Source organism: Vreelandella sp. 21 (genome assembly GCF_050995515.1).
GTDB classification, from domain to species: domain Bacteria; phylum Pseudomonadota; class Gammaproteobacteria; order Pseudomonadales; family Halomonadaceae; genus Vreelandella; species Vreelandella alkaliphila.
Genome location: NZ_CP194673.1, coordinates 344,358 through 402,028, shown reverse-complemented (window position 1 = coordinate 402,028; position 57,671 = coordinate 344,358). Strand labels below are relative to the sequence as shown.

Here is a 57,671-nt window from a genome sequence, read left to right as displayed (position 1 = left end):
ATAGCCATTCATAGGCAACCATGTCTGCTGTCACCGCCACCGCTCCGTTAGCACAAGCGCGCTCCCGAGCAAGGCGGGCCTCATCACTGCGACGGCTCGCCGTCGCTTCGCTCAACCAAAACACTTGATACCCCGCTTCTAACAAGCCAAGCGCACTTTGCAAAACGCAGATATGAGCTTCTGTGCCGCAAATGATCACTTGCTTGAGCCCCTGTTCTGCAAGCGCTTCAGCAAACGCTGTCTCTTCCATTGCGCTGAAATGATGCTTTTGCCAAATGCGATGATCGCCTAGTGCATTTAATAACGCAGGGGCAGTACCACCGAGCCTCTCTGGATACTGTTCAGTTAGCCAAACAGGTACTTTTACTGCATTAGCAACACCAGCCAACCAGGTAGCTTCTTCAATCGCTGATTCGCCTCCATCAATCACGGGCAAAAGTCCCGCTTGAAAGTCGACAATTAGTAACAAACTTTGAGCTTGATGTAAGCGCACGTTTTCACCCTCTTTTTGTCGTTATACACAACAACACCTTAACCCGTTTCCCCACTTACACGGTAAACTTGTCACTGCTTATTTCCTATACGCCTCTCCCGAGGTGGATAACCTTAATTCCTGCATCTCTCATGGAGAATCAGAATGTTACGACAGTTTTTTGCCATGTTCCTGGTCAGCGCCATGGGCATAAGTGCCGCTGTTGACTATGCCGAAGCACGACGCTTAGGCGGTGGTAGCAGTATGGGTAGTGTTTCTCGCTCGGCGGATAAGCCCACCAGCACTCCGGCACAACAACAAGCTCAGAGCATTCAGCAACAAGGCCAAGCTACTGCCGCTCGTCGTGGTGGTATGGGCGGCATGGTGGGAGGCCTGCTGGCCGGAGGTTTACTAGCAGCGCTTTTCTTTGGCGGCGCCTTTGATGAGCTGCGCCTTATGGACATATTGCTAATGGCTGGAATTGTTGCCTTAGCAATCTTCGCTTTCCGTGCCTTTATGCGACAACGACGCCCAGCATCGGCCACGGTGGCAGGCTATCAGCGTGAACGCCAGGAGACTCAGCACACACCGAGCAGCTTCACCGCAGCACCTGGCAGTTTGGCGAGCAGCTTACAGAGCACGCCAGCTTGGTTCGATAAAGAGCGCTTTTTGGGCGGTGCCAAAGAGCACTTTATGACGCTGCAACGTGCCTGGGACAATAATGATTTGCCCCAGATTCAAGAGTATGTAACGCCAGAATTTTACAACTTGCTACGTAAAGAGCGTGCCGAGCAGCCTGCCAATAATCGTACCGAGGTGGTACGCCTGTTTGCTGAACTAGGCGATATCAATGAGTACGATGGCTATGCCGAAGCCAGCGTTATTTTCCACGGTATTTTGGAAGAGAACGGCGAGCAAACCGAGTTCAACGAAACATGGCACCTGACTCGCAGTCTGCGCGATCAAGCGCCCTGGTACCTACAGGGTATTGAGCAAAATCCGGGCTCATAGCCATTTAAGACAACAAGCGCAGTACGCCTGATCAGTCAGCATGACTGTCTTAAAACGCAAAACAGCCGCTAAGAAGCGGCTGTTTTTGTATCGGTAGGGTATCGATACACGGCGAAGAGGCGCTCGCTTACTCCTCAGCAGACTCTTCGATATTCTCGCCCATCTCTTCTAGGCTTTCGCCCGCATCTTCCATGCTCTCATCAATATTTTCACCTGCTTCTTCAGCAGGGCCCTGATTATCACAGGCAGCCAGACCGCCCATCATCATGACCATCAGTAGCGCAACCGCAAGCTTCTTCATCAACGGGGTACTCATATCGCCTCTCCTCCTGAGATGCTGCTTGAATGATAGGTATCCGCTCATACTAGTTGCTAGGCAGCACTTCCGCCACCAAGGACCAGTAACTCCCTGTTATTTAATTTATTAAAACGGTTGCTTTAAGGAAGTTCTATGCACTTCTCCGCGCAGCCTTCGTCATTCCCGCAGGCCCTTAGCGGGAATCCATGTTGGCTGAAGTTTCGGGCTGCTGCAGTCCAAGGTCAAGGTGGATTCCCGATAACCCCACTCGGGAATGACGTGCGGTGCACGCTTCAGCAGGTGGCCGCTTTGTGATAGGGGCCAGGGGGTGCTTTTTTCTTCCGCGCAAACAAAAAACCCAGCCGGTTGGCTGGGTTTCTTGTTGAATAAGTGCCTGACGATGATCCGGGCGGCGCTCCGCTACTCTCCAGGGGAGACCCCTAAAAAGCAAAACCCCGACCAAATGGCCGGGGTTTCTCAATAAGTGCCTGACGATGACCTACTCTCGCATGGGGAGACCCCACACTACCATCGGCGCTAAGCGGTTTCACTTCTGAGTTCGGCATGGGATCAGGTGGTTCACGCGTGCTATGGTCGTCAGGCGTAACTGGTCATGTATATCATGCTGAACGTGTCATCGATGTTTTGTGGCGTCTCTCATCTCCTGTCACTGACAGGAAGCGCGTATCCGGTTTTCATTATCACTGCGACCAGACCCCTTGGGTGTTATAGGGTCAAGCCTCACGGGCCATTAGTACACGTTAGCTCAACGCCTTGCAGCGCTTCCACACCGTGCCTATCAACCAGCTGGTCTCGCTGGGCCCTTCAGGAGGCTCTAGGCCTCAGGGATGTCTCATCTTGAAGGGGGCTTCCCGCTTAGATGCTTTCAGCGGTTATCCCGTCCGCACATAGCTACCCGGCAATGCCACTGGCGTGACAACCGGAACACCAGAGGTGCGTCCACTCCGGTCCTCTCGTACTAGGAGCAGCCCTTCTCAAACATCCAACGCCCACGGCAGATAGGGACCGAACTGTCTCACGACGTTCTAAACCCAGCTCGCGTACCACTTTAAATGGCGAACAGCCATACCCTTGGGACCGACTTCAGCCCCAGGATGTGATGAGCCGACATCGAGGTGCCAAACACCGCCGTCGATGTGAACTCTTGGGCGGTATCAGCCTGTTATCCCCGGAGTACCTTTTATCCGTTGAGCGATGGCCCTTCCATACAGAACCACCGGATCACTAGAACCTGCTTTCGCACCTGCTCGACGTGTCTGTCTCGCAGTCAAGCACCCTTATGCTCTTGCACTCACTGCACGATGTCCGACCGTGCTGAGGGTACCTTCGTGCTCCTCCGTTACTCTTTGGGAGGAGACCGCCCCAGTCAAACTACCCACCACACACTGTCCTCGATCCGGATAACGGACCTGAGTGAGAACGCCAATGATGCCAGGCTGGTATTTCAAGGTTGGCTCCCCTCGAACTGGCGTCCGAGATTCAAAGCCTCCCAGCTATCCTACACAGGCAACATCAGCGTCCAGTGTGAAGCTATAGTAAAGGTTCACGGGGTCTTTCCGTCTAGCCGCGGGTACACCGCATCTTCACGGCGATTTCAATTTCACTGAGTCTCGGGTGGAGACAGCGTGGCCATCATTACGCCATTCGTGCAGGTCGGAACTTACCCGACAAGGAATTTCGCTACCTTAGGACCGTTATAGTTACGGCCGCCGTTTACCGGGGCTTCAATCAAGAGCTTCGGACGAATCCTAACACCATCATTTAACCTTCCGGCACCGGGCAGGCGTCACACCCTATACGTCCGCTTGCGCGTTAGCAGAGTGCTGTGTTTTTACTAAACAGTTGCAGCCACCTGGTATCTTCGACCGGTTCGGGCTTAGAGAGCAAGTCTCGTCACCCTACGCCGGCGTGCCTTCTCCCGAAGTTACGGCACCATTTTGCCTAGTTCCTTCACCCGAGTTCTCTCAAGCGCCTTGGGATTCTCACCCTGACCACCTGTGTCGGTTTGGGGTACGGTCGCACATGATCTGAAGCTTAGAGGCTTTTCCTGGAAGCGTGGCATCAATGACTTCCTGACCGTAGTCAGTTCGTTTCGTGTCTCGGCCTTAAGGCATCCCGGATTTACCTAAGATACCAGCCTACTCACTTTCACCAGGACAACCAACGCCTGGCTCACCTAGCCTTCTCCGTCCCCCCATCGCAATCATGTCCGGTACAGGAATATTGACCTGTTTCCCATCGACTACGCCTTTCGGCCTCGCCTTAGGGGCCGACTCACTCTGCTCCGATTAGCGTCGAACAGAAACCCTTGGTCTTCCGGCGAGGGAGTTTTTCACTCCCTTTATCGTTACTCATGTCAGCATTCGCACTCGTGATACCTCCAGCGAACTTCTCAATTCACCTTCATCGGCTTACACGACGCTCCTCTACCGCTCACACATAGTGTGAACCCGTAGCTTCGGTACCTGGTTTAGCCCCGTTACATCTTCCGCGCAGGCCGACTCGACTAGTGAGCTATTACGCTTTCTTTAAAGGATGGCTGCTTCTAAGCCAACCTCCTAGCTGTCTGAGCCTTCCCACATCGTTTCCCACTTAACCAGGATTTCGGGACCTTAGCTGACGGTCTGGGTTGTTTCCCTTTTCACGACGGACGTTAGCACCCGCCGTGTGTCTCCCACGCTTGCACTCACCGGTATTCGGAGTTTGCCTCGGGTTGGTAAGTCGGGATGACCCCCTAGCCGAAACAGTGCTCTACCCCCGGCGGTGATACGTGAGGCGCTACCTAAATAGCTTTCGAGGAGAACCAGCTATCTCCGAGCTTGATTAGCCTTTCACTCCGATCCACAAGTCATCCAAATCTTTTTCAACAGATCCTGGTTCGGGCCTCCAGTTGATGTTACTCAACCTTCACCCTGCTCATGGATAGATCGCTCGGTTTCGGGTCTATATCCAGCGACTGTGTCGCCCAGTTAAGACTCGGTTTCCCTACGGCTCCCCTAAACGGTTAACCTCGCCACTGAATATAAGTCGCTGACCCATTATACAAAAGGTACGCAGTCACAGAACAAGTCTGCTCCTACTGCTTGTACGCACACGGTTTCAGGATCTATTTCACTCCCCTCTCCGGGGTTCTTTTCGCCTTTCCCTCACGGTACTGGTTCACTATCGGTCAGCCAGGAGTATTTAGCCTTGGAGGATGGTCCCCCCGTCTTCAGTCAAGGTTTCTCGTGCCCCGACCTACTCGATTTCACATGATCAGATTTTCGACTACGGGGCTATCACCCACTATGGCCGCGCTTCCCAGCGCATTCGCCTAATCAGTCACATGCTTAAGGGCTGGTCCCCGTTCGCTCGCCGCTACTAGGGGAATCTCGGTTGATTTCTTTTCCTCAGGGTACTTAGATGTTTCAGTTCCCCTGGTTCGCCTCTTACGCCTATATATTCAGCGCAAGATACTCATCTTATGATGAGTGGGTTTCCCCATTCAGAGATGCCCGGGTCACAGGTTGTTTGCCACCTCGCCGAGCCTTATCGCAGGCTTCCACGTCTTTCATCGCCTCTGGCTGCCTAGGCATCCACCGTGTGCGCTTCATTGCTTGACCCTATAACCCGAAGGAGTCTGGTGTCTCGCAATGATAACGATTGCCGGATACGCTTGAGACGTATCACAAAACAATTACGTATAAACGTTTTAAAAAACGTTTATGTCAGCATGATATACATTGTTAAAGAGCGACTGTTCGATGAACAGTGATAAGGCAACGCAATTTCGGCGCTTGTCTTATCAATGGTCACAAAATATCAACAAACGGTTGGTAAAATACAACATAATGGTGGAGCCAAGCGGGATCGAACCGCTGACCTCCTGCGTGCAAGGCAGGCGCTCTCCCAGCTGAGCTATGGCCCCATTTTTTTGCCGACCTAACCTCTTGCCATTAATTTCTGTGAGACAAGGCAAAATGCAACGACGTATAGCCTGCTATACGAGGAGCATTTTAACGCAGTATCACAGAAATTTGGTGGGTCTGGGCAGACTTGAACTGCCGACCTCACCCTTATCAGGGGTGCGCTCTAACCAACTGAGCTACAGACCCAAGAGGGGATCGTGCTTAAACCGTTTGCTCTATTATCTGATCAGGTAATTCATTGTGAGCGCTTACCGCGAGGATGATGCATCGTTTAAGGAGGTGATCCAGCCGCAGGTTCCCCTACGGCTACCTTGTTACGACTTCACCCCAGTCATGAACCACACCGTGGTGATCGCTTTCCCGAAGGTTAAGCTAACCACTTCTGGTGCAGTCCACTCCCATGGTGTGACGGGCGGTGTGTACAAGGCCCGGGAACGTATTCACCGTGACATTCTGATTCACGATTACTAGCGATTCCGACTTCACGGAGTCGAGTTGCAGACTCCGATCCGGACTGAGACCGGCTTTTCGGGATTAGCTGACTCTCGCGAGCTCGCAACCCTTTGTACCGGCCATTGTAGCACGTGTGTAGCCCTACTCGTAAGGGCCATGATGACTTGACGTCGTCCCCACCTTCCTCCGGTTTGTCACCGGCAGTCTCCTTAGAGTTCCCGGCATTACCCGCTGGCAAATAAGGACAAGGGTTGCGCTCGTTACGGGACTTAACCCAACATTTCACAACACGAGCTGACGACAGCCATGCAGCACCTGTCTCTGCGTTCCCGAAGGCACCAAGTGATCTCTCACAAGTTCGCAGGATGTCAAGAGTAGGTAAGGTTCTTCGCGTTGCATCGAATTAAACCACATGCTCCACCGCTTGTGCGGGCCCCCGTCAATTCATTTGAGTTTTAACCTTGCGGCCGTACTCCCCAGGCGGTCGACTTATCGCGTTAACTTCGCCACAAAGTGCGCTAGGCACCCAACGGCTGGTCGACATCGTTTACGGCGTGGACTACCAGGGTATCTAATCCTGTTTGCTACCCACGCTTTCGCACCTCAGTGTCAGTGTCAGTCCAGAAGGCCGCCTTCGCCACTGGTATTCCTCCCGATCTCTACGCATTTCACCGCTACACCGGGAATTCTACCTTCCTCTCCTGCACTCTAGCTTGACAGTTCCGGATGCCGTTCCCAGGTTGAGCCCGGGGCTTTCACAACCGGCTTATCAAGCCACCTACGCGCGCTTTACGCCCAGTAATTCCGATTAACGCTTGCACCCTCCGTATTACCGCGGCTGCTGGCACGGAGTTAGCCGGTGCTTCTTCTGCGAGTGATGTCTTTCCTAATGGGTATTAACCACTAGGCGTTCTTCCTCGCTGAAAGTGCTTTACAACCCGAAGGCCTTCTTCACACACGCGGCATGGCTGGATCAGGCTTTCGCCCATTGTCCAATATTCCCCACTGCTGCCTCCCGTAGGAGTTCGGGCCGTGTCTCAGTCCCGATGTGGCTGATCATCCTCTCAGACCAGCTACGGATCGTTGCCTTGGTGAGCCATTACCTCACCAACTAGCTAATCCGACATAGGCTCATCCAATAGCGGGAGCCGGAGCCCCCTTTCTCCCGTAGGACGTATGCGGTATTAGCCTGGGTTTCCCCAGGTTATCCCCCACTATCGGGCAGATTCCTATGCATTACTCACCCGTCCGCCGCTCGTCAGCGGGTAGCAAGCTACCCCTGTTACCGCTCGACTTGCATGTGTTAGGCCTGCCGCCAGCGTTCAATCTGAGCCATGATCAAACTCTTCAGTTTAAAATCATTGTGATGCTTCCTCGTCACTCGAAAACGTAATGTTTACGAACAACAAAAGCGCATCAAACTTGGCTCAAGGTTCAAACGAATTCATTCAACTATTGTTTAAAAACTTACGTTTAAAAACTGTCGTTCTCATGACCGCTTGCCTTGATATTTGGTGATTTATCACCCTCATCGGCAAGCGCCCACATGAATTACCTGATCAAATTGTTAAAGAGCTGTTTTCACTGCTGAACTTCCGAAGAAGTAACTGGCTAGCCGATGAACTGGCTTGCCTCAGCGAGGAAGGCGTATTCTACGCATTTCCTAGTGTTTGTCAATCACTGTTTTGAGTGAGTGAAGCGAGTGAGCGAAGAAAGCGAGATAACGTTGCTTTCTGGCGCGGCTCGTTTCAAAAAGCGTTGGAAGACATCGCAGTATATTGCTGATGAGTTCTTCTAACTCTCTGACAAACCGAAGGTTTTCACCTTCAATTACCGCTGGCAACGCTGTGCGTCCCCGGCAGCGGATGCGTACTTTACGGATTCGCTGCCGTCTTGGCAAGTGGTTTTTTGAGAAAGTTATCGAAAAAGTTAGGTAAGCGTCACACGAGCATAACGTTTCTTACCTGCCTGGATAACGTAGGCGCTACCCGTAGCCAACATCGTGTCTTGGGCAACAACATCCCCATCGACTTTCACACTACCGTTTTTCAACATGTCTTTGGCTTGCGCACTGTTCTTAGTGAGACCAGAGCGATTGAGTACTGCCGCGATAGGCGCCTGCTCATTACCTTCGAAATCTACTTCTACTTCAGGTAGGTCTTCCGGCAACTCACCTTCCGCTAGCTGATTACCCGCCGACTTGTGTGCATTAGCGGCAGCTTCGTCTCCGTGGTAACGGGCAATAAGCTCACGGGCTAGCTCCATTTTCACGTCACGCGGATTAGCCCCCGCCTCAACGTTCTGCTTGAGCGCATCGATCTCTTCGTTGGATTTCAAAGAGAGCAGCTCAAAGTAACGCCACATTAAACTATCGGGCATAGACACTAGCTTATTGAACATGGAGCCCGGCGCTTCATCGACACCAACATAGTTGCCCAACGACTTGGACATTTTCTGCACGCCGTCCAGACCTTCGAGCAGTGGCATGGTGATCACGACCTGAGGCTCTTGGCCGAAGTGCTTTTGAATTTCGCGGCCCATTAGCAGGTTAAATTTCTGATCGGTCCCTCCTAACTCAACATCTGCCTCGAGCGCTACTGAGTCGTAGCCTTGGACGAGCGGGTAGAGAAACTCGTGGATCGCGATAGATTGGTTAGCTTTATAACGCTTTTCAAAATCATCACGCTCAAGCATCCGTGCGACCGTGCTTTGCGCTGCCAACTCAATCATTTTAGCGGCGCTTAACTCACCAAACCATTCGGCATTAAAGCGCACCTCAGTCTTTTCGGGATCGAGGATTTTAAATACCTGCTCTTTATAGGTTTCGGCATTGGCTTTTACATCGGCCTCGGTGAGCGGTTTACGAGTAATGTTTTTGCCAGTGGGATCACCGATACGACCTGTGAAGTCCCCGATCAGGAAAATAACGGTGTGCCCGAGATCCTGGAACTGGCGCATTTTCGTCAGCAGCACACTATGCCCAAGGTGCAAATCAGGTGCTGTCGGGTCAAACCCTGCTTTAATACGCAGCTTACGGCCAGACGCCAGCTTTTTCTTCAGCTCATCCTCTACCAGGATTTCATGCGTGCCTCGCGACAGTAGCGCTAACGCCTGATCCACCTCACTCATTGCCTCTCTCTCCATGTAATATGTGCCATATAGGCGTCAGATATCGAATAACCGGCGATGTTACCATGCCCTATCGCCTTGGTTGAGCCTTCACTACGTTTTGGATGAGCCGCTTTATGAAAACGCCCCACCCTACCTTACCGTCGTATTATATTGGCTTAATGTCGGGCACCAGCCTGGACGGCATCGATGCGGCGTTGGTCGCTATAACGCCGCACTCGCCACCTGAGCTCATTGCTACGCATGCGTCGCCAATGCCCCAGTCGCTTCATAACCTACTGCTCAACCTGTGTCATGCCGAGCAAGTGAGCTTCGCAGAGCTGGCAGCGGCCGAAAACGAATTTTGCCAGCTACAAGCAAGTGCCGTGAAAACACTACTGGATCAGCAACAGGTCTCCGCAGCGCAAATTAACGCTATTGGTAGCCATGGACAGACAATTGAGCATGCTCCCGGCGGCCACCAAGGCGGCCCTGCCTATACACTACAGCTTGATAACCCCAGCCTCTTGGCCGAATTAACCGGCTGCACGGTGGTGGCTGATTTTCGCCGACGAGACTTAGCCGCTGGTGGTCAGGCAGCGCCGCTTGCACCAGCGTTTCATCAAGCCCTTTTTGGTCGCCAGACAAGCGAGCAGCTTGTTTTAAACCTAGGAGGCTTTGCGAACCTGACGTGGCTACCCAGCGACACCAGCACTCCCGCCATTGGCTTTGATACAGGACCCGCCAATGTGCTGTTAGATGCTTGGTTCTCAAAGCATCACGACGGGCGCTTTGACCAAAATGGCACTTGGGCCTCTCGCGGACAGATCGACCAAGCGCTACTAAAACGCTTGCTAAACGAGCCTTTTTTTCATCAACCGCCGCCGCGCAGCACCGGGCGCGAACTATTCCACTTGGCCTGGTTAGAAAACAAGCTAACGGGTAACGAAACGGCTTGCGATGTGCAAACTACGTTAGCGGAACTGACCGCGATAAGCGTTGCCCAGGGTATTCAGCAATTGCCCGCGACCCACGACAGCATGACATTAATTGCCTGCGGCGGCGGAGCACATAACGCCTATTTAATGGCGAGACTCGCGTCACACTTGCCCCATGCAACATTTAAGTCTCCCGCCGACTTAGGCTGGCCCGAAGACTGGATTGAAGCAGGCGCTTTTGCTTGGCTTGCCCATCAACGTTTACACGATCTGCCCGGCAACTTACCTTCCGTCACTGGTGCCAGTGGCCCAAGAGTTCTGGGTGGCATTTACGCCTGCTGATTTACGCCAACGCTCTCCATAGTAGGTAGATTAAGTCAACGGCTAACACCATCAGCACGTATCATAGGTAGAAGCCCAGCAGAAAGGTGCCGATCAGATGCATTCTGCTTTGCCGAGAACACCAGCAGTTCGGTAATATCCACCTCTCTTTTCCCAGCAGTGGTAAGGTGCTTGAGTATGACAGATATCGCGCTTCCCGAGTCACTCGCCCAGGCCCGCGAACGCCTGAGTAACGCATTAAAAAAGGCTGAACGCCCACTCGATAGCGCAACGCTGCTAGCCGTTAGTAAAACAAAGCCCGCTTCCATGATTCGCCAAGCCTGGAAGCATGGGCAGCGTGAATTCGGCGAAAACTATCTGCAAGAAGCACTGGAAAAACAAGCCGAACTGGCCGACTTAGACGATATTGTGTGGCATTTTATTGGTCCACTACAGTCCAACAAAACCCGCGCAGTGGCAGAAAGCTTCGCTTGGGTACATAGCGTTGACCGCTTAAAAATAGCCAAACGGCTTAGCGAACAACGTCCGGAACACTTACCACCACTCAACATTTGTTTGCAGGTCAATATTAGCCACGAGGCTTCTAAGTCGGGCGTCATGCCCGATGAGGTAATGGCACTTGCGAAAGAAGTGGCCGCCCTGCCACGGCTGTGTCTACGTGGACTCATGGCGATTCCGGCCCCAGCTAACAGCCTTGCAGAACAGCGGGCGCCGCTTGCGGCCTTGCGACAACTACTGGAAACCCTTCAGGCAGCGCTACCGGATGCCCCACTGGATACGTTATCGATGGGGATGAGCGACGATTTAGAAGCCGCTGTTTTAGAGGGCGCAACGCTGGTACGTTTAGGAACAGCGATTTTTGGCGCACGCACCACTCAACACGCTACTCAATAACACTGCTAATTGAAGAGCGTAAAGACGACTGACAGCCCATGCTGCCCGATGCAGCTTTTTTACCCAATAAGGATACCCACATGGCGAGCAAGATTACCTTCATTGGCGCAGGCAATATGGCCAGCGCCATTATCGGCGGCCTCATCGATAGTGGTGTGTCTCCTAGCGACATCACTGCCACCGCACCTAATGAAAGCGAGCTAACGCCTTTAGCAGCACGCTTAGGAATTAACACAAACACCGATAATGACGCCGCCGTCGAAGACGCCGACGTGGTCGTACTCGCGGTAAAACCCCAGATTATGCGCAGCGTATGTGAAGCGATGCGGGATAACGTACAACAGCAATCACCGCTGATTATTTCTATCGCGGCAGGCCTCGATGCAGCCACAATTGATCAATGGCTAGGCGGTAATAATGCGCTGGTTCGTTGCATGCCCAACACTCCTTCATTGGTCGGCATCGGCGCCAGCGGCTTATATGCCAATAGCGCGGTGAGTGAGGAGCAACGCACGCTAGCAACACAGCTTATGGAAGCGGTTGGCATTGTGGAGTGGGTTGCAGAAGAGAGCCTGCTTGATGCGGTAACCGCGGTATCCGGCAGTGCGCCAGCTTATTTCTTTCTGATGTTTGAAGCGATGGAAGAAGCCGCTGTCAAACTTGGCTTGCCTGCCGCCACAGCGCGACGCTTGGCTATTCAAACGGCACTGGGCGCCGCCACTATGGCCCAGCGCAGTGACAAAGACCCGGCCACACTCAAACAAAATGTTATGTCGCCAGGCGGCACGACAGAACGTGCTATTCAGCACATGGAAGATGCGCAACTACGCGCCACCATCGCCGACGCCATGCAGGCCTGTGCCCAGCGCGCAGAAGCAATGTCCAAGGAACTTAGCGCCAACTAAATACGCAACTTTGCAATGGAGAGGCAGCAATGGGTAGTCAAGTGGGCAGTGCCGGGTTAATGCTTGTTAACTCGTTAATCAATATTTATTTATTCTTACTGATGCTGCGCTTTTTGCTGCAGGCATCGCGGGCGGATTATTACAACCCGCTTAGCCAATCAGTGGTTAAAATTACCCAGCCTGTTGTAGGGCTATTTCAGGGTTTCTTAGGTCCCGTCGCTGGGCGCTTTGACCTTGCCACGCTGGCCGCGGGCTTTGTGCTGAAAGTGGTTAGCATGTTGGCCATTTTCATGGTGATTGGCGTTGGCATGCCACCTATACCAGGACTACTGATTGCGGGCATTGCGGCACTGGCTAACGCCATATTAAAGATCTATTTCTTTGCCATGATTGTGATGATTATTCTGAGCTGGGTCGCCCCAAATGCTAGCCACCCAGGCGCGCTGTTGGTGATGCAGCTAGTCGAGCCCATTATGGCTCCTGTTCGGAAAGTCATTCCGCCGCTGGGCATGATCGATTTATCACCCATCGTGGTGTTTATTGCGATTAATTTGGTGGATGGCTTAGTAGTGGGGTCCTTGATCCGCGCTGCGGGTATCTCTGGCGCACTGGTTGGGCTGTAACTGCGCAACATTCCCCAGGGCCTCTTTTTAGCAGGATTTATTTTTTGCAGGACTAGCGCTTTCGATGCCTGATTCAGACACTCTCACTTTCGTTGACCGGCCGGCGGACTCCGTTGGCCTCGTCACCCCCCATGTAGCGAAATTTGATACGCCGCTGCCGCTCGCTTGTGGCAAGGTGCTGCCTGAGTACGAGCTTATCTACGAAACCTACGGCACGTTAAACGCTGAGCGTAGTAACGCCGTGTTGATCTGCCATGCTTTATCGGGACACCATCATGCAGCGGGCTATCACGGTGACGAAGACCGCAAACCTGGCTGGTGGGATGCTCATATCGGCCCCGGAAAATCTATCGATACCAACCGTTTTTTTGTGGTATCGCTAAACAATCTGGGCGGCTGCCATGGCAGCACAGGCCCTGTTAGTCACAACCCTGAAACCGGCCGCCAGTGGGGGCCTGATTTCCCCATGGTCACTGTCAGTGACTGGGTAGCCAGCCAAGCGCGTCTGGCCGATCAACTGGGCATTGAGCGTTGGGCCGCAGCAGTGGGCGGTAGCCTGGGTGGTATGCAGGTGCTTCAGTGGACAATGACTTACCCTGAGCGTGTCGCCAATGCGGTAGTGATTGCCGCCACCCCCCGGCTCTCCGCCCAGAACATTGCCTTTAACGAAGTGGCTCGTCAGGCGATTCGCTCTGACCCTGAATTCTTCGGCGGTTGGTATGCAGAGCACGACACGGTCCCCAAGCGTGGTTTGAAACTGGCACGCATGGTGGGCCACATCACCTACCTCTCCGAAGATGCAATGGGCAGTAAATTTGGCCGCGACTTGCGCAGCAACGATTTGAACTTTGGGTTTGATGTCGAGTTCCAGGTTGAGTCTTATTTGCGCTATCAGGGCGATACATTCTCCACCGCCTTTGACGCTAACACCTACCTGTTAATGACCAAGGCCCTTGACTACTTCGATCCCGCAGCCACTCAAGCAGGCGACCTAGCCAGCGCACTAGCACCAGCAAAGTGCCCTTTTCTGGTTGTTAGTTTTACGACTGACTGGCGCTTCCCACCTTCTCGCTCTCGAGAACTCGTCGACGCGCTCACCCGCGCTGGCAAATCGGTTAGCTATGCCAATATCGACTCTCCTCACGGGCATGATGCCTTCTTACTGCCCGAGCCACGTTACCACGCTCTGTTCAGCGCATTTATGACTCGCATAGCCCGAGAGCTGAATATCGAAGAAACAGCCAGGGAGGAGACCCTGTAATGCGTGCGGATCTTGAACTGATTTACGACTGGGTGCCCCAAGGGGCTCACGTGCTGGATTTAGCCTGCGGTGATGGTGCTCTGCTTGAGCGCTTAGCGCAGGAGAAAAATGTTACCGGCTACGGTTTAGAGATCGACCCCGACGGTATTACCCAGTGTGTCGCCAGGGGCGTGAACGTTATTGAGCATAACCTGGATGATGGCTTGGGTAGTTTCTGCGACAACAGCTATGATCAAGTCATTATGACCCAAGCGCTTCAGGCGCTACGCCGCCCAGATAAAATGCTTGATGAAATGTTACGCGTCGCCGAGGAAGGCATTATCACCTTTCCTAATTTTGCTTATTGGCGACACCGAATTCATCTTGGCCTACGTGGCTATATGCCGGTCTCTAAATCTCTACCCCATGCCTGGTATGACACACCCAACATCCACCTTTCTACCTTTAACGACTTCGAGCATCTGTGCCGTGAAAAAGGATTGGTGATTGTTGATCGCGCGGTAGGGGTTGGCGATCACAAAGGGCACTGGACATCCAAGTGGTGGCCCAACTTGTTCGGTGAAATTGCTATTTTTAGAGTGCGCCGTCGCTAATTTATTTTACGTTGACTAGCCATATCGACCCATAAGAGGAGACCTGCCATGGTTTATCGAGCGTTACGCAGAACAACCCTGCTTACTACGCTGCTTTGCTCACTGCTCCTCGCCACACAAGCGGTAGCTGAGCAGTTGGTACGGATAGGCGACTATGAGATCCATTACAGTGCTGTGGCCACCAGCTTCCTCACCCCAGAAGTTGCCCAAGCGCACGGCATTCAGCGCAGCGCAGGTCACGGATTGGTTAATGTAAGCGTACGCGAACGCCAAGAGGACGGCAGCACCCGCGCCGTTAACGCTAGCGTACAAGGCCACGTGACAGGCCTCACCGACGTCCAAGAATCGCTAAGCTTTCGTACTGTGCACGATGGTGATGCCACTTATCACTTGGCCACCTTTGCCCTGCGCCACGACGAGCCCACGCGTTTTAACCTTGACGTTCGCTACGACCGTAATGCCAGCCCTGAGCGGGTCAGCTTTATTCAACGTTTTTATATCGAGCGTTAAATTCGCACCGGTAGAGGTCTTGCTAATCGCACCGCTACCGGAGCTCCTGCCTGCCAATCTAGCGTAATACCGTAAGCCAACACCTCAACTCCAGCATCTACCGCTGCGGCTAGCGCCGCCGCATAGATGGGATCGATGTGGGCCGCTGGGGCTACATCGTGAATACCTTCATGGGCGACACAAAACAGCAGCACGGCCCTTTCGCCCTGCTCGGCCAGCGCGGTTAATGCATGCAAATGCTTGGTGCCCCTCACGCTGACCGAATCAGGAAAATAACCATGTCCATCGGCTTCTTTAAGGGTGACCTGCTTAACTTCAATAAAAACCTCGCCCTTATCAGGATCACTCAGCCGGAAATCGAGCCTTGCGTCACTGATCTTCACTTCCCGCTTGAGCGTTTGATAGCCTGCCAATGGCACAATATCACCGGCTAAAATGGCCTCCTCCACGATGCGGTTGGCGCGACCAGTGTGGACAGAAGCCAGCGCCAAGGCGCCCTCTGACTGTGGCAACTCAATCCATTCCCAGGTCCAGGCCAGCTTGCGCTTGGGATTATCACTCCGTGACAGCCACACTCGACAACCGGGCACATTCACCGCCTTCATTGAGCCCGTGTTGGGGCAATGGGCAACGACTTCCTCGCCACTCTCCAGCCTTACATCGGCTAAAAAGCGCTTATAACGACGCATTAACACCCCAGGCACCAACTCAGGATAGGTCGTCATAGTCGGCTCACGAAACGGCCAATGCGCTCTACGGCCTCCTGCAACCGTTCAACGCTGTTAGTAAAGGCAATGCGCACATGGTGTTCGCCGCCCTCCAGCGCAAAATCAATGCCCGGGGTGATTGCCACGTTCTCCTCAACCAGCAACCGCTCACAGAATGCTTGGCTATCTCGGCTGTAATGAGAAATATCCAACCACAGATAAAAAGCCCCTTGAGGTGGCAGGTCCGGGGCAAGCCCCAACTGCGCTAACCCATCCAACAACACTTGGCGTCGCTGCTTAAGCGTCGATCTACGCGCTTCCAAAATATCTCGACACTCTGGAGTGAAGGCGGCCAACGCCGCATGCTGGGAAGGTGTTGGCGCGGCAAGGAAGACGTTTTGCGCCAGCCTAGTAAGCGGCTCGACGGCATGTTCAGGCGCCACCAACCAGCCCAAGCGCCAGCCTGTCATGCCGAAATATTTAGAGAAGCTATTAACCACGAAGGCCTGGTCGGAAAGCGATGTCGCCGATAGTGGTGCATCGTCATAATTCAAGCCTTGGTAAATCTCATCGACAATCACGTCACCGCCTTTCGCAGCTACCGTGTTGATGACCGCAGTTAGCGCCTCAGCGCATAACGTATGTCCCGTAGGGTTAGACGGGGAGGCCAGCATGGCTAAACTCGTTTTAGCTTGCCAGTGCTGTTCAATCAACGGCGCCGTTAACTGCCAACCGCTTTGGCGACCCACGGGAATGGCATCAATGTCTGCGCCAGCTAGGGCCATAAAGTGACGATTACACGGATAGTTGGGATCGGCCATCAAAACACGATTGCCTGTTTCGACCAGTAATTGGCTAGCCAGCAGCAGCGCTCCAGAGGCCCCAGGAGTTACCAAAATACGTGAAGGCTCAACGGTGGCATTAAAATGCTCGGCGTAATGTCTTGAAATCGCCTCACGCAGCGACGCTAGGCCTGCCGCAGGTGTATAGCGCGTTTTGCCTGTTGCCAACGCTTGCTGGCCTGCTGCTACAATCGGTGCCGGCGTCGCGAAATCAGGTTCGCCGACCTCTAGGTGAATCACATCGTGGCCTTCGGCCTCTCGAGCTTGGGCCATTTCCAATAAATGCATCACGCGAAAAGGTGCAACGTGATTTACACGTGAATTCCAGGCCATATCGGTTCCTTCACTAAATGGTAGAGAAATCATGACGCAGGTCGTTGAAGAGGCAAGACCATGGTCGAAAATGCGCTATTATGCTTGCATAGCGCGCATTTTTCAGCTAAACAAGCATCCCTTTGGCGTGAGATCGTGACACACGCTCATGGTCGATCAGCAGTCACATACGTAAGGGGCACTCCCATGCCAGTAGCGGAAAAGAAACCGGAAGCGTCCAAGTCCTTCACCCCGTATGAGCCAGCACCGGGCGAAGAGTATATGAACGAGAAGCAGCTCGCGCACTTCCGCCAGCTCCTTCTAGACTGGAAACAAGATCTCATGGAAGAGGTGGATCGTACCGTACGCCACCTACAGGAAGACGCTAATAACTACGCTGACCCCGCTGACCGCGCCACTCAAGAAGAGGGCTTCAGTCTGGAGCTGCGTACTCGGGATCGCGAACGCAAGTTGCTGAAAAAGATTAACGAAACCATCGAAAAAATCGATGAAGACGACTACGGCTTTTGTGAAGCCTGCGGCGTTGAAATCGGCATTCGCCGCCTTGAAGCCCGCCCCACGGCAACGCTATGCGTGGACTGTAAAACGCTGGCAGAGCTTAAAGAAAAACAGCTCGGTGGCTAACCAACGGCGCGAATACGCTACAAGCTGCTAGTTTGTTACAAGCTAAAGCGTCCAACGGGCACCCTTGAGGTGCCCGTTTTTGTTTGTCATCTTGTATTTATAGCTGTACTTATCATCGTAGTTAATCGCTGGCGCTATTTGAACAATTGATTCGGGCTGTCATGACCCATACCACGCACTACCGGGGACGTTTCGCTCCCACACCGTCAGGGCCACTGCATCTTGGCTCGTTAGTGGCCGCCCTAAGCAGCTATTTAGACGCCCGCGCTGCTGGCGGGCAGTGGCTGGTACGCATTGAGGATATCGACCCGCCCCGCTGCCCCGAAGGCGCTGCTGATACAATTCTGCGTCAGCTTGACGCCTTTGGGCTTCATTGGGATGAAGAAGTCCGCTGGCAGCATCACCGTGATGAGGCTTATCAGCAGGCGCTCGATCAACTGGCTGCCCAAGGTTTGGCTTACCCGTGTAGCTGTTCGAGAAAGCAGTGGCAAGCGTTTTCAATCTATCCCGGCTGGTGCCGCGAGAGCGTTCGTGATGCCACAAAGCCGGTTGCCTGGCGGCTGCGCAGCGACCTGGCAAAGCGCCCTATTACTTGGCAGGATCGGCTTTTTGGTTTCCAACAGTTCGACCCTGCCGTTTTGGGCGATGTTGTGCTGAAACGCAAAGATCAGCTTTGGGCCTATCAGCTTGCCGTCGTAGTGGATGATGCTGATCAAGGCATTACCGATATTGTGCGCGGTTATGACCTGCTGGATAACACGCCTTGGCAAGGCCAGTTGCAGCAAGCGCTTGGCTTATCAACCCCCAGCTACCTACATTTACCGCTCGTGGTTACTCAAGAGGGTCAAAAGCTTTCTAAGCAAAACCTGGCCCCTGCATTAGCCGCAGACGCCGACGGCATTCGCCAACAGCTGTTTCAAGCACTGCGACTACTCGATCAGGCCCCACCTGACACGCTGGTTCAAGAGCCACCCGAAACACAACTAAACTGGGCAATAGCACACTGGTCTGTTGAAAAGCTTGTCGCTACCACCCACCGCCGCTATCAATCAGAGTTTTAATATGTACGTTTATCGCATACTGCTGTTCTTGGTGTTTGGCGGCTATTTGCTTTCGCCGTTACTGATGGACGGCTGGGGAGATCCAAGCGTTGCCTGGTATCGCCCATTTGCTATTTGGGGCGGTCTGATCGCGCTAACGCTATGGCTTGAGCAAAAAAGGAAGTTAGATGAGCGTTGAGCTTTTAGGAGTAGTACTGCTGGGCCTAGGCTATCTTGCCTTACTGTTTGCCTGCGGCATGGCCGTTGAGCGTGGCTGGGTGCCCGTGCGCATTACGCGCCACCCTATTGTGTACACCCTGGCGCTGGGCGTATACGCCAGCGCGTGGGCAATCTATGGCAGTGTGGAGCTTGCGGCGAAAGCAGGCTTTGGCTACCTGGCATATTACCTCGGTGCAGCCGGGGCTTTTCTGCTGGCGCCCGTACTGCTTGTGCCCATACAACGCATTACTCGTACCTACCAGCTCTCTTCACTCGCGGATCTATTTGCGTTTCGCTACCGATCCCGCTGGGCAGGCACTCTGGTAACGCTGATCAGCCTGCTAGCCGTGATGCCGCTGCTGGGCATCCAGGTGCAAACCTTAAGCGATGCGGTCTACTTGCTCACCGGCAGCCGCTATAGCGCGGCGGCCACCCTGCTGTTTTGCGGTGTGATCGCAGGCTGTGCAGTGTTGTTTGGCGCACGCCACAGCCATCGACATCGTCACGATACGCTACTCAGCGTGATTGCTTTTGAATCGATCATTAAACTACTTGCGATGCTTGGGCTAGGTGCCATTGCACTGTGGTGGGTATTTGATGGGCCTCACGGATTACAGCAGTGGTTAGAAGGGCCTGGAGCCGCAGCCCAAGCCGCAACGCCGCAATTTGAGGCTCCCCAATGGCGTACGCTACTACTGCTGTTCTTTGCGGCCGCTTTCATGATGCCGCACCTGTTTCAGATTACCTTTGCAGAAAGCCTTTCTCGTCACACCCTGCTCCAAGCCAGTTGGACATTACCGCTATTTTTGCTACTGATGGCACTGCCAGTACCGTTGATTTGGTGGGCTGCACAATCGATAAACGAAACGGTTCCCGTTGCAGCCTACGCCGCCTTCTTGATGTCAGAGCATTGGTGGGTGGGAGCGCTAGCCTTCATTGGCGGCCTTGCCGCCGCCAGTGGCACCATGATGATGATCGCGCTGGCTCTTTCAGGCATGGTGCTAAACCACGTGGTGCTAGTGGCTCGCCCCCCGGAGGCGCGTAGCGATTTATACGGCTGGCTGCTCTGGCTACGTCGCGGTTTAGTCGTCGCTGTAATTGCGGGCGGGTGGCTATTTGCTGAAAGCGTCGGTCGCTACCATTCGCTAACAAACTTGGGGCTCGCTGCATTTGTAGGCATGGCACAGTGCCTGCCTGGCATGCTGGCGTTGTTATACTGGCCCGGTGCGAACCGCAAGGGCATGATCGCCGGGCTAATGAGCGGCATCATCATTTGGCTGTGGGGCTTATGGTTGCCGCTTTTGCTTGATCTCCCCACACTCTCGCTGCCCCTCACTCCCCTGATGTCTGCGGATGCGCCCATTTGGTATAACGTTACGCTTGTTTCTTTAGCAGTGAATATTTTACTGCTTCTCATTGTGTCGTTATTTACCCGCATCTCAGAAGGAGAACGCTCTGCGGCTGAGGCATGCTCCGTAGATGCGGTCATTCGTTCAAAACGCCTACCACTGGAAGCAGCTACGGCGGGAGACTTCCCTACTTATCTTGCCCAAGCGTTGGGCGATGAAGCTGCCAGCCGTGAAGTTGACCGCGCACTAGCAGCGCTAAACCTGACACCTCAGGAGCGTCGCCCCTATGCATTGCGCCGCTTGCGCGACCGAATCCAGGCGAATCTATCCGGTTTAATGGGGCCTTCCGTTGCGCGAGATATTGTTGATCGTTACTTGCCCTACCGCCACGACGACGCACCGGTCACTGACGATATTCATTTTGTTGAAAGCCGCCTTGAAGCTTACCGCTCTAGGCTCACTGGGTTGGCTCGGGAACTGGATGGCTTGCGCCGCCATCACCGGCAAACGCTAGCCTACTTGCCCGTAGGCTTGTGCGTGCTAGGCGACGATGATGAGCTGTTAATGTGGAATGAGGCGCTTTCATCACTCTCTGGGATTAGCGGCGATAGTGTGATTGGCTCACGCCGAGATAGCCTGCCCCCGCCCTGGCCAAATTTGCTCGGTAGCGTACTCAACGCCAGCCATACGCCGTTGTATAAACAAGCAGTGTCACTACATGGCAAGGATTACTTCCTCACCCTTCACAAAGCGGTGTTAAGCGGACACGACAGCCGTGGCGGCAGCGTGATTTTGGTAGAAGACCATACTGAAATGAAGTGGCTAGAAGAGGAACTTGTCCACGCAGCGCGTTTGGCATCCATAGGGCAACTTGCGGCAGGCGTGGCACATGAAATAGGCAACCCTATCACGGGTATTTCGTCACTGGCCCAAAACTTGCGCTACGATACCGATGACCCAGCGCTGCTGGAAACGGCTGACCAAATTCAACAGTTAACCCAACGAGTCACCAAGATTGTTAACTCGCTGGTCGGTTTTGCCCACGGTGGCCGTCAGACCCTGCCACTGCCGGCATCCCCCGCCTCGCTCTCTACCGTTAGCGAAGATGCGCTGCACTTGATCCATTTAGCGCGCTCGGGGGAGGATGTAAGCTTTACCAATGACTGTCCGGATGACATCGTGGTGCGTGGCGATGCTCAGCGATTAACCCAGGTCATGGTCAACTTACTGAGCAATGCCAAAGACGCTTGCGACGCTCAGGGCACGGTTCATATTGAAGCAGGCAAACAGGCAAGCCATGCTTGGTGGCGAGTCACTGATGATGGCCACGGCATTGACCCAAGCGTGAAGCATCGCCTTTTCGAGCCGTTCACCACGACCAAGCCTGCGGGTCAAGGAACGGGGCTTGGGCTCTCGTTGGCCTACCAAATTATCAATGAGCACCAAGGCAAAATAGAGGTTGCGTCACCACCTCCAGGAAAGCCTCGCGGCACTGCCATCACGCTTTGGCTACCGCTTTACCAACAGGATGATCACCTACCTCATGCCCAGGATACTGATTGTTGAAGATGAAGCGATTATTCGCAGCGCTTTAAAGCGTTTACTCGAACGTCACAGCTATACCGTCAGCGAAGCGGGCAGCGCAGAAGAAGCACGTGAGCTGACGCCTAGCGAGTTTGATCTAGTCATTAGCGACCTGCGACTGCCAGGTGATCCTGGCACCGCCCTAATTGAGGCCGCAGCACCCGCGCCGGTACTTATAATGACCAGCTATGCCAGCATGCGTTCGGCAGTCGACGCGCTTAAGCAAGGGGCTGTGGACTATGTTGCTAAACCATTTGATCACACCGAGCTTTTAGAAACCGTCGAACGCATTCTGCATAAGCAGTCGATGCAGCAAGGCACGCCTCCGGATATCACCGATGAAGGAGGTGGGCGTCAAACGATGATCGGCAATTGCACGGCTATGCAGCAGGTTTACACGCGCATTCGCAAAACAGCCCCGGCAGACGTTACCGTGCTGATTCAAGGAGAATCCGGCACAGGTAAAGAGCTCGTAGCTCGGGCCATTCATCAGCAAAGCAAACGCGCCAAAGCACCGCTGATTTGTGTGAATTGCGCGGCAATACCTGAGACGCTGATTGAGTCAGAGCTTTTTGGACATGAGAAAGGAGCGTTTACCGGCGCTAGCGCTGCCCGAACTGGGTTAGTGGAAGCCGCCGACGGTGGCACCCTGTTTTTAGATGAAATCGGCGAGTTACCACTGGATGCCCAAGCACGGCTGTTACGCGTACTCCAGGAAGGTGAAATCCGCAAAATTGGCTCCGTCGAAACACGCCATGTGGACGTTCGCCTGATCGCCGCCACCCATAGGGACTTGCGCGCTCTGTCAAAAAGCGGGGAATTCCGACTAGATCTCTACTATCGCCTCAACGTTATGCAGATTGAATTGCCACCGCTGCGCGACCGTGAAGAAGACGTATTGAAGATAGCCGATATCCTGTTAGATAAAGCCTGCAAACGTCATGATCGCCAAGGGCTTCGTTTGTCACGGGCTTCCCGACAGGACCTACGCGACTACCCTTGGCCTGGTAACGTACGCGAGCTTGAGAATGCACTGGAGAGGGGTGTAATTCTAGCCGAGGGGCATTTGATTCACCCTGACGACCTAGGCCTTGGCCCTGTTACCAACCGACCTCACTCTTCTGCAGGTAACAGCTCCGCACTAGCCAATGAATCGTCAGCGCCGAGTGGCGATGACGACGACCTCTCGCTCGAGGACTATTTTCAGCATTTTGTGCTGGAACATCAGGATCAAATGAGTGAAACCGAGTTGGCCCAAAAACTGGGAATTAGCCGTAAAAATTTATGGGAGAGGCGCCAGCGCCTAGGCATTCCACGTAAAAAAACCGCACGCCGACCCAATTAGGTGGCGGCAATACCTATGATTAGCCATTCACCACCTCGCCCTCTACGACTAACGTCCAATAGATTGATTTGCATAAGAAATATCCAAAACTTTCCCATCAGCCACTGTTACCTTCCCACACAACACGCCCCAAAAATCCCTTAAAAACGGGTAACACTATGCGTTGCGATTAGTTCCCTGGCATAGCCAATAAATTACAAGCCCATGAAAATAAAAGAATAAAATATGGGTGGCACAGCAAGTGCAATACTACTGGGCAAGAAGAACAAAATGGGCAGCGCGGACGTCGCTAACAAAAACAACATGACACCGCCCCAACCTGAGCCAAAACAAAAACAACAGGGCCAGGCAGAGATCATAGTACTAACAAGAACAACAGGCTTGAGTCTCACGACTTGCTAGCGCTAAGCAGAATAGGCGCAGCGAACAATAACAACAGTCAGCAAGTGCCCAAAAAAGGACGCGACGTACACAAAGAATCTGCTTCCAAACAAAAACAACAGCAGCATGTGTGTACACCCCGGAACCAATAACAACACGCCGGGAGAAAAAGTTCGCGGTTGGATTATTGTTTTGAATACGAGGCGGTCGGAATCAGACTGGTTCTCACGCCTACCGACTGCGGTGCGTATTCAGAGCGATGTGCCATCATGAAGAAAAACAACAGCATGGACGCTGATTGTCTGCTTTATAGGGGAGGCTCTTGTAGCCTCCCCTTTCCGCGTTTAAAGCAGTCGTCTTTTACAAACCCTGCTCCAGTGCTTTGCAAGCCTCAAGGGGTCGGCTACACTCAGCAACTTACCGCTAACCTTGCGGTCATTTTTTCGCTACGTTTCTCGATACTGTTTTCGATAATACTGTTTTCGATACCCTGCGAGTCGATATCGCCGCATGTTTAAAGGATTTACCCGTTTATTACATAGCCCGGGAGAGCACTTGAAATCCCTGCTCGATTCCCCAGAGAGCGCCGCTGATGCGCTCAGTCCCCGTATTATTCCGCGCTCCGAGCACCCTGTTTCTCGTCAGCAAATCAGCGAGGCCGCGTTAAAGGTGCTGTATCGCCTTAATGGCGCTGGATTTGATGCCTTCCTAGTTGGCGGCTGCATTCGTGATGCATTGCTGGGCAAAATGCCGAAAGATTTCGACGTTGCCACGAATGCAACGCCGGAACAGGTGCGCGATCTGTTTCGCAATTCGCGGCTGATTGGTCGGCGTTTTCGCATTGTGCATGTGCGCTTTGGTCGCGAAGTCATTGAAGTTACCACTTTCCGCGGCAAGCCTCAGGACGAGCACGGCGATCATATCGCCCAGCAGTCTGACGATGGCCTGCTATTGCGAGACAATGTGTGGGGCAACATCGAAGAAGACGCTCTACGCCGCGACTTCACCGTGAATGCGCTTTACTACAATATCGCTGACTTCACGATTCATGACTTTGCCAACGGCGCGCGTGATATTGAGTCACGTACGCTGCGACTGATTGGCGACCCCGTTACCCGCTATCGGGAAGACCCAGTACGTATGCTGCGTGCGGTGCGCTTTGCGGCCAAGCTCGATTTCACCATCGAGCCAGCCACTGAAGAGCCGATGTATGATCTAGCGCCGCTGTTACTGCAAATTCCTCCCGCCCGTTTGTTTGATGAAGTACTCAAGCTATTCATGTCGGGACACGGCTTAATTACTTTCCGCTTACTGAGCCATTACAACTTGTTTGGCATGCTGTTCCCCGAAGCGGAAGAAGCCATGGCGGATGCTGCTTGGGCCGAAGATCTGATTGAGCAAGCGCTCACTAACACCGATAAGCGCATTGCGGAAGGCCGGCCAGTTACGCCAGCCTTTCTGCTAGCCGCCTTTTTGTGGGCGCCAGTGGCACACCGTCAAGCCGAGCTTGAGCGCGAAGGCATGCCCGCAATTCCAGCGCTGCAAACTGCCGCCCAGCAGGTAGTCACTCGCCAGTTACAGCATATTTCGATTCCCAAACGCTTTGGCATGCCGATGCGCGATATTTGGGAACTACAGGCACGCCTTCCTCTGCGCCGTGGCAAACGGGCATTTCAAACCCGCGAACACCCACGCTTCCGAGCCGCCTACGATTTGCTGCTGTTGCGTGAACAAGCAGGTGAAATACCGCGTGGCTTAGGCGATTGGTGGAATGCCTTCCAGCAAGGTGATGAGCACGAGCAACTTCGGCTGCTGCAAAAAGTGGGAAGTGATCCGGCAAGCCAGGGGGACCGTCGACGTAAAAAACGACGCAAACCACGTAAAACAGAGCAGTAAGAACACAATGTCACTTGCTTATATTGGTCTAGGTAGCAATCTGGATGACCCCGTCAGCCACATTCGCCAAGCCCTACGAGAACTGGACACACTGCCTCTTTGCCAGTTGGTGGCCCAGTCGTCCCTATACGCTACACGGCCAATAGGGCCACAGGACCAGCCTGACTTCATTAACGCCGTGGCCGCCCTTGAAACTACGCTTTCTCCGCTGGCACTACTGGACCAGCTTCAAGGGCTAGAGCAACGCCACCGCCGTCGGCGATTGCGCCACTGGGGGCCGCGCACGCTGGATTTAGATCTGCTGCTTTACGATCAAGACACGATCGCGCGCCCTAGGCTTCAGGTTCCTCATCCCCATATGCATGAACGCGCCTTTGTATTAGCGCCTCTTGAAGAACTGGTGTCTGCTACTCAATTAGAGCCAATAGTGCTTTATCAACAGCCGCTTGCTGAGTGGCTGAAGCAGCTTGAGCAAAGTGGGATACAACGGTTAGACAATCCAAATGCTACCGTGACTGCTACCGTCTGACACAAATCTCGACACCAAGCCCCCATTCAGGTAACAATTGCCAGTTACGCCACTTCACGCTTGCAAGGATGCAACGTTAATAATGGTCGGCTGCCCACGTTGCATCGGCCCACTTAGAAACTACGAGAGCACGCCATGAAAACCGTCACCCTGAGCACTCTGCAGGCGTATAAGCGCGCCGGCGAAACGTTCAGTTGCCTGACCGCTTACGATGCCTCTTTTGCCCATGCCGCCAGCGCTGCAGGCGTTGATGTTCTGCTAGTCGGCGATTCCCTAGGCATGGTCTTACAAGGGCACACTAGTACGCTTCCCGTGACTATGGAAGATATTTGCTACCACACACGCTGCACGGCGCGTGGTAAAGGCCATAGCCTGTTGATGGTGGACTTGCCGTTTATGAGCAACGCCACTACAGAGCGCATGCTAGAAGATTCTGCCGCATTGATGCGTGCTGGCGCTGAACTGGTAAAAGTCGAAGGCGAAGCATGGATGGCCGACGGTATCCGTGAGATGACCCGCCGCGGCGTTCCGGTATGCGCCCACCTTGGGTTAACACCGCAAACGGTCTACCAGCTAGGTGGTTATAAAGTGCAAGGCCGCGAAGCCGCCCAGGCCGAACAAATTATCAATGATGCCAAAGTGCTCGTTGAGGCAGGTGCTTCCGTGATTTTGCTGGAGTGTGTACCAGCCAGTCTTGGCAAAGCGGTAACTGAAGCCTTAGACGTCCCAGTGATTGGTATCGGCGCAGGCCCTGATACCGATGGCCAAATTCTAGTCATGCACGACGTGCTAGGCGTTACTCATGGCCGCACGCCGCGCTTCGTCAAGAATTTCATGGCTGATGCTGAAAGCATTCAAAGCGCATTTGCACACTACCATGAAGCGGTTAAAACCCGTATTTTCCCAGCCGCTGAGCACTGTTTTTAAGCGCCAACTGGAACGACCACGGCCCCTTTATGCGCACTTTACGAGATATCAACGAATTACGTAGCACGCTCCGCGAATACCGCCAGCGTGGCCAACGCATTGCCTTAGTGCCCACCATGGGCAACCTGCATCAAGGCCACTTGGCGCTTGTGGCCAATGCTCGTCAGCACGCTGACGTCGTCATTTCAAGCCTGTTCGTGAACCCAATGCAGTTCGGTCCCGGGGAAGACCTGGACGCCTACCCACGGACGCTCGAGGCAGACCAAGCGCAGTTGACCGATGCTGGCTGCGATATTCTCTTCGCCCCCACCGTCAGCGCGCTTTACCCCAATGGCCTGGCTGCCCAGACTCTCGTGCATGTCCCCGACGTAGGTGAAGGGTTGTGCGGAGGCTCGCGCCCTGGGCACTTTGATGGCGTTTCTACCGTGGTCAGCATGCTATTTAATCTGGTGCAGCCGGATGTAGCTTGCTTCGGTGAAAAAGATTACCAGCAACTTGCGGTCATTCGTAAGCTGGTGAGTGATCTACACATGCCTATCGAGATTATCGGCGTACCGATTGTGCGCGCTGATGACGGCCTAGCGCTCTCCTCTCGTAATGGTTATTTAAGTGCGTCTGAGCGCGCAAAAGCCCCCATGCTATATCGCACCTTATGCGAGCTACGCGATGCGTTAGAGCGCGGCACCTCCATCGAAGAGGTACTACAACAGGGTAAAACGGCACTGTATGATGCTGGCTTTACGCCTGACTACCTTGAGCTACGTGACGCAACGCTTGCTCCTGTGAGCAGCTCGACACGCAGTGCCGTGCTACTAGCAGCGGCTAAGCTAGGCCCCGCTCGACTTATTGACAACATCAGCGTGCAGCTCCCAGACGCTGCCACTGACACTAGCGCGTAAGCTAGTTTCGCTATTTAGGAGTTTCTATGCACACGATTATGCTTAAAGCCAAGCTGCATATGGCTCGCGTTACCCACGCGGTACTCAATTACGAAGGTTCCTGTGCTATCGACGGGGAATTGCTGGATATGGCCGGTATTCGCGAAAACGAGCAAATCCAGATCTATAACGTGGAAAACGGCGAGCGCTTCACTACCTACGCGATTCGTGGAGAAGAAGGCTCTCGGCTAATCTCCATCAATGGTGCAGCCGCGCATTTAGCCTCACCGGGGCATCGGATTATTATTTGTAGTTACGCTCACTACTCCGAAGCAGAGCTTGAAAAGCATCAGCCTGCGCTTGTCTATCTGCAAGAAGGCAATCACGTTAGCCACACCAGCAATGCGATTCCTGTCCAATTAGCGTAAGCCAAGCAGTTGAGTAAGCAGCTATTTAACGGGCCGTTTTACGGCCCGTTTTTATTTGCCTAAAAAAGCGTATTGCCGCAATGCACAACCTTCCCCTATGCTGATAGATAAGTTCGACACAACATGCTAACAACAATGGAGAGTCCGCTTCCCCTGAAGCCTCTGTCCTCACTCGGAACGTTGCGTTACTTACCCAAGGAGTCATCATATGCAAGACGTGGTTATTGTCGCCGCTCGCCGCACCGCCGTAGGAAGCTTTGGTGGATCACTCGCTGGCATTCCTGCTAGCGATTTAGGTGCATTGGTTATTAAAGACATTCTCGCCTCTACCGGCGTTGCCCCAGAGCAAATTGATGAAGTGTTGCTAGGCCAAGTGCTGACAGCTGGCGTAGGCCAAAACCCTGCGCGCCAGGCGGCTATCAAAGCTGGTCTGCCTGATGCCGTTCCAGCCATGACGATCAACAAGGTATGCGGCTCAGGCCTCAAGGCCCTGCACTTGGCTACCCAGGCCATCCGTTGCGGTGACGCCAGCGTTATTCTGGCAGGTGGACAGGAAAACATGTCTGCGTCCCCCCACATCCTGCCTAACTCGCGTAACGGTCAGCGCATGGGCGACTGGAAAGCGATTGATTCCATGGTTCACGATGGCCTGTGGGATGCATTCAACAACTATCACATGGGTATTACCGCGGAAAACCTAGCGGAAAAATACAGTATCACTCGCGAAGCGATGGACGAGTTCGCGGCGGCCTCTCAGCAAAAAGCAGCGCAAGCTATCAGAGATGGTAAATTCAAAGGCCAGATCGTTCCTGTGGAAATTCCGCAGCGCAAAGGCGATCCAGTGGTGTTTGATACGGATGAGAACCCACGGGAAGTTACCGCTGAGAAGCTAGGTGGTATGCGCCCCGCGTTCAAGAAAGACGGCACCGTTACCGCCGGTAACGCCTCCTCCTTAAACGATGGCGCTGCAGTGGTGATGCTTTGCTCAGCAGAAAAAGCCAAAGAACTTGGCTTAGAGCCACTGGCGCGTATTGCCGCTTACTCTAACGCTGGCGTTGACCCAGCAATTATGGGCATTGGCCCAGCTCCGGCCACCCGCCGCTGCCTCGAAAAAGCGGGCTGGAGCCTGGACAACCTTGACCTAGTAGAAGCTAACGAAGCATTCGCTGCTCAAGCGCTTTCAGTCAACAAAGAGTTGGGCTGGGATGTCAGCAAAGTGAACGTGAATGGCGGTGCTATTGCACTAGGCCACCCGATCGGTGCTTCTGGCTGTCGTATTTTGGTTAGCTTACTGCATGAAATGATTGCGCGTGATGCTAAGAAAGGCCTAGCCACCCTGTGTATCGGCGGCGGCCAAGGCGTCGCACTGGCGATTGAGCGCCCTTAACCACTTTTTCAATACGGTTAAACGTCATGCCCCCGCTACTTAGCGGGGGCATTTTTGTTAGCTTATTTTTACGGCTTTTTTAAGGACTAGCGACGCTTCTCCCCTACAATGCTCGAAGGCGTTCGCCATACCAGTAAAGCCCCGAGCAAAAACAGCACTGATGCCGCCCACATAGCAATCGGCAGGCTAGTGCCATCAACGATACGTCCACCAAACATGGCTCCTAAACCAATTGACATATTAAAGGTAAAGGCCATCAGCGCGGTAGCAGCCTCGGTATTAGGTGCCGTACGTATAATCCAGGTTTGAATACTTACTGATACGCTGCCAAAAACAGCCCCCCATACCATTAGCAGCAGTACGCCGCTGGTAGGTTGAACTCCCAGTAGCGGGAAAATAGCCACAACTAACAGTAACAAGCTAGGAATGGCCAGCACCGCCCGATAAGGGTGACGCCCAGCAAAGATACCTGCCGCGATATTACCTAAAATCCCGGCCGCCCCATATAGCAACAACAAACTGCCAACATGACGCTGAGCCACGCCACTAATCTCCTGCAGAATGGGGCTAATAAAGGTATAAGCAGCAAAGTGCCCAATTACGACAAAGCCAGTGGTTAACACCGCGACACGCACGCCGCGATTGCTAAACTGCTGCGCTAACATACGCAACCGTACCGGCTCTCTTGGCGGCAGTGGCGGTAGCCAACACCATAGTGCAATGGCGGTTAAAAGACTCAGCCCTCCTAGCGCACCAAACGCCACCCGCCAATTGCTCAGGTCCCCAAGCAGCGTGCCTAACGGCACCCCCAATACTGACGCAGCGGCCACACCACCGAAAATAATCGTCATGGCCTTGGCAACTTGATCGCTGGGCACCAGCCTTGGGGCAATGCTGCCCGCAATGGCCCAAAACCCACCGATACTAATGCCCACCAACACACGGGCTGCCAGTAGTAACCCAAAATTGCTGGCCACTGCTGAAAGCGCGCTGCCAATCACCATCACAATCATCATCACCGTGAGCATAATGCGTCTATCTAGACGGCCTACCGCGACCGGCAACAGAGGCGCTGAGAAAGCGGCAACAACTCCCGGCACGGTCACCATAAGGCCCGCCATACCTGGCGTGACACCCATTGACGACGCCACCTGGGACAATAACCCTATAGGCAGTTGCTCAGCTGTCACCAATAAAAAAATGCCGATCATCACGGCCACTACCGCCCACCAACGCGGCGCTTGCTCCTTCTCCATGTTCTCTTCTCTTTTCCTATACTGCCTATAAAACGGCACCGCCCCCGCAACTGAAAGCTGCGGGGGCGGCCGTTACGTCTACATCGCTTTAGTTAGCGACGTCCGCCTCGGCAGCGGCAAAAGCTGCTTTCTCTTCCTCGGTGATCTCTTTGATTGAGAGTTTCACACGATTGCGGTTGTCGATATCCAATACTTTCACAATCACATCATCGCCTTCATTTAAGAAGTCGCGCACGTTGTTAACGCGCTCGGCAACAATTTGCGATATGTGAACCAAGCCGTCGGTACCCGGCATGATATTAACGAAAGCGCCAAAGTCCGCAATGCGAACTACTTTACCGTTATAAAGCTTACCAATTTCCGCCTCTGCGGTAATTGCCAGCACGGTATCGATCGCTTTTTTGGCTGCGGCTTTATCTTCGGCGTAGATGCGCACGGTGCCATCATCATCTAGATCAATAGAAGCGCCGGTATCTTCGCAAATTTTACGAATCGTCGCGCCGCCTTTACCGATCACATCACGAATCTTGTCCGGATCAATTTTGATTGTCGCCATAGACGGAGCATTCTCCGACACATCGGTACGACTTTGACTGATCACGTCGTTCATCTGAGCAAGGATACTGAGGCGAGCATCATGAGCCTGCTGCAGCGCTTTCTCCATGATCTCTTCATTGATGCCTTCAATCTTAATGTCCATCTGTAGAGCAGTAACGCCCTCTTCAGAACCGGCAACTTTGAAGTCCATATCGCCCAGGTGATCTTCGTCACCCAGGATATCGGTCAATACCGCATAGCCGTCTTCATCTTTCACCAAGCCCATGGCAATACCTGCCACCGGTGCTTTTAATGGTACACCAGCATCCATCAGCGCGAGCGAGGAGCCGCACACTGACGCCATGGAGCTAGAACCGTTAGATTCGGTGATTTCCGATACCACACGGATGGTATAGGGGAAAACGTCTTCTGACGGCAGCATCGCTTGAACGCCACGGCGTGCTAAACGGCCATGGCCAATTTCGCGACGCTTCGGGCCGCCCATAAAGCCGGCTTCACCAACACAGTAAGGAGGGAAGTTGTAGTGCAGCATAAAGCGGTCTTTACGCTCACCTTCCAGGGACTCGATCAGCTGCGAATCGCGCAGGGTGCCCAAGGTAGCAATGGCGATGGCCTGAGTTTCACCACGGGTAAATACTGCCGAACCGTGTGTCTTAGGCAGTACACCCACCTCAATCGCTAGAGGACGTACAGTGGCATTGTCGCGTCCATCGATACGGGGCTCGCCTTTTACGACACGAGAGCGTACAACGCGCTTTTCAAGGCCAGCAAACGCACCTTTCACGTCATCTTTGCTGAACTTACCTTCTACTTCTTCGCCTTCAGCAGTGGCCAACTGTGCAACCGCTTCATCTTTCAGCGCTGACAGCGCATCTTGACGAGCCATTTTGTCAGTAATGCGATAAGCATCACCTACCTTGGCTTCAAAGGCATCGGCCATGGCCGTTTTCAGTGCTACATTTTCTTGAGCAGGCTGCCAATCCCAACGCGGTTTGCCAGCTTCAGCGACCAGCTCTTTAATCGCGCTAACGGCTACCTGCATTTCTTGGTGACCAAACAGCACGGCACCAAGCATTTCGTCTTCAAGCAGTTCCTGAGCTTCCGACTCCACCATCAATACGGCGTTTTCGGTACCAGCAACAACCATGTCCAGCTCTGAGGTAGTCAGCTCTTCAACGGTTGGGTTTAGGAAGTAGCCCTGCTCTTCATTAAAGCCCACGCGTGCCGCGCCAATCGGGCCGTTGAACGGCACACCAGCAATACCCAGCGCTGCCGAGGTGCCCAGTAGGGCTGCGATATCAGGGTCATGATTACGATCAGTCGACAGAACAGTACAGATAACCTGCACTTCGTTCATAAACCCTTTAGGAAATAGCGGACGGATCGGACGATCAATCAGACGTGAGGTAAGGGTTTCTTTCTCAGTAGGACGCCCTTCGCGCTTAAAGAAGCCGCCGGGGATCTTGCCCACTGCGTAGGTTTTCTCTTGGTAGTGTACCGAGAGTGGGAAGAAAGGCTGATTGGGGTTTGCTTCTTTTTTAGCCACAACCGTACACAGTACGACGGTTTCATCCATGGTCACCATAACGGCGCCAGTGGCTTGGCGAGCAATACGCCCAGTTTCTAGGGTGACGGTGCTACGACCGTATTGAAACGTTTTTTTTACCGGATTCACGGCGACTTCCTTTAACATTAATATCTACTTGTCTTTTCGCTTGGGTCGTTTTGACTCGCCACCATTCTAGGCGCTGTGGCGCCATACGGCTACCAGAAACAAAAAAACGGGCAGCCCACAAGGGGCTGCCCGTTTTTGATCGTTGCCGTTAACGCTTAACGACGCAGACCTAAACGCTGAATCAGAGACTGATAGCGTTCAAAATCTTTACGCTTCAGGTAATCCAACAGCTTACGACGCTGGTTTACCATGCGGATCAGACCACGACGAGAGTGGTGATCCTGCTTGTTGGTTTTGAAGTGGTCCTGCAGGCCATTGATGTTGGCGCTCAGCAGTGCAACCTGAACTTCAGGGGAACCGGTATCGTTATCGCCGCGGCCGTATTCGTTGACGATCTCGGCCTTCTTCTCAGCGGTTAATGCCATCTGTCTCTCCAGTAAGCAATATGCCTAAAATTGAATGGGTGAGACCACGCATATTTGCAGTCTCATGCAACTATCTTCACGTACAATTTTCGCGCAAATCGCTACGTCCTTGCAACGCTTTACGAGATAGCGACGGTACTTAACAGCCGCTTGGGAGCTACTTCCTGCGCCCCTTTTACAACGCCAAGGCCGATAAACGTCTCAGCGTAATAAAGTCTTGCCAGCGTATCAGGCTCAAGCACACCAATGGCTAAACTAGCCGATTGGCCGTGTGCAAGACGCCCGTAAGCCGTTTCATCCACCGTCAGCGACGGCAAATGATCGACCAGCACATCCGCAGGCATTAGTTCAGCCTCGCGGGTGGCTTGATCTGCCAGCGCCTCAAGGCCCTCCAGTGTCCACATTGCATCGCCGGTAAAGGGCCCCGTTTTGAGCCTTCTCAACTGGCTAATGTGGGCACCACAGCCCAGCGCATGACCAATATCTTCAGCCAAGGTGCGAATATACGTGCCTTTGCTGCAGCTGACTTCAATCTCAAAGGCAGTGCCCTCGAAAGCAAGCAGCCGCGCATCATACACGCTTACTCGCCGCGCTGCACGCTCAACGTGCTTACCCTCACGGGCAAGCTCATACAGCTTTTTGCCTTGATGCTTCAATGCCGAATACATCGGCGGCACTTGGTCAATCTCGCCGTGAAAGCGAGCTAGGACTGACTCGACATCCCCAGCCGTTAAGCGGGGGACCTCTCGCCGTTCAATGACCGTGCCTTCGGCATCACCGGTGTCTGTAATCACACCCAGTTCTACACGGGTGCGATACATCTTGTCGGCTTCTAACAGGTGCGCGGAAAACTTAGTAGCTTCCCCAAGGCAAATAGGTAACAAGCCTGTTGCCATAGGGTCCAGCGTGCCGGTATGACCGGCTTTTTGCGCCTCAAACAGACGACGCACACGCTGCAGCGCATGGTTGCTGGAAATACCCTTAGGCTTATCCAGCAGCAATACGCCATTAACCGGCAATCCGCGACGGCGACGTGCCATTAGCGCGTCTCCTCACCATTGTCATTGTCGCTTCCCTCTTCATCATCCTGCTGGCGTGCGCGGTCAGTTGAAACCGCTTCGTCGATCAGTGACGAGAGGTGCTGGCCACGTACCACGCTTTCATCGTAATGAAAGCGCAGTTCAGGTACGTGACGCAGCTTAATACGCTTGGCAATTTGGCTCCTTAGAAAGCCTCCAGCGCGCTTTAGCACCTGCAGGTTTTCTTTGATACGCGCGGGATCTTGCTCACCCAATAAGGTGACATAGATATCGGCGTAGCCAAGATCACGGCTAACGGTCGCGCCGCTCACCGTTATCATGCCCAAACGCGGGTCTTTTACTTCGCGCTGGATCAGTACTGCCAGCTCCTTTTGGAGCTGGTCAGCAACTCGGTCGGTACGCTTAAATTCGCGCATGATTGCTCCTCGCGGCCTTACAGGCTGCGCTCGACCTTCACTTGGTCAAAGACTTCGATCTTATCGTTGACCTGAACATCGTTGTAGTTCTTCACGCCGATGCCGCATTCCATGCCGTTACGCACTTCTTGAACGTCATCTTTGAAGCGGCGCAGCGACTCGAGCTCGCCTTCGTAAATCACAACGTTGTCACGCAGTACACGGATACGTTTGCTGCGCGATACGGTGCCTTCGACAACCATACAGCCAGCCACTGCACCAATTTTCGGTGCGCGGAACACATCGCGTACTTCGGCCACGCCCACGATCTCTTCTTTCCACTCGGGAGCAAGCATACCGCTCATCGCCTGCTTAACCTCATCGATCAGCTGGTAAATAACGCTGTAGTAGCGCAGATCCAGACCTTCACGTTCGATGATTTCACGAGCAGCCGCATCAGCACGGACGTTGAAGCCAACGACGATGGCCTCAGAAGCAAGCGCCAAGTTGGCATCAGTACCGGTGATACCGCCAACACCCGAAGAGACCACGGCGACTTCAACTTCACCGGTGGAGAGTTCTTCCAAGGCGCCTTTGATAGCTTCCAGCGAACCTTGAACGTCAGCTTTCAGAACGATGTTGACCTTGGCCACTTCGTCTTGACCCATCTGGCTGAACATGTTCTCCAGCTTGGCCTTCTGCTGACGTGCCAGGCGCACTTCGCGGTATTTGCCTTGACGGAAGTTAGCCACTTCACGGGCTTTCTTCTCATCGGCAACGACCATGAAGTCATCACCTGCGTCCGGCGTGCCATCCAAACCTTGGATTTCGACCGGCATAGCAGGACCAGCGGTATCCACTTGCTTGCCCAGCTCATTGGTAAGCGCACGAACGCGGCCGTAATGCAGACCAGCAAGAACGATATCGCCTTTCTTCAGCGTGCCGTTTTGTACCAGAACAGTGGCTACCGGACCGCGACCTTTATCAAGGCGCGATTCAACAACAACGCCTTTACCAGGTGCAGAAGGTACAGCCGTCAATTCAAGTACTTCTGACACAAGCTGAATGGCTTCCAACAGCTCTTCGATGCCATCGCCAGTCTTCGCAGAAACGTGCACAAACTGGGTGTCACCACCCCATTCCTCTGAAATCACGCCATGCTGCGAGAGCTCATTACGAATGCGGTCCAGATCGATGCCCTGCTTGTCGATCTTGTTCACCGCCACCACCATGGGTACTTCAGCAGCTTTGGAGTGTTCGATCGCTTCAATCGTCTGGGGCATTACGCCGTCGTCAGCAGCAACAACCAGGATAACGACGTCAGTCGCTTTAGCACCACGGGCACGCATTGCGGTAAACGCCGCGTGGCCAGGGGTATCCAGGAAGGTAACGCCGCCGTGGTTGTCTTCCACGTGGTAAGCACCGATGTGCTGGGTAATACCGCCCGCTTCGCCAGTGGCGACTTTCGCGCGACGGATATAATCCAACAGCGATGTTTTACCGTGGTCAACGTGGCCCATAACAGTGACCACCGGTGAACGAGTAATCTCTTCGCCTTCGTAGGAGATGCCTTCCAGCATTTCCGTTTCCAGCGCATCGTCCTTCACTAGCTTGACCTTGTGGCCCATCTCTTCCACAACGATAGCCGCAGTATCCTGGTCAATCGTTTGGTTGATGGTCACGGCCGCGCCCATGTTGAACATGGCCTTGATCACTTCATTGGCCTTGATCGACATTTTGTCGGCCAGCTCAGCAACGCTGATGGACTCAGGAATCGAGACTTCACGGACGATCGGCTGAGTCGGCTTTTGGAAAGCATGCTTGCCGTTGCCACTCTGGCTGGCACCACCACGACGACCGCCGCGACGCTCGGCACGTTTGACTTTCTTACCGCCACCACCGCGCTTACGTTCTTCGCGGTCGCCACGATCCTCATCGTCACTACGGCCTTTTTTCTTAGCCGCTGCCTTTTTAGGCGGCGCTGTACGACGATCCGTGCGGCCTTCTTTCGGCGGCGCAGGCGGCAAATCATCAGGTGCCGGGGTATCGTCGATTTGCAGCTCAGGCACAGCGATATCGGGCACTTCAGCCGCTTTTGCCTTGGCTTTCTCTTCCTCGGCTTTACGTGCAGCATCTTCCGCTGCTTTCGCTTTAGCCGCTGCCGCCTTCTCTTCAGCTTCGCGGATATCGCGAGCTTTACGCTCGGCTTCCGCTTCTGCCATATCGCCTACCAGCTGACGCGGACCAGAATGCTTAGGCTCAGGCGCTTTCGGCTTATCGTCTTCGGCGCTCTTAACGTACGTTTTCTTCTTACGCACCTGCACTTCGATCGTTTTGCCACGTTCGCCCGTTTTAATACGGCTACGGGTTTTACGCGTCAACGTAATGCGGTTTTTGCTAGCATCGCTGTCACCGCCGCCATGGCTTTTTTTCAAAAAGCTTAGCAGCGTTTGCTTATCGTCTTCAGACACGGCGTCACTTTCTGACGCATGTTTTAAACCAGCTTCTTTCATCTGTTCCAATAGGCGGGGCACATCACGGCCCACCTTTACTGCAAAATCTTTAACTGTCATATCCGACATAGTGACCCTCCTCAGCCCGTGACCTTTTACTGTGTGTTCGAATCCGATACGCCATCGTCTTCAAACCAGGGCGCACGGGCAGTCATGATCAGTGCCGCTGCGCGCGCTTCGTCCAACTCCTCGATATCGACCAGATCGTCGACAGACTGCTCGGCGAGATCTTCCATGGTGACGATGCCTCGGCTAGCCAGAATGAAGGCCAGGTGGCGCTCCATGCCGTCCATGTCCAGCAGATCGTCTGCTGGTTGGGCACCGTCTAGCGCTTCCTCCGAGGCAATGGCCATCGTCAGCAGCTCGTCTTTCGCTCGTGCGCGCAGCTCTTCCACCAAATCTTCATCGAACTCTTCGATTTCGAGCATCTCTTCAAGCGGCACGTAGGCAACTTCTTCCAGGGTGGTAAACCCTTCTTCTACTAATAGGCGGGCAACGTCTTCGTCCACTTCCAAATGCTGAACAAAGGAGTCCACCAGGCTATCAATTTCCTGCTCACGTTTTGACTCAGCTTCATCTTCGGTCATCACGTTAATACGCCAGCCGGTTAGCTCAGAAGCTAAGCGCACGTTCTGGCCGCTACGACCAATGGCTTGCGCCAGATTGTCTTGAGCAACGGCAACGTCCATGGCGTGAGCATCTTCGTCAACCAGGATAGACGCCACATCGGCAGGTGCCATGGCATTTATCACCAACTGCGCTGGGTTATCGTCCCACAGCACAATATCGACACGCTCATTTTGCAGCTCTGACGACACTGCCTGTACGCGGGAACCGCGCATACCAACACACGCCCCAACAGGATCGATGCGGCGGTCGTTAGTTTTAACGGCGATTTTGGCCCGCGAGCCAGGGTCGCGCGCTGCACCCTTGATTTCAATCAGCTGTTCAGCAATTTCCGGCACTTCAATTTTAAACAGCTCAATGATGAACTCAGGACAGGTACGTGACAGCTGTAGCTGCGCACCACGCGCCTCTGGATCAACTTTTACTAGCAAGGCGCGTACCCGCTCATTCATGCGATAGCGCTCACCGTGGATCATTTCGTTACGCGGCAAGAACGCTTCAGCGTTTTCACCCAGGTCGATAATCAACCCGTCACGGGTGGTTTTCTTGACGATACCTGCCACCAACTCGCCTTCGCGGTCAGCGTACTGACGAACCACTTCAGCGCGTTCGGCTTCACGTACCTTTTGCACGATAACCTGCTTTGCAGTTTGTGCAGCGATACGGCCAAACACGGCATTTTCAATCTTTTTCTCAACCACATCGCCTAGTTTCAGCGGCGGATCACGCTGCTCGGCGATGGTTTCTTTAATTTCATAATCAGGTGTTTCAAATTCGTCATCTTCGACAACGGTCCAGTAGCGGAACGTATCGTAGTCGCCCGTGCGGCGGTCGATATGAACGCGCACATTGGCTTCTTCTTGATCAAAACGCTTGCGTGACGCGCTAGCTAGCGCGGCCTCAACCGCCTCAAAAATAACATCGCGGGGGACGCCTTTTTCGTTAGAGATCGCGTCCACGACCATTAAAATTTCTTTACTCATGCGTTTGCCTCGCCAGAAAACCTGTCCTTTTGTGCATCATCCCGGCAGCCTGCCGGAAGCCGCCACCCGTTTATTCGTCGAATTGCGGGACGACGTGCGCAGAATCGATGCTTTCGATTGGAAAACAGTACTCTTCGCCATCCAGCTGTAGCAGTACTTCATCGCCTTCGACACCAGCGAGAAGGCCTTGGTATTTACGCCGTCCATCAAAAGCCACGCGCAATTTGAGCGCAACGTGGTGGCCTTGATAACGAATAAATTGATCCAGGGTATATAAGGGACGTGCCATACCAGGCGACGAGACTTCCAAGCGGTATTCGCCAGGAATGGGATCTTCCACATCCATAACGGCACTGACTTGGCGACTAATATCAGCGCAGTCTTCCACGCTGACGCCACTTTCGCGTTCGATATAAATTACCAGCCGCGAATGCTTGCCCTGGGAAAGATGGTCGATACCCCATAGCTCAAAACCCATGGCGGCTACGACAGGTTCGATCAGCGCGTGAAGCGCAGCGTGTTTTGTGGCCACAGACAAAGCTCCTATAGCCGTTGCATCAGGCACCTGGCCAGGAGTTGAATGAGAAGCTAGGTGGCTGATTGGCGTTACCCGGAAATGTGTCTCTGGCAATTCGGAAGACTTCCGCTCTGGAGACACTCTTGGCTCTCGAAAAGCTACTAACAAAAAGCCCCTTCACAGGAAGGGGCTTTTCGAAAGAAACCTGTAATACCACCTAATAACATGATTTGGCTTTCGCCCTTGCCCAACCAACATCAAGATTAACTAACATCAAGACTTTTTAGGCGATTAACATGTTACTAGTAAATGGTAGCGGGGACCGGATTTGAACCGATGACCTTCGGGTTATGAGCCCGACGAGCTACCAGACTGCTCCACCCCGCATCAATCTAGGTCGACGATAATAGACACTTGAACCACTTTCGTCAACCTTTCTTTTCAAGTGCATTTTTCGTCTTAGGTGCCAATCCCTACTTTTTGACAATAGCCCTTTAATGAAGCTTATTTGACAAAACAACTCTGGGAAGCTGGTAAACCAGCAAAACAGATGGTGCCGAAGGCGGGACTTGAACCCGCACGACCATACGGTCACTACCCCCTCAAGATAGCGTGTCTACCAATTCCACCACTTCGGCAACAGGGGAGGCTAAAAAAAGCAGTATCAATATGTTACTCGCTGCTTTCCTCTAGCACTGGCGCGGTATTATCCATACTTGCAGGGCCATCGTCAAGCGTTGGAATATTGCGCTGCTGTTCAATCAGGCGAGAGTCGGGAATACCCGCTTCGGGCGCTTGTCCTGCCTGGGTCGCAAAATAAGCCAATGCCATTGAGGTAACAAAAAAGCCGGCGGCTAAAAGCCCCGTTGCGCGAGACAAAAAGTTACCACTACCCCGCGAACCAAACACAGTTTGCGATGCCCCTCCACCAAAGGCGGCACCCGCTTCGGCACCTTTACCCTGCTGAAGCAGGATTAGCACAACCAAGGCGATCGCAATCACCACGTGAACCATAAGAATTGCAACTTGCATGGGATTATCCTGCTGACTGACAAATGGCGTAGAAATCGTCGGTTTTAAGTGAAGCACCGCCCACTAAACCGCCGTCGATATCCGGCTGAGCAAGCAACTCAGCCGCATTATTTGCATTCATGCTGCCGCCGTAAAGCAACTTAAGCTGCTCGGCTAGCATTTTATCAAACCCGGCCTGATAGGTACGAATACCGGCCATTACTTCCTGAGCCTGCTCTGGGGTTGCGGTACGGCCTGTCCCAATTGCCCATACAGGCTCATAGGCAATAACAACCTTAAGCCGCTGTGCCGGCTCTAAACGCGCCATTGCATAGCCAACTTGCCGCAATACAACATCCATCGTGCTACCGGCATCGCGCTCTTCTAGGGTTTCACCCACACAAAGAATCGGCGTGATGCCGACATCAAGCGCAGCGACCAAGCGGTCAAACACCTGCTCATCACCTTCTTTGTATAGCTGGCGACGCTCAGAGTGACCAACCAGCACATAGGCCACATCAAACTCTTTAAGCATACGCCCGCTGATCTCACCCGTATGCGCACCTGAGTGCTGAGGATTGAGCGTCTGCGCCCCTAACTGTAACGGCGTATTTTGGAAAGCACTTCGTGCAGCTTCCAAATAAGGAAACGGCGGAATAACTACAACGTCGATATCATTAGGCAGCTTGGACGCGGTGAAGGCGTCTCCGAACGCTTGAATCAACGCCGTGGAGCCGTTCATTTTCCAGTTACCGGCAATTAATGGCGTACGCATCGATTATCCTCACTCAAGGTGGAGCGAAATGGTATAGGAGCGGCCTTGTCAAGACAACCGCTGTTATACAGGTTAGTTAGTTGGGGCGTGGCAAGCATACTCGCCTATCAAACACATTTACCAAGCTAGCTGAGCAACGCCTGGACCTGATCGGCAAGTTTATGCGCTAGACGGTCAACATCCAGGTGAGCCCGCCCTTCCACCATCACTCGGATTAGCGGCTCAGTGCCCGACGGCCGTAGCAACACTCTACCCTGGTCACCCAGCTCAGCTTCAAGGGCAGCCACCGCTTCGAGTAGCGGCTTTGCCGTCATGACATCTTTTGCGTTGGTGCCCCCAGGCAGCCTGACATTAACCAGCGACTGGGGCACCTTTTCCAAGCCCGTCAAGAGAGACAGTAGCGGCTTTTGCTCTCGCACCATCAACGCCAACACTTGCAACGCTGAAACAATCCCATCGCCCGTCGTTTGAGCATGACCACATACAATATGACCTGATGACTCGCCTCCCAGCTCCCAACCGTTGGCAGCCATCATCTCCATGACAAAGCGATCACCCACTTTCGCGCGCTGAAAGGGAATCCCCAGCCGCTCCAGCGCCATGGCAAGCCCGAAGTTGCTCATCAGAGTGCCTACCACGCCGCCTTCAAGCAGCCCCCGTTCGTGACGATCTCGGGCAATCAGGTAAAGAATATCGTCGCCATCCACCTCACGGCCATCGGCATCTACCAACAGCACTCGATCTCCATCACCATCAAAGGCAATGCCTAAATCAGCTCCTTGCTGAATCACCGCTGCACGCAGCGCTGCGGGATGGGTAGACCCCACTTGATGGTTAATATTCAACCCATCAGGGGAAGAACCAATCACGCTAACATCAGCGCCGAGCTCACGAAATACGTTTGGCGCAATGTGGTAGGTAGCCCCATGAGCACAATCCAATACCACTTTTAGACCATGCAGGCTGAGACGATCAGGTAACGTCGATTTGCAGAACTCGATATAGCGCCCGGCAGCATCGTCAATACGCGTCGCTTTACCCAACTGAGCCGCACTCGCCGTTGTCAGAGGCGCATCAAGCATCGTCTCAATGCGATCTTCAATCTCGTCGGGTAGCTTTTTACCCTCTGCAGAGAAAAACTTAATGCCGTTATCATCAAAGGGGTTATGCGACGCGGAAATCACAATCCCAGCGTCGGCGCGAAAGGTACGCGTTAGATAGGCGATCCCCGGTGTAGGCATTGGCCCCAACAACGAAACATCGACGCCTGCGGCAGATAACCCCGCCTCCAAGGCTGACTCAAACATATAGCCAGAGATGCGCGTATCTTTACCAATTAACACACGCGTGCGGCCTTTTTCACGGCGCAGCACCTGACCCACCGCCCACCCCAGCTTGAGCATAAAATCGGCAGTAATAGGCGCTTGCCCAACCGTACCGCGAATCCCATCGGTACCAAAATAACGTCGCGTCATGGCGTCATCTCCTTATTTAGCGGCGTCTCGCAGCCTTCCTGAAGCACCGCCCATGCCATATTTGCGGCATCTACCGTGGGCCCTACATCATGCACGCGCAAAATATTGGCGCCCCGCTCAACCGCCATGGCTGCTAGCGCAAGACCTCCGGCCAAGCGCTCTTCCACCGGGCGACCCAACACTTTACCAATCATGCTTTTCCGCGACATCCCCACTAACAGCGGCAACTCCAGCGCCTGAAGCTCATCCATATACTTCAGCAAGCGCAGGTTATGTTCAATGGTTTTGCCAAAACCAAAACCAGGATCTATCAACAGACGGCTACGACGAATTCCAACGGCTTCACATGCCGCTACCCGCTCAGCAAGATAGTCGGCAACCACTCGCTCAACTGGCTGACCATAATAGGGCGACTGCTGCATATCCTGGGGCTCACCTTGGCGATGCATTAAACACACAGGCAGGCCGGTGCTTGCTGCAGCGCCGAGCGCACCCTCGCGCTCTAGCGCTCGCACATCGTTAATCATACCAGCGCCAAGCGCGCTTACTTCTCGCATAACGACAGGGCTACTGGTATCCACTGACACCAGCGCATCTAGCTCGTGCACTAACGCTTCAACCACAGGCGCCACACGATCTAACTCTTCTTGCTCTGATACAGGACTAGCCCCTGGCCTTGTCGACTCCCCGCCCACGTCAATCATCGCAGCACCTTCCGCCAACATTTGTTCAGCGTGGTGCAGCGCGCTATCTAGACCAACGTGTTGCCCGCCATCAGAGAAGGAGTCCGGAGTAACATTCAGAATCCCCATTACCCGTGGAAACGAAAGATCTAATGAATGGCGCCCACAGCGCAGGTGATATGCGCTATCCGCTGCCCGTGAAGGCGATGAAGAGTCAACTATCGGTTTCATGCTGCGGCCTACTAAAAGAAAAAACGTGTTTGCAATTGCTTCACAGCATAACAAAAAGGCGCCCCGTTATGGGGCGCCTTTGCTAACATCTCTAACACTCACACACGTTAAGGGCCTGCGGGACCGCCTAACGGGTCAGAAGGACGACGGCGTGGCTCGTCATCATCTTCTTCGCCATCGTCGCCAGACGCATCAGAAGGCGTATCGTCAGCCTTTTCCCCAGCCTTCTCTTCAGGCTTATCGTCGCTAACACGCGTGCCGCCGCCAGATGAATCACCGTCGTTCCAGCCTTCTGGCGGACGCGGATCGCGCCCCTCCATAATATCTTTCAGCTGATCAGCATCGATGGTTTCGTACTTCATCAGTGCTTCGGCCATCGCGTCTAGCTTGTCGCGATTATCTTCCAAAATCTGACGAGCCTGCTCGTAACACTCGTCGATAATCTTGCGCACTTCTTTATCGAGACGAGACGTTGTTTCGCCAGATTTTAGCTTACCGCCACCCTGACCGGGGCCACCAAGGAACTGGTGGGACTCATCCTCGTCGTACATGATCGGGCCCATCTCATTCGACAGCCCCCACTTAGCGACCATGTTATGAGCGAGCTCGGTAGCACGCTTGATATCGTTTGAAGCGCCCGTTGTAACACCGTTAGCGCCCAACGTCATCTCTTCGGCAATACGTCCACCAAACAGCGAGCAAATCTGACTGAGAATTTGTTGGCGAGACAGGCTGTAACGATCTTCTTCCGGCAAGAACATCGTAACACCTAGCGCACGGCCACGCGGGATGATCGTCACTTTGTAAACAGGATCATGCTCGGGCGCAACCAAGCCAATAATGGCATGACCTGATTCGTGATACGCCGTGTTGAGCTTCTCTTTATCGGTCATAACCATCGATTTGCGCTCAGCGCCCATCATGATCTTGTCTTTAGCAAGCTCCAGCTCTTCCATGGCAACCAAGCGCTTGTTACGACGAGCGGCAAACAGCGCTGCCTCGTTGACCAAGTTCGCAAGGTCCGCACCAGAGAAGCCTGGCGTACCGCGCGCAATTAGCTGCGGCTTAACATCATCCGCCAGCGGCACTTTACGCAGGTGAACGCCCAGAATATGTTCACGACCACGAATATCCGGCAGCCCAACCGTTACTTGACGGTCGAAACGACCCGGACGTAGCAGCGCAGGATCAAGCACGTCAGGGCGGTTAGTGGCCGCAATGACGATGACACCTTCATTAGCTTCGAAGCCATCCATCTCTACCAGCAACTGGTTGAGTGTCTGCTCACGCTCATCATTGCCGCCACCCATGCCAGCACCACGTGAGCGGCCAACCGCATCGATTTCATCAATAAAGATGATGCAAGGCGCTTGTTTCTTGGCTTGCTCAAACATGTCACGAACGCGTGAAGCACCAACGCCCACAAACATTTCAACAAAGTCTGAACCAGAGATAGAGAAAAACGGTACTTTGGCTTCGCCCGCAATGGACTTGGCCAGCAGCGTTTTACCCGTTCCTGGCGGACCTACCATCAATACACCGCGCGGGATTGTGCCACCCAAACGCTGGAATTTAGTAGGATCACGCAAGAAGTCTACAAGCTCTTCAACTTCTTCTTTCGCCTCGTCGCAGCCTGCAACATCGGCAAATGTTGTCTTGATCTGATCTTGGGAAAGCAGTTTGGCTTTCGACTTACCAAAACTCATTGGACCGCCTTTACCGCCACCGGCTCCACCCTGCATTTGGCGCATAAAGAACATAAAAATGGCCAGAATGAGCAGAATCGGGAAGCTCGCAATCAGCAAGCGCGTCCAGATGCTTTGTTGTTCCGGCTCTTTACCGACAACGGTCACGTTGTTGCTTAGCAGATCATCCATCAGCTTAGGATCTTCCGCCGACGGACGAATGGTCTGGAACTGAGAACCATCCGTACGTTCACCAATGATGGTATAGCCATCAATCGTGACGCTACGTACCTGCTGATTTTGCACCTGCTGCACAAACTGAGAGTAGTTGGTGGTTTGCGGTGCGCTTTCCGTACTGAAATTGTTGAACACTGTCAGTAGAACGGCCGCGATGACCAACCACAGAATCAGGTTCTTCGCCATATCGTTCAAGGGGCTACCCTCATTACAAGAATCCGTCAGTTAACCGTTAATACTCAGACCTTACACTAGAGCTTAACGTTCAACCATTGCCAAAGCACATTTTGCTTTGGGCCATCTGTGTCACGCTCGTCCAATGTGCATAATGTGACACAATTTACGCCTGCCTGTCTGGCAATCGTGGTGATAAATCTTTGCTATTACCCGCCAGTATCTACACGCTCGCACTTACTGACGAGTACAGGGCCACGTCTCGTTAGCCTCGAAATCCTTCCGCTAAAAAATAGACTTCCCGCGAGCGCGCCCTCGAAGCATCCGGCTTGCGAGTCACAACACGATCAAAGCTACTTCGGAGCTCTTTCAAATAGGTATCAAATCCTTCGCCTTGAAATACCTTAGCCAGAAAACGCCCGCCAGGCGGTAGCGTTTCTCGCGCAAGTTCCAAAGCGAGTTCAACAAGGTACATTGCCTGTGGCTGATCAATAGCCGCCATACCACTCATATTGGGGGCCATATCGGACATCACAAGGTCTACCTGGCGATTTCCTAGACGTTCAAGAATCGCGTTAAGCACGCTCTCTTCAGTAAAATCGCCCTGGATAAAGTCAACGCCGGCTAGGGCATCCATCTCTAATATGTCTGACGCTATCACGACACCCTCAGGCCCCACCTTTTCTGCGGCAATTTGACTCCACCCCCCTGGGGCAGCGCCTAGATCAATTACCGTCATGCCGGGGCGAAACAGTTTATCCTTTTCATCAAGCTCAAGCAGCTTATAGCTTGCACGGGAGCGATAGCCATCTTGCCAGCGTTGTTTCACATACTGATCGTCGAAATGTTCTTTCTTCCAGTTGTTGCTGGTCTTGCTCACTGAATGTTTACGGCTTGGGGGCTTTTGCTGCATGTGGGAATCTAACACTGGAATAAGAGATGGGCGCATTCACGCGATTACTTTCACTTAACGGCATTTCACCGTAAGATGGAGCGTTAAGCGCTAACCGGGATACCGCAAGATACCATGAGCTTGTCACAGGCACAAAAGAAAGCATTTCGTAGCATTGGCCACCACCTCAATCCAGTGGTCACCGTTTCTGAGAACGGCGTCTCCGAAAATTTGCTCGCAGAACTCAGCCGCGCGCTCAACGATCACGAGCTCATCAAAGTGAAGCTCGCTATTACAGAGCGGGACGACCGCGTCGCAATGCTCAATGAGCTAGTCGCCGACAGTAACGCCGAGCTAGTACAAACCATTGGCAAAATGGCGCTGCTCTATCGCCGTAACCCAAAGGTAAACCCCAAGCTTTCCAACATCACGCGTTTTGAAAACCACCACGGACGGCATTAACCCACACGTGGCTCGTTAACCAACGCATGATACTAAAAGGCCCGCGACGTCACCGTCACGGGCCTTTTAGTGTGCCTGGATTGCAGGCGCCTTCAAGACGCCTGCCCCGCGTCACCGCGGTAAATCAGAGATGTTCAACACTCTCAATTTCGTACTCAACATCGCCACCAGGTGTTTTTACCACCACCACATCGCCTTCTTCTTTGCCAATCATCGCTCGGGCGATAGGTGAGGTCACAGAAATGCGCCCCTCTTTAATATTGGCCTCGTCTTCACCAACAATGCGGTAGGTAACGCTGGCGTCGCTATCCAGGTTCAGCAACGACACGGTAACCCCAAAGATCACCTTGCCGGTTTTTGGCAGCTTAGTAACGTCGATTACCTGCGCACCTGAAAGCTTGCTTTCAATTTCCTGGATACGGCCTTCAATAAATCCTTGCTGCTCACGAGCGGCGTGGTACTCAGCGTTCTCTTTGAGATCGCCATGTTCACGCGCTTCAGCAATAGCAGCAATAACTTGAGGGCGGGCTTCGCCCTTCAAGTGATTAAGCTCTTCGCGAAGACTTTTTTCTCCCGCTACCGTCATCGGGACCTTGTTCATTGACTTGCTCCTGCATGCAGATCCTGAAGGCGCCGCACCGTAATCTCCCTACCGTACTCAAGCGCCATACAAACAGCATTAGCGCCCGCCAAGGTGGTCGCATAGGGCACCTTGCGCGCGAGAGCAGTACGGCGAATAATTGAAGAGTCGTTAATAGCCTGACGACCTTCAGTCGTGTTCACGATGTAGGCGATTTCGTCGTTCTTCAACAGATCGACGATATGGGGACGGCCTTCGTAGACTTTATTGACGTGCTCCACTTCCAGTCCAGCAGCCTCAAGTGCCGCTGCCGTACCGCGCGTTGCACATAGTGTGAAGCCCAATGTTAGCAGAGAACGCGCCACTTCGATAATCCCTTGCTTGTCAGGCTCGCGTACTGAAAGGAACGCTTTACGGTCGCCATCCAATGCTGGAATGGCTTCGCCAGCGCCCAACTGCGCTTTAAAGAACGCTTCTGCAAAGGTCTCGCCAGAGCCCATCACTTCACCTGTCGACTTCATCTCAGGCGACAGAATCGGGTCAACACCCTGGAACTTGTTGAACGGGAAGACCGCCTCTTTCACGCTATAGAAGTGCGGGATAATTTCGCGCTCAAAGCCCTGCTCGGCCAGTGTCTTACCCGCCATGCAGCGCGCCGCGATCTGTGCCAACGAAGTGCCTATGCACTTAGACACAAACGGCACGGTACGCGACGCACGAGGATTAACCTCGATGACATAAATTTCGCCATCCTGCCACGCCAGCTGCACGTTCATCAGACCTTTAACGCCCAGCTCAACGGCCATTTTCTTGACCTGCTCGCGCATTTCATCCTGCACATCGGCAGGCAGCGAGTAAGGCGGCAGCGCACAGGCGGAATCACCAGAGTGAACGCCAGCTTGCTCAACGTGCTGCATAATACCGCCGATCACCACCTGCTGACCGTCCGACACAGCGTCGATATCAATTTCGATCGCGGCACTCAAGAAGTGGTCAAGCAGGACGGGAGAGTCGTTAGACACCTTCACCGCATTGGTCATGTAGTTTTCAAGCTCGGAGGCGTCATAAACGATCTCCATCGCACGACCACCCAGCACATAGCTAGGGCGCACCACCAGCGGGTAGCCAATAGCCTCTGCCTTGGAAAACGCCTCTTCAAAGCTGCGGGCGGTGGCGTTGGGCGGCTGCTTCAAGCCTAGCTTGTCGATCATTACCTGGAAGCGCTCGCGGTCTTCAGCGCGGTCAATGGCGTCTGGCGTGGTACCAATAATCGGCACGCCTGCTGCCTCTAGTTCACGAGCAAGCTTCAACGGCGTTTGACCACCGAACTGCACAATCACGCCAACCGGCTTCTCTTTGTCGGCAATTTCCAACACATCTTCCAGCGTCACCGGCTCGAAGTAGAGACGATCAGAGGTGTCGTAGTCGGTAGAAACGGTTTCCGGGTTGCAGTTGACCATGATGGTTTCATAGCCATCATCGCGCATGGCGAAGGCGGCATGAACACAGCAGTAATCGAACTCGATACCTTGACCGATACGGTTCGGGCCACCACCCAATACCATAATTTTTTGACGATCAGAGACGTCCGCTTCGCACTCCTCTTCATAGGTGGAGTACATGTAAGCGGTGTCAGAGGCAAATTCCGCCGCACAGGTGTCGACACGTTTATAAACCGGACGAATGCCCGCTGCCTGGCGCGTTTTGCGGAACTCTTTTTCAGACACGCCCAGTAGCTTGGCCAAACGCGCGTCACCAAAGCCTTTGCGCTTAAGCTGGTAAAGCTCACGGGCAGAGAAATCGGCCAGGGCGCGCTTGGCGACGGCATTTTCAGTCAACACCAAATCTTCCAACTGCACCAGGAACCAAGGATCGATATTGGTGAGCGCAAATACCTCATCGACACTCATTCCAGAGCGCATTGCGTCAGCCACATAGAAAATACGCTCGGCACCAGCGGCCTGCAGCTCGCCCTGAATGATCGCCATGTTGTCTGGCGTGAAATCGGTGATGATCGGATCAAGACCATCGTTACCGGTTTCCAGACCGCGCAGCGCTTTCTGCAGCGACTCTTGGAACGTACGACCAATCGCCATCACTTCGCCCACCGACTTCATCTGAGTGGTCAGACGGTCGTTTGCCTGAGGGAATTTTTCGAAGGTAAAGCGCGGAATCTTAGTGACGACATAGTCGATTGATGGCTCAAACGACGCGGGTGTGCGGCCACCGGTAATATCGTTTTGCAGCTCATCCAAGGTGTAACCCACCGCCAGTTTCGCGGCGATTTTAGCAATCGGGAAACCAGTAGCCTTAGATGCCAGCGCCGACGAACGCGATACCCGCGGGTTCATCTCGATAACCACCAGGCGACCGGTTTTCGGGTCCATACCAAACTGTACGTTGGAGCCGCCGGTTTCCACACCAATCTCGCGCAGTACCGCGAGGCTGGCGTCACGCATGATCTGGTACTCTTTGTCGGTCAGCGTTTGCGCTGGCGCGACGGTAATCGAGTCACCGGTGTGAACGCCCATAGGATCGAAGTTTTCAATCGCACAGACAATGATGCAGTTGTCATTCTTATCCCGCACCACTTCCATCTCGTACTCTTTCCACCCCAGCAGCGATTCATCGATCAGCAGCTCGTGGTTATTGGAAAGCTCGAAACCGCGGGTACAGATCTCTTCGAACTCTTCTTTGTTATACGCCACACCGCCGCCGGAGCCGCCCATGGTGTAAGAAGGACGAATAATGGTCGGGAAGCCTAATTCAGCCTGAATTTCCCAGGCCTCATCCATGGTGTGCGCCACATTGGCTTTCGGACACTCCAAACCAATACGCTTCATGGCTTGATCGAACAGATCGCGATCTTCAGCCATGTTAATCGCATCGGCATTGGCACCAATCATCTCGACGCTGTACTTTTCCAGTACGCCATGCTTTTCCAGGTCAAGCGCACAGTTGAGCGCTGTCTGACCACCCATCGTGGGTAGAATCGCGTCCGGGCGCTCGGCCTCAATAATTTTTTCAACCGCTTGCCAGGTAATCGGCTCGATGTAGGTGGCATCGGCCATGGCCGGGTCGGTCATGATGGTGGCCGGGTTGGAGTTAACCAAAATAACCCGGAACCCCTCTTCACGCAGCGCTTTACACGCCTGGGCGCCAGAGTAGTCAAATTCGCAGGCCTGGCCGATGACAATCGGGCCAGCGCCAATGATAAGAATGCTGTTGATATCGGTACGCTTAGGCATAACGGTTCCCGCAAAATAGGTGACGATGAGCGACAAAAAAACGGCGTTACATGGCGGCAATCAAGGGCAGCGTTAGCGACGCGCCTGCATCATGGCAATAAAGCGATCAAACAGCGGCGCCACATCACGCGGGCCAGGGCTAGCTTCCGGGTGACCTTGGAAGCTAAATGCCGGGCGGTCAGTGCGCTCGATCCCTTGCAGCGTGCCATCGAACAGCGAACGGTGCGTGGCACGCACGTTGGCTGGAAGGGTCGCTTCATCGGCAGCAAAGCCATGGTTTTGGCTGGTAATCATTACCGTGCCGGTGTCTAAATCCTGCACCGGATGGTTAGCACCGTGATGGCCGTGACCCATCTTGATGGTTTTGGCACCCGAGGCCAGCGCCAGCAACTGGTGGCCAAGGCAAATGCCAAATACCGGCGTATTGGTTTCCAATACGTCCTGAATCGCCTTGATGGCGTAATCACAAGGCTCGGGGTCACCGGGGCCGTTAGCCAAAAAGATGCCATCCGGATTCATCGCCAACACGTCAGCCGCAGGTGTTTGTGCCGGTACAACCGTCAACCGGCAGCCGCGCGCGGCCAGCATACGCAGGATGTTAAATTTCACACCGAAGTCATACGCCACCACGTGGTAAGGACGCTCACCTTGGGTAGTATCAGCGTAGCCCTCGCCCAGCGTCCACTCGCCTTGGGTCCATTCGTAAGCCTCTTTGCATGAGACTTCCTTGGCCAGATCCATGCCCTTCAACCCGGGAAATGCCTTCGCTGCCGCCAGCGCCCGCTCTACCGCATCATCGCCCTCTGCTTCTGCACCCGCCAGAATCGCACCGTTTTGCGCGCCTTTATCACGCAGAATGCGCGTTAAACGGCGAGTATCGATATCCGCAATGCCCAGCACATTTTGGCTTTTTAGATAGTCAGAAAGGCTTTGCTCTGAACGGAAACTACTGGCTAGCAGGGGTAAATCACGAATCACCAGGCCCGCTGCGGCAATCGATGCAGATTCCACATCTTCCGAATTAATGCCGGTATTGCCGATATGAGGGTAGGTCAGCGTGACGATTTGGCGGGTGTAAGAAGGGTCAGTGAGGATTTCCTGGTAGCCGGTCATGGCTGTATTGAACACCACCTCACCGCTTGTGACGCCATCCGCGCCAATGGCAATGCCATGAAACACACTGCCATCTTCCAGGGCCAATATCGCGGGTTTGCTCAATGCGGGGTTATTCAAGACAAGTTCTCCCATGCTGGTGGGAGCCTGTGGGCGCAGGCTCGGCGATCCGGTTTGTCGGCGTTTGCGTGCAAACGTCGGGTCGTAAAAAAGCGGGACGAAGCCGATAGTAAAAAAATCGGTTTCATCCCGCTTGTTGTTCTCTTCCGTGGCGAATGGCCATGGCGCAGCATTTAGCTGACTGTTTTCTCTAACCTAAGGCCAGTGCAACAAGCGCGGTGCTTACCCTACAGAGATTCGTTCGCTGCAGATATTTTGCTGCTTTTTGCAGCCACTGGGCCAAAATTTTTGGAATGTTACAGGATTTATCGACCTTAGGCTAGCCCTAAAACTACCAGCAACTTTATATGCTCCATTTTACCCCTGCAATCAATATGCCACGACCTTCAGGTCATTGATAAATGAGGAGGATGGAAGTCGCCCCAATTTTTTTGTATACGTAATTAATATATTTGGTTGCCTTCTTGATGTTTTTTTGTCTACGCTTGTCCGAGTTGACCAAATGGTCAACCGCGTTTTTTTCGATAGCTCACCCAACAAATACAAAGAGAATATCGTCATGCCACAAAGCCCTACGCCGTATTCCGGCTCTCCTCCCGTACAAGCAACGAGCACCCTGGATAATTACTTCAATGTCAGCCGCCGCGGCTCCTCGGTGAAGACCGAAGTGCTTGCAGGCATCGCGACGTTTCTAGCCGGGATGTATATCATCGTGGTCAACCCAGCCATCTTATCTGATGCGGGCATTCCCTTTTCTGCAGCACTCTCCGCCACCGTGGTCATCAGCTTTTTTAGTAGCTTGGCCATGGGCTTGTATGCCCGCAACCCAATTTTAGTTGCTCCTGGAATGGGCATGAATGCGCTTTTCACCTACACCCTGGTGCTTGGCGCAGGGTTGTCGTGGGAAGTTGCTCTAGGCTGCGTATTCTGGTCAGGAGTACTGTTCGCTGTTTTGGCGCTGTTTAACGTTCGCGAAGCCATCATCGAGGCCATTCCAGCCTCATTGCGCTATGCTATCACCTGTGGGATAGGCCTATTCATCACCTTTATTGGGCTCAAGAATGCCGGGTTCATCGTAGCCAACCCTGCGACCCTGATTAGCCTGGGTGATTTAAACGCAAGCCTAATAACCTTCTTTATTGGCCTAATGGCTACCGCGATATTAGCCATTCGCGGCTTCAATGGCGCTCTGATCTTAGGCATCGCCCTAACCACTCTGTTGGCAATCCCTATGGGGCGGCTGTGGAGTGACGACGTATTGGTGGCTTGGCAAGGCCTAGCCGCATGGCCGGATTTCTCGGCGGTAATGAAGGTCGATATTCTAGGCGCCCTCAAGGTGGCTTACCTGCCGTTCATTTTCGTGATGCTGTTTACTAACTTCTTCGACTCACTGTCTTGCTTTATGGCGCTATCCGAGTCAGCGGATCTCAAAGATGCCAACGGTAATCCACGCAACCTTAAGCGTTCCATGACGGTGGATGCTTTCGCATCAATGATCGCGGCCCCTCTCGGCACCAGCGCGGCACAAACCTTTATCGAATCCGGTGCTGGCGTTGCCCAAGGCGGCCGCACAGGACTCACGGCAGTCGTTATTGGCGTATTGTTCCTGCCTTTCTTGTTTCTCTCACCGTTGCTGTCCCTAGTTCCCAGCATCGCGACCGCCCCAGCTCTTGTCCTGGTGGGGCTGTTCATGATGGCACCGATTGGAAAGATTGACTGGAGCCGTCTCGAGGAAGCCTTTCCCGCATTTCTGGCCATCATTTTAATGCCGCTGACGTACTCCATCACCCTGGGTATCGCCTTTGGTTTTATCAGCTTTGTGCTCATCCGGCTGGCCACCGGCAAGTTGGACGAGATTAAGCCTGCAATGTGGGTCTCCGCCCTGTTAGCGGTGGTTATGCTGCTGACAGCACAATAGACGACTCTTCTCATGCTGAGTCATCAAAAAATACCCCGTTTCTCACGCACCACCTGACCGATCGGACAGCACTTAAGCAACCAATAACAACATAACGGGTAGGACTATGATTACATTTCACCTCAATGGGCAACCGCATCGCGTTACAGCGGATGTTCACCTTAGCGTTCTGGAGCTGCTAAGAGAACAACTACACCTGACCGGCACCAAGGAAGGTTGCGCGTCTGGTGATTGCGGCGCTTGCACAGTAGCCATCGGGGCACCCGATGCCAATGGCGAGCTACGCTACCACAGCGCCAACGCCTGCATCATGCCCGCTCATCAGCTCCAAGGCCGCCACTTAGTCACTGTTGAAGGTCTCGCTGACGACCAGCAATACCTGCATCCCGCCCAGGCAGCCATGGTCGAATGCCATGGTAGCCAATGCGGCTTCTGCACGCCGGGCATTGTGATGTCATTGTTCACACTGCACGAAGAACAGCACACTAACCCGCTCGCCACTCCCTTTAGCCCTGAGCGCCTTGAAGCCGCACTTGGCGGCAACCTGTGTCGCTGCACTGGCTATCGCCCCATTCGTGATGCGGCATTAGCAATGAACAGTATCGATGGTCATCGCCCTGAATGGTTAGATGCAACACTGAATGATGCGCAAGATAATCAGCACGTGGCCAACCTGGACGAAACCAGCAGCCGCTTCCATCAGCCTCGCCAGTTGAATGACCTAGTGCGCCTACGCGCAGCCCATCCAGAAGCACGTTTGGTTGCGGGTGCCACTGACCTTTGGCTTGAAGTCACCCAACAACTGAAGGACTTACCACGGCTTATCGATACCACGCGCGTAAGTGAGCTTCAGCAAATTGAACAAGGTCAGGATGCGAGCGGGCGCCCCGGTTGGTGGATCGGAGCAGCCGTCACCTATGCACGCTTGGAGCCTTTACTCGAGAGTGAATACCCAACCTTTGCCCATCTTCTACACCGCCTCGGCTCGGCTCAGGTACGCAACCGCGGCACCTTAGGCGGTAATGTCGCCAATGCATCCCCCATCGGCGACACCCCGCCGGTGCTGCTGGCCCTTGATGCACAGCTTCGCCTCGCAGGCCCTAACGGCTCCCGCGAGATTGCCGCCAACAACTTCTTCATCGACTACAAAAAGACCGACTTAGCTAACAATGAAGTATTAAGCGCGGTTTTCATCCCGGCCCCGCAAGCAGGCCGCCAGCTAAAAGTATGGAAACTCTCGAAGCGGCGCGAAGATGATATTTCTGCCGTGCTGAGTGCTTTTGCCTGGCATCTGGAGGATGGATGCCTACGCGATGTACGCCTGGCCTTCGGTGGCATGGCCGGCATACCTGCCCGAGCCCGTGGGGCCGAAGCGGCTCTCGAAGGGAATCCGCCCTCACCAACCGTCTTCGAGGCTGCACGCCAAGCGCTCGCGAATGACTTTTCACCGATGAGCGATGTTCGTGGCAGTGCCGACTACCGCACGCGGTCAGCGAGTGCGCTACTTGAACGCCTACGTCTGGTCATCGAATCGTCTACCCACACCCAACCACACACTCAGGAGGTGATGCTCCATGCGTACGCTCACTGATCTGCCAGCACCACAGCCTGAGCAGAAAGCATTTCATCCAGCACAACATACCGGCCGTTTTTTTTCTGGCACCTCGGCCAATCACGAGAGTGCCATCAAGCATGTCACCGGGCGCGCGGCTTATATTGATGACCTAGCCCTTCCGGCCAATGCCCTCCACCTAGCCGCAGGCCTGTCATCTGTCGCCCACGGGCGCATTACCCGCATGGATCTGGAAGCGGTAAGGTCTGCTCCTGGTGTGGTCGATGTTATTAGCGTGGCAGACGTGCCAGGCCATACCGATATTGGCCCCGTTTTCCCAGGGGATCCCATCATGGCTGACGGCGAAGTGCTCTACGCGGGCCAGGTGCTATTCGCCGTGGCGGCCGACAGCCATCGTGCGGCTCGTCAAGCAGTCGAAAAGGCAATTATCGAGATCGAAGAGCGCCCAGCAAGCCTCGACCCCGTTGCTGCCGCCAACGCGGGTGATCTGGTTCGCCCCACTCATCAACAGATCAGTGGAGATTGGGAAAAAGCCTTTGCCGACGCCGCCATTGTCGTTGCTGGCAAACAGTTTGTCGGCGGTCAGGAACACTTCTACTTGGAAGGGCAGGCCTGCGTCGCCCATCCCAGCGAAGACGAAGGCGTCATGATTCACACCTCCAACCAGCATCCCAGCGAGACGCAGAAACTGGTTGCCGAGGTACTCGGCATTCCCTTTCATGCCGTTACCGTCGAGACTCGCCGCATGGGGGGCGGATTCGGAGGCAAGGAAACACAGGCTTCGCCTTGGGCTTGCCTGGCCGCCTTAATCGCCCGGCGAACCGGGCGCAGTTGCCGCTTCCGCTTACCGCGAGTCGATGACATGCGCGTCACCGGAAAGCGCCACCCTTTTCATAACGACTACCGCCTTGGCGTCGATGCCCATGGCGTGATTCTGGGTGGCGATATCAATGTAATCGGCGACTGTGGCTATTCACCCGACCTTTCCGACGCCATTGTTGATCGCGCTATGTTTCACTCGGATAACGCCTATTCGCTGGGTGACGTCCGCGTTACAGGATATCGAGCGCGCACCCATACAGCCTCTAACACCGCCTTCCGCGGCTTCGGCGGCCCCCAAGGCATGATGGTTATCGAGGCGGCAATGGAGGATATCGCTCGCCGCCTAGGTGAAGATCCGCTGACGATACGCAAGCGCAACTTTTATCGCGACGGGCGCAACACGACGCATTACGGCCAGACGGTGGATCAGACCGTTCTTCTGCATGAGCTGGTTGAGCAACTCGAAACCTCTAGCGACTACTGGCAGCGGCGCCGAGAAATCCGGGAGTTCAACGCCAAGAGCCCCGTCATTCGCAAAGGCTTAGCGTTGACCCCAGTAAAATTCGGCATTTCCTTCACCGCCCAGCACCTCAACCAAGCAGGCGCGCTCCTTCACGTCTATACCGACGGCAGCGTAATGATCAACCACGGCGGCACCGAGATGGGTCAGGGGCTGCATACGAAGATTTGCCAAGTGGTGGCGCGTGAACTGGGCCTGGATCTTGATAGCGTGCGCATCACCGCCACGCGTACTGACAAAGTGCCCAACACCTCTCCCACTGCCGCCTCCAGCGGCGCTGACCTCAATGGCCAGGCGGCTCGCGATGCCGCACTCAAACTAAAAACACGGCTTTATGACTTTGCTGCCGAGCACTAC

The 57,671-nt window shown here is 53.8% G+C and carries 45 protein-coding genes, 4 tRNA genes, 3 rRNA genes and 1 pseudogene (2 of these 53 cut by a window edge); 23 read left to right on the top strand and 30 right to left on the bottom strand.

Annotated features, from left to right (window positions below):
• Positions 1–493: the 5' portion of an isochorismatase family protein gene (locus ACN06F_RS01900; RefSeq protein WP_231658332.1), read on the bottom strand. 83 nt of this gene lie to the left of the window's left edge; only the first 493 of its 576 coding nucleotides appear in the window; it begins with the start codon at positions 491–493; its stop codon lies off the left edge, out of view.
• Positions 494–637: 144 nt separating this feature from the next.
• Here ACN06F_RS01900 and ACN06F_RS01895 point away from each other — a divergent pair, with 144 nt between their 5' ends.
• On the top strand, positions 638–1,483 hold the full coding sequence (locus ACN06F_RS01895; RefSeq protein WP_433924567.1) for a Tim44 domain-containing protein: 846 nt from the start codon (positions 638–640) through the stop codon (positions 1,481–1,483).
• A 127-nt stretch (positions 1,484–1,610) separates the two neighbouring features.
• Here the strand turns inward: ACN06F_RS01895 and ACN06F_RS01890 are convergent, their stop codons facing one another.
• The 7 genes from ACN06F_RS01890 to tyrS form a co-directional block, all read right to left on the bottom strand.
• Positions 1,611–1,799 (bottom strand): YybS family protein, encoded by a 189-nt coding sequence (locus tag ACN06F_RS01890; RefSeq protein WP_231658334.1) that lies wholly within the window; start codon positions 1,797–1,799, stop codon positions 1,611–1,613.
• 468 nt (positions 1,800–2,267) lie between these two features.
• A 5S ribosomal RNA gene (gene rrf, locus ACN06F_RS01885) occupies positions 2,268–2,383 on the bottom strand.
• Positions 2,384–2,511: 128 nt separating this feature from the next.
• Positions 2,512–5,404 (bottom strand): 23S ribosomal RNA (locus ACN06F_RS01880).
• Positions 5,405–5,633: 229 nt separating this feature from the next.
• Positions 5,634–5,709: transfer RNA gene (locus ACN06F_RS01875), tRNA-Ala, on the bottom strand.
• 110 nt (positions 5,710–5,819) lie between these two features.
• Positions 5,820–5,896: transfer RNA gene (locus ACN06F_RS01870), tRNA-Ile, on the bottom strand.
• 86 nt (positions 5,897–5,982) lie between these two features.
• Positions 5,983–7,517: ribosomal RNA gene (locus tag ACN06F_RS01865) — 16S ribosomal RNA — on the bottom strand.
• The 16S, 23S and 5S rRNA genes sit together here with 2 tRNA genes alongside, the layout of an rRNA operon.
• A gap of 575 nt (positions 7,518–8,092) precedes the next feature.
• Positions 8,093–9,292 (bottom strand): tyrosine--tRNA ligase, encoded by a 1,200-nt coding sequence (gene tyrS, locus ACN06F_RS01860; protein ID WP_038480780.1) that lies wholly within the window; start codon positions 9,290–9,292, stop codon positions 8,093–8,095.
• Between the two features lie 116 nt (positions 9,293–9,408).
• Between tyrS and ACN06F_RS01855 the strand changes: the two genes are divergently transcribed.
• Positions 9,409–10,551, top strand: a complete 1,143-nt coding sequence (locus ACN06F_RS01855; RefSeq protein ID WP_433924566.1) for an anhydro-N-acetylmuramic acid kinase — start codon at positions 9,409–9,411, stop codon at positions 10,549–10,551.
• Between the two features lie 38 nt (positions 10,552–10,589).
• On the opposite strand, the pseudogene ACN06F_RS01850 reads toward ACN06F_RS01855, so the two are convergent.
• Positions 10,590–10,694 (bottom strand): annotated as a pseudogene (locus tag ACN06F_RS01850) (twitching motility protein PilT); the annotation flags it as partial.
• A gap of 34 nt (positions 10,695–10,728) precedes the next feature.
• Between ACN06F_RS01850 and ACN06F_RS01845 the strand changes: the two are divergent.
• The 6 genes from ACN06F_RS01845 (at position 10,729) to ACN06F_RS01820 (ending at position 15,337) form a co-directional block, all read left to right on the top strand.
• Positions 10,729–11,445 (top strand): YggS family pyridoxal phosphate-dependent enzyme, encoded by a 717-nt coding sequence (locus ACN06F_RS01845; protein WP_433924565.1) that lies wholly within the window; start codon positions 10,729–10,731, stop codon positions 11,443–11,445.
• A gap of 80 nt (positions 11,446–11,525) precedes the next feature.
• Positions 11,526–12,350 carry a pyrroline-5-carboxylate reductase gene (gene proC / locus ACN06F_RS01840; RefSeq protein ID WP_433924564.1) on the top strand — a complete coding sequence of 275 codons (825 nt, stop codon included), beginning with the start codon at positions 11,526–11,528 and terminating at the stop codon, positions 12,348–12,350.
• 29 nt (positions 12,351–12,379) lie between these two features.
• Positions 12,380–12,973, top strand: a complete 594-nt coding sequence (locus tag ACN06F_RS01835) for a YggT family protein (protein WP_038480769.1) — start codon at positions 12,380–12,382, stop codon at positions 12,971–12,973.
• Positions 12,974–13,037: 64 nt separating this feature from the next.
• The gene (metX, locus tag ACN06F_RS01830; protein ID WP_038480766.1) at positions 13,038–14,234 is read left to right on the top strand and encodes a homoserine O-succinyltransferase MetX; all 1,197 of its coding nucleotides are present in this window, start codon (positions 13,038–13,040) and stop codon (positions 14,232–14,234) included.
• Positions 14,234–14,827 (top strand): methionine biosynthesis protein MetW, encoded by a 594-nt coding sequence (gene metW, locus ACN06F_RS01825; RefSeq protein ID WP_038480763.1) that lies wholly within the window; start codon positions 14,234–14,236, stop codon positions 14,825–14,827. The genes metX and metW overlap by 1 nt, the downstream gene beginning before the upstream one ends.
• Before the next feature lie 48 nt (positions 14,828–14,875).
• The gene (locus ACN06F_RS01820; RefSeq protein ID WP_038480760.1) at positions 14,876–15,337 is read left to right on the top strand and encodes a DUF4426 domain-containing protein; all 462 of its coding nucleotides are present in this window, start codon (positions 14,876–14,878) and stop codon (positions 15,335–15,337) included.
• Here the strand turns inward: ACN06F_RS01820 and sfsA are convergent.
• Positions 15,334–16,062, bottom strand: coding sequence for a DNA/RNA nuclease SfsA (sfsA, locus tag ACN06F_RS01815; RefSeq protein ID WP_095604448.1), 729 nt, complete (start codon positions 16,060–16,062; stop codon positions 15,334–15,336). The two genes, ACN06F_RS01820 and sfsA, sit on opposite strands and share 4 nt — an antisense overlap.
• Positions 16,059–17,219, bottom strand: coding sequence for an aminotransferase class I/II-fold pyridoxal phosphate-dependent enzyme (locus ACN06F_RS01810; protein ID WP_433924563.1), 1,161 nt, complete (start codon positions 17,217–17,219; stop codon positions 16,059–16,061). Before ACN06F_RS01810 ends, sfsA begins: the two co-directional genes overlap by 4 nt.
• A 186-nt stretch (positions 17,220–17,405) precedes the next feature.
• Between ACN06F_RS01810 and dksA the strand changes: the two genes are divergently transcribed.
• The 11 genes from dksA (at position 17,406) to ACN06F_RS01755 (ending at position 29,806) form a co-directional block, all read left to right on the top strand.
• Entirely contained in the window at positions 17,406–17,843 is a 438-nt protein-coding gene (gene dksA / locus ACN06F_RS01805; protein ID WP_009723720.1) for an RNA polymerase-binding protein DksA, read from the top strand.
• A gap of 161 nt (positions 17,844–18,004) precedes the next feature.
• Positions 18,005–18,904, top strand: coding sequence for a tRNA glutamyl-Q(34) synthetase GluQRS (gene gluQRS / locus ACN06F_RS01800; protein WP_038480752.1), 900 nt, complete (start codon positions 18,005–18,007; stop codon positions 18,902–18,904).
• 1 nt (position 18,905) lies between these two features.
• Positions 18,906–19,082, top strand: a complete 177-nt coding sequence (locus ACN06F_RS01795) for a hypothetical protein (RefSeq protein WP_009723722.1) — start codon at positions 18,906–18,908, stop codon at positions 19,080–19,082.
• On the top strand, positions 19,072–22,017 hold the full coding sequence (locus ACN06F_RS01790; RefSeq protein ID WP_038480749.1) for an ATP-binding protein: 2,946 nt from the start codon (positions 19,072–19,074) through the stop codon (positions 22,015–22,017). Before ACN06F_RS01795 ends, ACN06F_RS01790 begins: the two co-directional genes overlap by 11 nt.
• Positions 21,995–23,380, top strand: a complete 1,386-nt coding sequence (locus ACN06F_RS01785; protein WP_038480746.1) for a sigma-54-dependent transcriptional regulator — start codon at positions 21,995–21,997, stop codon at positions 23,378–23,380. Before ACN06F_RS01790 ends, ACN06F_RS01785 begins: the two co-directional genes overlap by 23 nt.
• Before the next feature lie 891 nt (positions 23,381–24,271).
• On the top strand, positions 24,272–25,657 hold the full coding sequence (pcnB, locus tag ACN06F_RS01780) for a polynucleotide adenylyltransferase PcnB (RefSeq protein WP_038480742.1): 1,386 nt from the start codon (positions 24,272–24,274) through the stop codon (positions 25,655–25,657).
• A 7-nt stretch (positions 25,658–25,664) separates the two neighbouring features.
• Entirely contained in the window at positions 25,665–26,186 is a 522-nt protein-coding gene (gene folK, locus ACN06F_RS01775) for a 2-amino-4-hydroxy-6-hydroxymethyldihydropteridine diphosphokinase (RefSeq protein ID WP_433924562.1), read from the top strand.
• Positions 26,187–26,321: 135 nt separating this feature from the next.
• Entirely contained in the window at positions 26,322–27,113 is a 792-nt protein-coding gene (gene panB, locus ACN06F_RS01770; RefSeq protein WP_095604443.1) for a 3-methyl-2-oxobutanoate hydroxymethyltransferase, read from the top strand.
• A 29-nt stretch (positions 27,114–27,142) separates the two neighbouring features.
• Positions 27,143–28,012 (top strand): pantoate--beta-alanine ligase, encoded by an 870-nt coding sequence (gene panC / locus ACN06F_RS01765; RefSeq protein ID WP_198349513.1) that lies wholly within the window; start codon positions 27,143–27,145, stop codon positions 28,010–28,012.
• A gap of 26 nt (positions 28,013–28,038) precedes the next feature.
• Complete coding sequence (panD, locus tag ACN06F_RS01760; protein WP_038480729.1) at positions 28,039–28,419, top strand: aspartate 1-decarboxylase; 381 nt, start codon at positions 28,039–28,041, stop codon at positions 28,417–28,419.
• A gap of 208 nt (positions 28,420–28,627) precedes the next feature.
• Positions 28,628–29,806, top strand: coding sequence for an acetyl-CoA C-acetyltransferase (locus ACN06F_RS01755; RefSeq protein WP_433924561.1), 1,179 nt, complete (start codon positions 28,628–28,630; stop codon positions 29,804–29,806).
• Between the two features lie 86 nt (positions 29,807–29,892).
• On the opposite strand, the gene ACN06F_RS01750 is transcribed toward ACN06F_RS01755, so the two are convergent.
• From ACN06F_RS01750 to rlmE, 16 genes are all read right to left on the bottom strand, one after another.
• On the bottom strand, positions 29,893–31,062 hold the full coding sequence (locus tag ACN06F_RS01750; RefSeq protein ID WP_095604441.1) for an MFS transporter: 1,170 nt from the start codon (positions 31,060–31,062) through the stop codon (positions 29,893–29,895).
• Between the two features lie 88 nt (positions 31,063–31,150).
• Positions 31,151–33,313 (bottom strand): polyribonucleotide nucleotidyltransferase, encoded by a 2,163-nt coding sequence (gene pnp / locus ACN06F_RS01745; protein WP_038480720.1) that lies wholly within the window; start codon positions 33,311–33,313, stop codon positions 31,151–31,153.
• A gap of 137 nt (positions 33,314–33,450) precedes the next feature.
• A complete protein-coding gene (gene rpsO / locus ACN06F_RS01740) occupies positions 33,451–33,720 on the bottom strand; it encodes a 30S ribosomal protein S15 (RefSeq protein WP_009723734.1) in 270 nt (89 codons plus the stop codon).
• A 119-nt stretch (positions 33,721–33,839) separates the two neighbouring features.
• A complete protein-coding gene (gene truB / locus ACN06F_RS01735; protein WP_198349514.1) occupies positions 33,840–34,760 on the bottom strand; it encodes a tRNA pseudouridine(55) synthase TruB in 921 nt (306 codons plus the stop codon).
• Positions 34,760–35,176 carry a 30S ribosome-binding factor RbfA gene (gene rbfA / locus ACN06F_RS01730; RefSeq protein ID WP_038480714.1) on the bottom strand — a complete coding sequence of 139 codons (417 nt, stop codon included), beginning with the start codon at positions 35,174–35,176 and terminating at the stop codon, positions 34,760–34,762. Before rbfA ends, truB begins: the two co-directional genes overlap by 1 nt.
• A gap of 17 nt (positions 35,177–35,193) precedes the next feature.
• Complete coding sequence (gene infB, locus ACN06F_RS01725) at positions 35,194–37,737, bottom strand: translation initiation factor IF-2 (RefSeq protein ID WP_038480711.1); 2,544 nt, start codon at positions 37,735–37,737, stop codon at positions 35,194–35,196.
• A gap of 26 nt (positions 37,738–37,763) precedes the next feature.
• Positions 37,764–39,278 carry a transcription termination factor NusA gene (gene nusA, locus ACN06F_RS01720; RefSeq protein ID WP_009723738.1) on the bottom strand — a complete coding sequence of 505 codons (1,515 nt, stop codon included), beginning with the start codon at positions 39,276–39,278 and terminating at the stop codon, positions 37,764–37,766.
• Positions 39,279–39,348: 70 nt separating this feature from the next.
• Positions 39,349–39,810: a ribosome maturation factor RimP gene (rimP, locus tag ACN06F_RS01715; RefSeq protein ID WP_030074116.1), complete on the bottom strand. Its 462-nt coding sequence runs from the start codon at positions 39,808–39,810 to the stop codon at positions 39,349–39,351.
• Positions 39,811–40,105: 295 nt separating this feature from the next.
• Positions 40,106–40,182 (bottom strand) — tRNA-Met (locus tag ACN06F_RS01710).
• Positions 40,183–40,346: 164 nt separating this feature from the next.
• Positions 40,347–40,433 (bottom strand) — tRNA-Leu (locus ACN06F_RS01705).
• Between the two features lie 34 nt (positions 40,434–40,467).
• Positions 40,468–40,827: a preprotein translocase subunit SecG gene (gene secG / locus ACN06F_RS01700; protein WP_009723741.1), complete on the bottom strand. Its 360-nt coding sequence runs from the start codon at positions 40,825–40,827 to the stop codon at positions 40,468–40,470.
• 4 nt (positions 40,828–40,831) lie between these two features.
• Positions 40,832–41,581 (bottom strand): triose-phosphate isomerase, encoded by a 750-nt coding sequence (tpiA, locus tag ACN06F_RS01695; RefSeq protein ID WP_095604440.1) that lies wholly within the window; start codon positions 41,579–41,581, stop codon positions 40,832–40,834.
• A gap of 125 nt (positions 41,582–41,706) precedes the next feature.
• Positions 41,707–43,056, bottom strand: a complete 1,350-nt coding sequence (gene glmM / locus ACN06F_RS01690) for a phosphoglucosamine mutase (RefSeq protein WP_038480703.1) — start codon at positions 43,054–43,056, stop codon at positions 41,707–41,709.
• Positions 43,053–43,970 (bottom strand): dihydropteroate synthase, encoded by a 918-nt coding sequence (gene folP / locus ACN06F_RS01685; RefSeq protein ID WP_433924560.1) that lies wholly within the window; start codon positions 43,968–43,970, stop codon positions 43,053–43,055. Before folP ends, glmM begins: the two co-directional genes overlap by 4 nt.
• 107 nt (positions 43,971–44,077) lie before the next feature.
• A complete protein-coding gene (ftsH, locus tag ACN06F_RS01680) occupies positions 44,078–46,087 on the bottom strand; it encodes an ATP-dependent zinc metalloprotease FtsH (RefSeq protein WP_038480700.1) in 2,010 nt (669 codons plus the stop codon).
• A gap of 244 nt (positions 46,088–46,331) precedes the next feature.
• A complete protein-coding gene (gene rlmE / locus ACN06F_RS01675) occupies positions 46,332–46,979 on the bottom strand; it encodes a 23S rRNA (uridine(2552)-2'-O)-methyltransferase RlmE (RefSeq protein WP_038480697.1) in 648 nt (215 codons plus the stop codon).
• A 114-nt stretch (positions 46,980–47,093) separates the two neighbouring features.
• On the opposite strand from rlmE, the gene yhbY reads away from it, so the two are divergent.
• Positions 47,094–47,420 carry a ribosome assembly RNA-binding protein YhbY gene (gene yhbY, locus ACN06F_RS01670; RefSeq protein ID WP_038480694.1) on the top strand — a complete coding sequence of 109 codons (327 nt, stop codon included), beginning with the start codon at positions 47,094–47,096 and terminating at the stop codon, positions 47,418–47,420.
• 124 nt (positions 47,421–47,544) lie between these two features.
• On the opposite strand, the gene greA is transcribed toward yhbY, so the two are convergent.
• The 3 genes from greA to carA all read right to left on the bottom strand — a co-directional run bounded on the left by greA (position 47,545) and on the right by carA (position 52,466).
• Complete coding sequence (greA, locus tag ACN06F_RS01665) at positions 47,545–48,021, bottom strand: transcription elongation factor GreA (RefSeq protein WP_009723748.1); 477 nt, start codon at positions 48,019–48,021, stop codon at positions 47,545–47,547.
• Positions 48,018–51,248, bottom strand: a complete 3,231-nt coding sequence (gene carB, locus ACN06F_RS01660) for a carbamoyl-phosphate synthase large subunit (protein ID WP_433924559.1) — start codon at positions 51,246–51,248, stop codon at positions 48,018–48,020. Before carB ends, greA begins: the two co-directional genes overlap by 4 nt.
• Before the next feature lie 72 nt (positions 51,249–51,320).
• Complete coding sequence (gene carA / locus ACN06F_RS01655) at positions 51,321–52,466, bottom strand: glutamine-hydrolyzing carbamoyl-phosphate synthase small subunit (RefSeq protein ID WP_253488094.1); 1,146 nt, start codon at positions 52,464–52,466, stop codon at positions 51,321–51,323.
• A gap of 574 nt (positions 52,467–53,040) precedes the next feature.
• On the opposite strand from carA, the gene ACN06F_RS01650 reads away from it, so the two are divergent.
• The 3 genes from ACN06F_RS01650 to xdhB all read left to right on the top strand — a co-directional run.
• Positions 53,041–54,399, top strand: coding sequence for an NCS2 family permease (locus tag ACN06F_RS01650; RefSeq protein WP_231658226.1), 1,359 nt, complete (start codon positions 53,041–53,043; stop codon positions 54,397–54,399).
• A gap of 106 nt (positions 54,400–54,505) precedes the next feature.
• Positions 54,506–55,990, top strand: a complete 1,485-nt coding sequence (gene xdhA / locus ACN06F_RS01645) for a xanthine dehydrogenase small subunit (RefSeq protein ID WP_038480688.1) — start codon at positions 54,506–54,508, stop codon at positions 55,988–55,990.
• Positions 55,974–57,671 carry the 5' portion of a xanthine dehydrogenase molybdopterin binding subunit gene (gene xdhB, locus ACN06F_RS01640; protein ID WP_433924558.1) on the top strand. It continues 714 nt past the right edge of the window, so 1,698 of the gene's 2,412 nt are visible here — the first part of the coding sequence; it begins with the start codon at positions 55,974–55,976; its stop codon lies off the right edge, out of view. Before xdhA ends, xdhB begins: the two co-directional genes overlap by 17 nt.

Coding starts and splice junctions, on each gene's coding strand:
- panD (WP_038480729.1), top strand. CDS start 28,039: ATGCACACGATTATGCTTAAAGCCAAGCTGCATATGGCTCGCGTTACC.
- glmM (WP_038480703.1), bottom strand. CDS start 43,056: ATGACGCGACGTTATTTTGGTACCGATGGGATTCGCGGTACGGTTGGG.
- folP (WP_433924560.1), bottom strand. CDS start 43,970: ATGAAACCGATAGTTGACTCTTCATCGCCTTCACGGGCAGCGGATAGC.
- pcnB (WP_038480742.1), top strand. CDS start 24,272: ATGTTTAAAGGATTTACCCGTTTATTACATAGCCCGGGAGAGCACTTG.
- ACN06F_RS01795 (WP_009723722.1), top strand. CDS start 18,906: ATGTACGTTTATCGCATACTGCTGTTCTTGGTGTTTGGCGGCTATTTG.
- carB (WP_433924559.1), bottom strand. CDS start 51,248: ATGCCTAAGCGTACCGATATCAACAGCATTCTTATCATTGGCGCTGGC.
- ACN06F_RS01855 (WP_433924566.1), top strand. CDS start 9,409: ATGAAAACGCCCCACCCTACCTTACCGTCGTATTATATTGGCTTAATG.
- ACN06F_RS01750 (WP_095604441.1), bottom strand. CDS start 31,062: ATGGAGAAGGAGCAAGCGCCGCGTTGGTGGGCGGTAGTGGCCGTGATG.
- ACN06F_RS01790 (WP_038480749.1), top strand. CDS start 19,072: ATGAGCGTTGAGCTTTTAGGAGTAGTACTGCTGGGCCTAGGCTATCTT.
- ACN06F_RS01820 (WP_038480760.1), top strand. CDS start 14,876: ATGGTTTATCGAGCGTTACGCAGAACAACCCTGCTTACTACGCTGCTT.
- sfsA (WP_095604448.1), bottom strand. CDS start 16,062: ATGACGACCTATCCTGAGTTGGTGCCTGGGGTGTTAATGCGTCGTTAT.
- yhbY (WP_038480694.1), top strand. CDS start 47,094: ATGAGCTTGTCACAGGCACAAAAGAAAGCATTTCGTAGCATTGGCCAC.
- ACN06F_RS01785 (WP_038480746.1), top strand. CDS start 21,995: ATGCCCAGGATACTGATTGTTGAAGATGAAGCGATTATTCGCAGCGCT.
- rpsO (WP_009723734.1), bottom strand. CDS start 33,720: ATGGCATTAACCGCTGAGAAGAAGGCCGAGATCGTCAACGAATACGGC.
- pnp (WP_038480720.1), bottom strand. CDS start 33,313: ATGTTAAAGGAAGTCGCCGTGAATCCGGTAAAAAAAACGTTTCAATAC.
- tpiA (WP_095604440.1), bottom strand. CDS start 41,581: ATGCGTACGCCATTAATTGCCGGTAACTGGAAAATGAACGGCTCCACG.
- ACN06F_RS01755 (WP_433924561.1), top strand. CDS start 28,628: ATGCAAGACGTGGTTATTGTCGCCGCTCGCCGCACCGCCGTAGGAAGC.
- greA (WP_009723748.1), bottom strand. CDS start 48,021: ATGAACAAGGTCCCGATGACGGTAGCGGGAGAAAAAAGTCTTCGCGAA.
- ACN06F_RS01810 (WP_433924563.1), bottom strand. CDS start 17,219: ATGGCCTGGAATTCACGTGTAAATCACGTTGCACCTTTTCGCGTGATG.
- metX (WP_038480766.1), top strand. CDS start 13,038: ATGCCTGATTCAGACACTCTCACTTTCGTTGACCGGCCGGCGGACTCC.
- xdhA (WP_038480688.1), top strand. CDS start 54,506: ATGATTACATTTCACCTCAATGGGCAACCGCATCGCGTTACAGCGGAT.
- nusA (WP_009723738.1), bottom strand. CDS start 39,278: ATGAGTAAAGAAATTTTAATGGTCGTGGACGCGATCTCTAACGAAAAA.
- rbfA (WP_038480714.1), bottom strand. CDS start 35,176: ATGCGCGAATTTAAGCGTACCGACCGAGTTGCTGACCAGCTCCAAAAG.
- metW (WP_038480763.1), top strand. CDS start 14,234: ATGCGTGCGGATCTTGAACTGATTTACGACTGGGTGCCCCAAGGGGCT.
- tyrS (WP_038480780.1), bottom strand. CDS start 9,292: ATGAGTGAGGTGGATCAGGCGTTAGCGCTACTGTCGCGAGGCACGCAT.
- rlmE (WP_038480697.1), bottom strand. CDS start 46,979: ATGCAGCAAAAGCCCCCAAGCCGTAAACATTCAGTGAGCAAGACCAGC.
- proC (WP_433924564.1), top strand. CDS start 11,526: ATGGCGAGCAAGATTACCTTCATTGGCGCAGGCAATATGGCCAGCGCC.
- gluQRS (WP_038480752.1), top strand. CDS start 18,005: ATGACCCATACCACGCACTACCGGGGACGTTTCGCTCCCACACCGTCA.
- ACN06F_RS01650 (WP_231658226.1), top strand. CDS start 53,041: ATGCCACAAAGCCCTACGCCGTATTCCGGCTCTCCTCCCGTACAAGCA.
- secG (WP_009723741.1), bottom strand. CDS start 40,827: ATGCAAGTTGCAATTCTTATGGTTCACGTGGTGATTGCGATCGCCTTG.
- ACN06F_RS01835 (WP_038480769.1), top strand. CDS start 12,380: ATGGGTAGTCAAGTGGGCAGTGCCGGGTTAATGCTTGTTAACTCGTTA.
- ACN06F_RS01890 (WP_231658334.1), bottom strand. CDS start 1,799: ATGAGTACCCCGTTGATGAAGAAGCTTGCGGTTGCGCTACTGATGGTC.
- ACN06F_RS01895 (WP_433924567.1), top strand. CDS start 638: ATGTTACGACAGTTTTTTGCCATGTTCCTGGTCAGCGCCATGGGCATA.
- panC (WP_198349513.1), top strand. CDS start 27,143: ATGCGCACTTTACGAGATATCAACGAATTACGTAGCACGCTCCGCGAA.
- ACN06F_RS01845 (WP_433924565.1), top strand. CDS start 10,729: ATGACAGATATCGCGCTTCCCGAGTCACTCGCCCAGGCCCGCGAACGC.
- infB (WP_038480711.1), bottom strand. CDS start 37,737: ATGTCGGATATGACAGTTAAAGATTTTGCAGTAAAGGTGGGCCGTGAT.
- panB (WP_095604443.1), top strand. CDS start 26,322: ATGAAAACCGTCACCCTGAGCACTCTGCAGGCGTATAAGCGCGCCGGC.
- folK (WP_433924562.1), top strand. CDS start 25,665: ATGTCACTTGCTTATATTGGTCTAGGTAGCAATCTGGATGACCCCGTC.
- dksA (WP_009723720.1), top strand. CDS start 17,406: ATGCCAGTAGCGGAAAAGAAACCGGAAGCGTCCAAGTCCTTCACCCCG.
- truB (WP_198349514.1), bottom strand. CDS start 34,760: ATGGCACGTCGCCGTCGCGGATTGCCGGTTAATGGCGTATTGCTGCTG.